This is a genomic window from Nonomuraea sp. NPDC051298, from assembly GCF_055586305.1.
This window is the reverse complement of record NZ_JBVJIM010000006.1, coordinates 395,937-447,933: the sequence shown is the minus strand read 5'-3', so window position 1 is coordinate 447,933 and position 51,997 is coordinate 395,937. Positions and strand designations below refer to the sequence as shown.

37 protein-coding genes, 1 tRNA gene and 1 pseudogene (1 of these 39 running past the window's edge) are annotated in these 51,997 nt (G+C 71.9%); 27 read left to right on the top strand and 12 right to left on the bottom strand.

The genetic code is table 11. From position 1 onward, the window contains the following. Nucleotides 1-630 precede the first annotated feature (630 nt). The 3 genes from ACZ6S0_RS21555 to ACZ6S0_RS21545 form a co-directional block, all read right to left on the bottom strand. A complete protein-coding gene (locus ACZ6S0_RS21555) occupies nucleotides 631-828 on the bottom strand; it encodes a hypothetical protein (protein WP_465920286.1) in 198 nt (65 codons plus the stop codon). A 158-nt stretch (nucleotides 829-986) separates the two neighbouring features. Further along, on the bottom strand, nucleotides 987-2,387 hold the full coding sequence (gene hglS / locus ACZ6S0_RS21550) for a 2-oxoadipate dioxygenase/decarboxylase (protein WP_465920283.1): 1,401 nt from the start codon (nucleotides 2,385-2,387) through the stop codon (nucleotides 987-989). Between the two features lie 139 nt (nucleotides 2,388-2,526). Next, nucleotides 2,527-3,450 carry a LysR family transcriptional regulator gene (locus tag ACZ6S0_RS21545; RefSeq protein ID WP_465920281.1) on the bottom strand — a complete coding sequence of 308 codons (924 nt, stop codon included), beginning with the start codon at nucleotides 3,448-3,450 and terminating at the stop codon, nucleotides 2,527-2,529. Between the two features lie 134 nt (nucleotides 3,451-3,584). Between ACZ6S0_RS21545 and ACZ6S0_RS21540 the strand changes: the two genes are divergently transcribed. From ACZ6S0_RS21540 to ACZ6S0_RS21495, 10 genes are all read left to right on the top strand, one after another. Next, on the top strand, nucleotides 3,585-6,458 hold the full coding sequence (locus tag ACZ6S0_RS21540) for an FAD-binding and (Fe-S)-binding domain-containing protein (protein WP_465920279.1): 2,874 nt from the start codon (nucleotides 3,585-3,587) through the stop codon (nucleotides 6,456-6,458). Further along, nucleotides 6,455-7,612: a Glu/Leu/Phe/Val family dehydrogenase gene (locus ACZ6S0_RS21535; protein WP_465920277.1), complete on the top strand. Its 1,158-nt coding sequence runs from the start codon at nucleotides 6,455-6,457 to the stop codon at nucleotides 7,610-7,612. The genes ACZ6S0_RS21540 and ACZ6S0_RS21535 overlap by 4 nt, the downstream gene beginning before the upstream one ends. Nucleotides 7,613-8,292: 680 nt before the next feature. Continuing rightward, nucleotides 8,293-9,288 carry an ornithine cyclodeaminase family protein gene (locus tag ACZ6S0_RS21530; protein ID WP_465920275.1) on the top strand — a complete coding sequence of 332 codons (996 nt, stop codon included), beginning with the start codon at nucleotides 8,293-8,295 and terminating at the stop codon, nucleotides 9,286-9,288. Between the two features lie 22 nt (nucleotides 9,289-9,310). Beyond that, on the top strand, nucleotides 9,311-10,864 hold the full coding sequence (gene amaB, locus ACZ6S0_RS21525) for an L-piperidine-6-carboxylate dehydrogenase (RefSeq protein WP_465920272.1): 1,554 nt from the start codon (nucleotides 9,311-9,313) through the stop codon (nucleotides 10,862-10,864). Nucleotides 10,865-10,884: 20 nt separating this feature from the next. After that, the gene (locus tag ACZ6S0_RS21520; RefSeq protein WP_465920270.1) at nucleotides 10,885-12,033 is read left to right on the top strand and encodes a branched-chain amino acid ABC transporter substrate-binding protein; all 1,149 of its coding nucleotides are present in this window, start codon (nucleotides 10,885-10,887) and stop codon (nucleotides 12,031-12,033) included. Continuing rightward, nucleotides 12,030-12,923 carry a branched-chain amino acid ABC transporter permease gene (locus ACZ6S0_RS21515; RefSeq protein ID WP_465920267.1) on the top strand — a complete coding sequence of 298 codons (894 nt, stop codon included), beginning with the start codon at nucleotides 12,030-12,032 and terminating at the stop codon, nucleotides 12,921-12,923. Before ACZ6S0_RS21520 ends, ACZ6S0_RS21515 begins: the two co-directional genes overlap by 4 nt. After that, entirely contained in the window at nucleotides 12,920-13,906 is a 987-nt protein-coding gene (locus ACZ6S0_RS21510; protein WP_465920264.1) for a branched-chain amino acid ABC transporter permease, read from the top strand. Before ACZ6S0_RS21515 ends, ACZ6S0_RS21510 begins: the two co-directional genes overlap by 4 nt. After that, nucleotides 13,903-14,670, top strand: coding sequence for an ABC transporter ATP-binding protein (locus ACZ6S0_RS21505; protein WP_465920262.1), 768 nt, complete (start codon nucleotides 13,903-13,905; stop codon nucleotides 14,668-14,670). The genes ACZ6S0_RS21510 and ACZ6S0_RS21505 overlap by 4 nt, the downstream gene beginning before the upstream one ends. Beyond that, complete coding sequence (locus ACZ6S0_RS21500; protein WP_465920259.1) at nucleotides 14,663-15,385, top strand: ABC transporter ATP-binding protein; 723 nt, start codon at nucleotides 14,663-14,665, stop codon at nucleotides 15,383-15,385. The genes ACZ6S0_RS21505 and ACZ6S0_RS21500 overlap by 8 nt, the downstream gene beginning before the upstream one ends. Nucleotides 15,386-15,399: 14 nt before the next feature. Then, a complete protein-coding gene (locus tag ACZ6S0_RS21495) occupies nucleotides 15,400-16,296 on the top strand; it encodes a LysR substrate-binding domain-containing protein (protein WP_465920257.1) in 897 nt (298 codons plus the stop codon). An 827-nt stretch (nucleotides 16,297-17,123) separates the two neighbouring features. Here ACZ6S0_RS21495 and ACZ6S0_RS21490 read toward each other — a convergent pair. Further along, a tRNA-Ile gene (locus ACZ6S0_RS21490) sits at nucleotides 17,124-17,197 on the bottom strand. A gap of 345 nt (nucleotides 17,198-17,542) precedes the next feature. Between ACZ6S0_RS21490 and ACZ6S0_RS21485 the strand changes: the two genes are divergently transcribed. The 4 genes and pseudogenes from ACZ6S0_RS21485 (at nucleotide 17,543) to ACZ6S0_RS21470 (ending at nucleotide 19,999) form a co-directional block, all read left to right on the top strand. Next, complete coding sequence (locus ACZ6S0_RS21485; RefSeq protein WP_465920256.1) at nucleotides 17,543-18,400, top strand: endonuclease/exonuclease/phosphatase family protein; 858 nt, start codon at nucleotides 17,543-17,545, stop codon at nucleotides 18,398-18,400. Nucleotides 18,401-18,531: 131 nt separating this feature from the next. After that, nucleotides 18,532-19,017, top strand: a pseudogene (locus ACZ6S0_RS21480) (exo-beta-N-acetylmuramidase NamZ domain-containing protein); the annotation flags it as partial. Next, complete coding sequence (locus ACZ6S0_RS21475) at nucleotides 18,915-19,292, top strand: hypothetical protein (protein WP_465920325.1); 378 nt, start codon at nucleotides 18,915-18,917, stop codon at nucleotides 19,290-19,292. The pseudogene ACZ6S0_RS21480 and the gene ACZ6S0_RS21475, both read left to right, overlap by 103 nt. Nucleotides 19,293-19,621: 329 nt before the next feature. Beyond that, nucleotides 19,622-19,999, top strand: a complete 378-nt coding sequence (locus ACZ6S0_RS21470; protein WP_465920254.1) for a DUF2255 family protein — start codon at nucleotides 19,622-19,624, stop codon at nucleotides 19,997-19,999. A 574-nt stretch (nucleotides 20,000-20,573) separates the two neighbouring features. On the opposite strand, the gene ACZ6S0_RS21465 is transcribed toward ACZ6S0_RS21470, so the two are convergent. From ACZ6S0_RS21465 to ACZ6S0_RS21455, 3 genes are all read right to left on the bottom strand, one after another. Then, entirely contained in the window at nucleotides 20,574-23,534 is a 2,961-nt protein-coding gene (locus ACZ6S0_RS21465; protein WP_465920251.1) for an AfsR/SARP family transcriptional regulator, read from the bottom strand. A 186-nt stretch (nucleotides 23,535-23,720) separates the two neighbouring features. Next, entirely contained in the window at nucleotides 23,721-25,019 is a 1,299-nt protein-coding gene (locus ACZ6S0_RS21460) for a hypothetical protein (protein ID WP_465920247.1), read from the bottom strand. Between the two features lie 155 nt (nucleotides 25,020-25,174). Further along, nucleotides 25,175-25,762 carry a TetR/AcrR family transcriptional regulator gene (locus tag ACZ6S0_RS21455; RefSeq protein WP_465920245.1) on the bottom strand — a complete coding sequence of 196 codons (588 nt, stop codon included), beginning with the start codon at nucleotides 25,760-25,762 and terminating at the stop codon, nucleotides 25,175-25,177. A gap of 149 nt (nucleotides 25,763-25,911) precedes the next feature. Between ACZ6S0_RS21455 and ACZ6S0_RS21450 the strand changes: the two genes are divergently transcribed. The 13 genes from ACZ6S0_RS21450 to ACZ6S0_RS21390 all read left to right on the top strand — a co-directional run bounded on the left by ACZ6S0_RS21450 (nucleotide 25,912) and on the right by ACZ6S0_RS21390 (nucleotide 45,327). After that, entirely contained in the window at nucleotides 25,912-27,447 is a 1,536-nt protein-coding gene (locus ACZ6S0_RS21450; RefSeq protein WP_465920241.1) for an MDR family MFS transporter, read from the top strand. Between the two features lie 166 nt (nucleotides 27,448-27,613). Beyond that, nucleotides 27,614-29,308: an HAL/PAL/TAL family ammonia-lyase gene (locus tag ACZ6S0_RS21445; RefSeq protein WP_465920238.1), complete on the top strand. Its 1,695-nt coding sequence runs from the start codon at nucleotides 27,614-27,616 to the stop codon at nucleotides 29,306-29,308. 5 nt (nucleotides 29,309-29,313) lie between these two features. Beyond that, nucleotides 29,314-29,940 carry a YoaK family protein gene (locus ACZ6S0_RS21440; RefSeq protein WP_465920235.1) on the top strand — a complete coding sequence of 209 codons (627 nt, stop codon included), beginning with the start codon at nucleotides 29,314-29,316 and terminating at the stop codon, nucleotides 29,938-29,940. 269 nt (nucleotides 29,941-30,209) lie between these two features. Then, entirely contained in the window at nucleotides 30,210-32,417 is a 2,208-nt protein-coding gene (locus ACZ6S0_RS21435; RefSeq protein ID WP_465920234.1) for a VWA domain-containing protein, read from the top strand. A 7-nt stretch (nucleotides 32,418-32,424) separates the two neighbouring features. Beyond that, nucleotides 32,425-35,538: a tubulin-like doman-containing protein gene (locus ACZ6S0_RS21430; RefSeq protein WP_465920231.1), complete on the top strand. Its 3,114-nt coding sequence runs from the start codon at nucleotides 32,425-32,427 to the stop codon at nucleotides 35,536-35,538. Further along, nucleotides 35,531-37,447 carry a hypothetical protein gene (locus ACZ6S0_RS21425; protein ID WP_465920229.1) on the top strand — a complete coding sequence of 639 codons (1,917 nt, stop codon included), beginning with the start codon at nucleotides 35,531-35,533 and terminating at the stop codon, nucleotides 37,445-37,447. The genes ACZ6S0_RS21430 and ACZ6S0_RS21425 overlap by 8 nt, the downstream gene beginning before the upstream one ends. Then, nucleotides 37,437-38,420, top strand: coding sequence for a protein kinase family protein (locus ACZ6S0_RS21420; protein ID WP_465920225.1), 984 nt, complete (start codon nucleotides 37,437-37,439; stop codon nucleotides 38,418-38,420). Before ACZ6S0_RS21425 ends, ACZ6S0_RS21420 begins: the two co-directional genes overlap by 11 nt. Then, entirely contained in the window at nucleotides 38,417-39,421 is a 1,005-nt protein-coding gene (locus tag ACZ6S0_RS21415) for a hypothetical protein (protein WP_465920223.1), read from the top strand. Before ACZ6S0_RS21420 ends, ACZ6S0_RS21415 begins: the two co-directional genes overlap by 4 nt. Next, nucleotides 39,421-41,121, top strand: coding sequence for a hypothetical protein (locus ACZ6S0_RS21410; protein WP_465920221.1), 1,701 nt, complete (start codon nucleotides 39,421-39,423; stop codon nucleotides 41,119-41,121). The genes ACZ6S0_RS21415 and ACZ6S0_RS21410 overlap by 1 nt, the downstream gene beginning before the upstream one ends. A gap of 290 nt (nucleotides 41,122-41,411) precedes the next feature. After that, the gene (locus ACZ6S0_RS21405) at nucleotides 41,412-43,937 is read left to right on the top strand and encodes a sensor histidine kinase (protein WP_465920217.1); all 2,526 of its coding nucleotides are present in this window, start codon (nucleotides 41,412-41,414) and stop codon (nucleotides 43,935-43,937) included. After that, nucleotides 43,930-44,355, top strand: coding sequence for a roadblock/LC7 domain-containing protein (locus ACZ6S0_RS21400; RefSeq protein WP_465920215.1), 426 nt, complete (start codon nucleotides 43,930-43,932; stop codon nucleotides 44,353-44,355). The genes ACZ6S0_RS21405 and ACZ6S0_RS21400 overlap by 8 nt, the downstream gene beginning before the upstream one ends. After that, nucleotides 44,352-44,702 carry a DUF742 domain-containing protein gene (locus ACZ6S0_RS21395; RefSeq protein ID WP_465920212.1) on the top strand — a complete coding sequence of 117 codons (351 nt, stop codon included), beginning with the start codon at nucleotides 44,352-44,354 and terminating at the stop codon, nucleotides 44,700-44,702. The genes ACZ6S0_RS21400 and ACZ6S0_RS21395 overlap by 4 nt, the downstream gene beginning before the upstream one ends. Next, nucleotides 44,683-45,327 carry a GTP-binding protein gene (locus ACZ6S0_RS21390; RefSeq protein WP_465920209.1) on the top strand — a complete coding sequence of 215 codons (645 nt, stop codon included), beginning with the start codon at nucleotides 44,683-44,685 and terminating at the stop codon, nucleotides 45,325-45,327. Before ACZ6S0_RS21395 ends, ACZ6S0_RS21390 begins: the two co-directional genes overlap by 20 nt. On the opposite strand, the gene ACZ6S0_RS21385 is transcribed toward ACZ6S0_RS21390, so the two are convergent. The 5 genes from ACZ6S0_RS21385 to ACZ6S0_RS21365 all read right to left on the bottom strand — a co-directional run. Further along, on the bottom strand, nucleotides 45,317-46,246 hold the full coding sequence (locus ACZ6S0_RS21385; protein ID WP_465920207.1) for a LysR family transcriptional regulator: 930 nt from the start codon (nucleotides 46,244-46,246) through the stop codon (nucleotides 45,317-45,319). The two genes, ACZ6S0_RS21390 and ACZ6S0_RS21385, sit on opposite strands and share 11 nt — an antisense overlap. A 74-nt stretch (nucleotides 46,247-46,320) precedes the next feature. Beyond that, on the bottom strand, nucleotides 46,321-46,899 hold the full coding sequence (locus ACZ6S0_RS21380) for a proteasome activator (RefSeq protein ID WP_465920205.1): 579 nt from the start codon (nucleotides 46,897-46,899) through the stop codon (nucleotides 46,321-46,323). A 141-nt stretch (nucleotides 46,900-47,040) separates the two neighbouring features. Continuing rightward, entirely contained in the window at nucleotides 47,041-48,624 is a 1,584-nt protein-coding gene (locus ACZ6S0_RS21375; RefSeq protein ID WP_465920203.1) for an ABC-F family ATP-binding cassette domain-containing protein, read from the bottom strand. Between the two features lie 146 nt (nucleotides 48,625-48,770). Continuing rightward, nucleotides 48,771-49,607 carry a hypothetical protein gene (locus tag ACZ6S0_RS21370; protein WP_465920200.1) on the bottom strand — a complete coding sequence of 279 codons (837 nt, stop codon included), beginning with the start codon at nucleotides 49,605-49,607 and terminating at the stop codon, nucleotides 48,771-48,773. A gap of 303 nt (nucleotides 49,608-49,910) precedes the next feature. Then, on the bottom strand, nucleotides 49,911-51,997 hold the 3' portion of the coding sequence (locus ACZ6S0_RS21365; protein WP_465920197.1) for a M4 family metallopeptidase. The gene runs 256 nt beyond the window's last position; the window shows 2,087 of its 2,343 coding nt (coding positions 257-2,343); the start codon falls outside the window, past its right edge — the gene reads right to left on this strand; the stop codon is at nucleotides 49,911-49,913.

Genomic DNA, 51,997 nt, shown 5'->3' with positions numbered 1-51,997 from the left:
CGTCACACCGGCGTCACGCTGACACAGCACCCCGAGATAGCCATGTACCGACACGAACTATCACGGTCCGTCACCACCGAAAGTGGGCCAGAGTCAACTCAACGGCTGATCTTGGTTGTTGAAGTGTTCAGAGGATGGCAGGGACGAGGCGGCCTTCGAAGGCGATCTGAATCGCCTCGGGTTCGGTGGAGACTTGATCTCTTGAAAGGATCGAGTCCATGCCCGGCGAGTCCCCCTACCCCGCCGAACTGCGCCGCCGAGCGGTGCGGATGGTCGCCGAGCGACGCCCGCGAGAGCGGAAGAGTGGGGGTGTTCGAAGCATGAGGTCGGTGGCGCGCTGGCCGGCACCGGTGAAGAGGCCGAGCCGGTGGCCCGCGTGGTCGAGGACGGGGCCGCCCAAGGCGTATGTTGGCCATCGGTTCGGGGACGTCGGGGGCGATTTCGATGCCGGAGCGGGCGGGGACGAGCGTCTCGCCCTGGCGGACGCGCATTGTCACCTCACCTGTCCGTCTGGGAAACGGTCCAAGCACGCCTGAGAAGGGGCGTCTTTCAGTCTGGCCAACCTCAAACGATCACCAGCGTGCTGATCGTTTGAAGCTGGGACGGGCTACGGGGGCGGTGACCGGCGGATCAGTCGGTTCCGATGCTGACTCTGTAGGTGGGGCCGCCGCCGCCGGCCAGGCGTTTGAGCTTGGGGCAGACGTTCTGGACGGCGTTCTGAGTCGGCGGCAGGTGGATGGCCATGGCCAGGTCGCGGGCGCGCAGGGAGCCGCCGACCTCGCCGAAGACGGTGAGGATCTGCTGGCAGGCGGGGTGTTCGGGGATCATGGGAGGAGTCCCGGCCGGCTCGGCCGGGACAGGGTCCTCCTCGGCAAGCGAGACGAGGGTCTTGCGGCTGATCCGCAGGTGCTCGACCTGCTCGCTGAGTTCGCCCAGACGCGCGGTCAGCGTGTCGATCTCTGTCTGGGTCTGCTCGATCCGGCAGGTCAGGAAGTGCTCGCGGGCGTCGATCCGGTCGGCCCGAGCGCCCGGAGGGTAAGGGCCAGGGACTCGTCCTGTTGTGCCGCGTAGAGCTCGAAGGGATCGTGCACGGGTCGCTCGATGGTCTCGGTGAGCCATCGCGCGTCGTAGTGGGCTCCGCTCACGGTGGCGTTCCAGGTGCCTTCGCCTGTGAGGTTGGATTGGAAGATCCCAGCGGCCGAGCGAGGCAGGAAGTCCTCGTAGACGACAGGGTGGGCGGTGATCCAGCCGTCTGCCAAGAGTCCGGCGACGTCTGCGGGTGGTTGCCGCCGGTCGCCGGGACGTCTGGTGGCGAGTTGGTAGGTGAAGTACGCCAGGCGCTCGGTGAGCAGCCGGCGCTCGTTGCCGGGGAAGCGGGCCTGCCAGATGCTCCGGGCCAGTTCCTGCCTGGTGACATGGGGATGGTCGGCGCTCCGCAGGTCGGTTTCGGTGACGAGCTCGTCGTACAGGGCGCGGCCGGCCGGGGTGAGGGCGATGCCCCGGGCCTCGACCTCGCCGAAGCGGACACGCAGCGACCCGGTGGTGACGCTGCCATCGGGTTCGCGGAACTTCCTCGGTTCGGCGAGTGCGCGGAAGGAGGTCTGGCGCAGCAGGACGTCGGGGCCGTCCCAGCGCGGTGGGCCCTGGACATCATCGATCATGGCGATGCCGCGGGCCGCCATGCGCTGGTAGAGCAGGTCGATGTCGAGCACGCGCGGCGTGAGGTGGTTGATGTGCGTGCTGGAGACGCCGCCTATGTCGGCGGCGACGGCGGAGACGCGCTCCAGCTCCGCGTACCACGTACGGTCCACCGGCTCGGCGGACAGCTTGAAGGCGACCACGGCGAGGGCGAGGAAGCGTTCGGCCTGCTCGTGCGGCAGCCCCGCGTCACGTTCGGCGCGGCGGGCCAGGTCGAGGAGCTCCGGCGGGAAGAGTTCGCGGCGGGAGAGGAACCTCTCCAGGCGGTCCTGCAGGTCGGCGTCGAAGAAGCGTCGGTCGGCGGTGGTGAGCAGGGAGGTGAAGACCCGGAACGGGTTGCGGGCCAGTTCGACGGCGTCGATGGGACGGAAAGCGGTGGAGATCACCGGTACCGCGCTGGAGGTCGCATCGCGCAGGTCGTAGAAGCCCACGGGGTACATGCCGAAGGCGGCGAAGATCTGGGCCGCCTGTCGCATCTCCAGCGGGGTGCCGACACGAATGGCACCGTGGCGTTCTGCCGTGATCCGGTCGATGCCGCCCAGGCGTTCGGCGTCGGCGTTCTGACGCATCACCTCGTGGTTGACCTCGCCGGCGACGTCGAGGAGCGTGGTGTATGCGGGCACTTCGGTCCCGTACATGTCCGACAGGCGGCGGGCGAATGCGGCGCGCAGCCGCCAGGTGGGAACCATGCGAGTCTCCTGGGTGTCGTTCCACGGGCGCGGCTCGGTGGAGCCGTAGTTTCCAGCCTGGGAGCGGGGGCGGCGATTAGCCAAGACCCAGCAGGGCGGGAGCTGGTGGCCGCCAGACCAAGCTACGCTTGCCCTGCGATCATTCCTCTGATACGGCGAGCCACGGGTCGTCCGTGGCGACAGCCGCTTTGATCGCCCTCAGTGCGGGTTGCAGGAGCGGGTTGACGTTGGCCGCGCGATGGGCCACGAGGACGCGGCGATGAGCCAGATGAGAGGCGATCGGCTCGGCATGGACGCGTTCGTCGGGCACATGTCCCAACGCGGGCACGACAGCCACGCCCAACCCTGCCCCGACGAGTTGGCGCACGACGTCGTAGTTGTCGCTGCGCCGCGTTATGGCGGGCGCGAAGCCGGCGGCCGCGCACAGGCGCTCCAGCGAGATCGCGCCCGCCGTGCCCTCCCGGCTGGTGATCCACTGCGCCGCCCGGAGTGCCGGCAGTCGCGCCGTCGCCTCACCGGCATTCGCGCGCTGACGCTGCGTCAGGAGCAGCAGCGCCTCGCGCAGCAGTGGCACCGTCACCAGCTCCGTCGGCCACCGCTGAGGCACGTGCCCGTACTCGTACAGCAGGGCAGCATCCAGCTCGCCATTGACCAGCATCTGGGCCAGTTCGTCCGGCTCGCCCTCCTCCAGCAGGATCTCCGCCGCGGGATGGCCGGCCACCAGGTCCGTCAGTGCGTCGGGCACCAGACGCACGCTGGCCGTGGGGAAGCTGCCCAGCCGCAGGCGGCCTACTCGCCCGGCGGCCAGGTCACGTATCTCGTCCTCGAACTCCCCGAGCATCGCCAGCACGCGGCCGGCCCGCTCCACGAGCTGGTCGGCCGCCGCGGTCGGCCGGATGCCATGGGCTTGCCGTTCGAACAGCAGGAGGCCGCACGCCCGCTCCAGGCCCGCCATCTGCTGTGACACGCCCGAGGAGGTGTAGCCGAGCTCGCGCGCCGCGATGGCGAACGAACCGGTGCGGCAGACGACCCCAAGTGTGCGGAGATGAGTCGGATTCATCATGAACCGACTCTAGGCTAAGGAATGCTTTCCCTCACAGCTAGAGGCTACCGGTCTTCTGGCTCTTGGCTTGCCGCGCCCCCTCCCCTCACCCTGGAGGGGAACTCCTCCCGTATGACTACGCCCCGGGGGCCACCATGGCATCATCGGCCGGCGAGCCGATCCTGACCGCACTGCGTCGCGTCGTCCGCGGCGAGGTGACCGCCGATCGCGGCCGCCTCGCCCAGTACGCCGCGGACGCCTCCAACTACCGCCGCGTCCCGCTGGGCGTGGTCTTCCCGCTCGACCGCGAGGACGTCATCGTGGCCGTGGCGGCGTGCCGACGCCACGGTGTGCCGCTGACCTGCCGCGGCGCCGGAACCAGCACCTCCGGCCAGGCCATCGGCTCCGGCATCGTCCTGGACTTCTCCCGGCACTGCAACCGCATCCTGGACCTCGATCCGCAGGCGCGCACCGCCCGGGTCGAGCCGGGGCTGGTCCTGGACGACCTCCAGGCCGCAGCGGCCCCGCATGGCCTGGCCTTCGGTCCGGATCCGTCCACCCACAGCCGGTGCACCATCGGCGGCATGATCGGCAACAACGCCTGCGGGTCGCACTCCCTCGCCTGGGGGCGTACCAGCGACAACGTCATCGAACTCGAAGTCCTCACCTACGGCGGGACGGTCCTCACCGTCGGGCCGATGACAACGAGCCAACTCGAGGACGCCATCGCCGAAGGCGGCGAACGCGGCCTGCTGCTGGCCGGCGTACGCGACCTCGCCATGGAGAACCTGAGCACGTTGCGCACCGAGTTCGGCCGCTTTCCTCGGCAGGTCTCCGGGTACGCGCTGGAGCACCTCCTGCCCGAAGCGCGGTTCAACCTGGCCCGCGCCCTGGTCGGCTCCGAAGGCACCTGCGCCGTGGTGCTGTCCGCCAAGCTCAGCCTGGTACGCCGCCCCCGGGCGCGGGCGCTGGCCGTGCTCGGGTACCCCGACGCGCCCGCCGCCGCGGACGCGGTGCCGGCCCTGGTGGAACGGGCGCCGATGACGCTCGAAGGACTGGACCGGGCGCTGACCCGGATGGTCACCCGCCCGGCCGCGCTGGCGGCCGTCGAGCGCCTCCCCGCCGGCGATGCCTGGCTGTTCGCCGAACTGGGGGCAGACACGCCCGACGAGGCCCGGCGCGCTGCGGCCGATCTCGCCACGGCGGCCGAGCGGACCGCCGGGTTCCTGGGCGCGTACGTCGCCACCAGCCCGGACGAGCAGCGGGCCCTGTGGGGGATCCGGGAGGACGGCGCCGGGCTGGCGACCCGGCTCCCCGACGGGTCCGAGGCGTGGCCGGGCTGGGAGGACGCCGCCGTTCCAGCCGAACGTCTCGGTGCCTACCTGCGCGACTTCAACGACCTCATGGCCCGCTACGGCTTGAAGGGGGCGGTATACGGCCACTTCGGGGAGGGCTGCCTGCACGTCCGCCTCGACTTCGACTTCGAGACCCACGAAGGTACGGAGGCGTTTCGTGCCTTCCTGGCCGACGCTGCCCGCCTGGTCGCCGCGCACGGCGGCTCGCCCTCCGGGGAGCACGGCGACGGGCAGGCCCGCTCCGAATTCCTGGACCTGGTCTACAGCAGGCAGGCGGTGGAGTTGTTCGAGCGGTTCAAGCACCTCTGGGATCCCGGCGACAAGCTCAACCCCGGGATGATCGTCCATCCTCGTCGCTCCGACCACGACCTGCGCGTCAGCCCGCGCCGCAGCACGATCCCGCTGCACACCACGTTCTCGTACCCCGACGACGACGGCGACTTCGGCCGGGCGGTGCGCCGCTGCGTCGGCGTCGGCAAGTGCCTGACCGGAGGCTCCAACGGATCGGTGATGTGTCCCAGCTACCGGGTGACCCGCGACGAACGTGACTCCACCAGGGGCCGTGCCCGGCTGCTGTACGAAATGGCGCAGGGAGAGCTGATCGACGACGGGTGGCGCTCCCGAGAGGTCCGCGACGCACTGGACCTGTGCCTGTCGTGCAAGGGGTGCAGCTCCGACTGTCCCGTGGGGGTCGACATGGCGACGTACAAGTCGGAGTTCCTGCACCACCACTACCGCGGCCGCCTGCGCCCGCCGTCCCACTACTCCATGGGATGGCTGCCCGTGTGGTCCCGGCTCGCCGCCCGCGCCCCTCGTCTCGCCAATTCGGTCACCCGCTCGCCACTCGCGCCGCTGGTCAAGCGGCTCGGCGGGATCGCCCCGCAGCGCGGCATCCCCGCGTTCGCGAGCGAGAGCTTCCTCCACTGGTTCCGCCGCCGCGACGGCGCGCGGGAGGGCACCCCGGTGCTGCTGTGGGTCGACTCGTTCAACAACCACTTCAGCCCGAACGTGCTGCGGGCCGCCGTCACCGTCCTGGAGGCCGCCGGCTTCCAGGTGCACGTGCCGCCCAGCACCCAGTGCTGCGGACTGACGTGGATCAGCACCGGCCAACTCGGGGTTGCCCGCAGGGTGGCCACGCGCGCCGTCGCGGCGCTGGAGACCCGGCCCGACCTGCCGATCGTCGGCCTGGAACCAAGTTGCACCGCCGCCCTCCGCGGCGACCTGCCCAGGCTGCTGGACACCTCTGCCGCCCGCCGTACTGCCGGCCGTGTCAAGAGTTTGGCCGAGATTCTGCTCGAACACGCCCCGCACTACACGCCGGCGCGGATCGACGTCCGCTCCATCAGCCAGACACACTGCCACCAGCACGCCGAAGGCGGGTTCGACGCCGACCGCGAGATACTGCGGCGAGCGGGCGTGCACAACACCGTCCTGCCATCCGGCTGTTGCGGGCTCGCCGGGAACTTCGGCTTCGAGCGCGGCCACTACGACGTCTCGGTCGCCGCCGCCGAGCAGACGCTGCTTCCCGCCGTGCGCGACGCCGCCCCGGACACGCTGATCCTCGCCGACGGTTTCAGCTGCCGCACCCAGATCTCCCAGCTCAGCGACCGCACCGCCATACACCTCGCCGAACTCCTCGCCATCTCGACCACCCGAAGGAAGCTCACGTCATGACGGACACGCTCGCGCTTATCGACGAATGGGGACCGGAGAAGGTGGTGGTCGTCTCGCACCGCCGGAGTGGGATGAAGGGCGTGCTGGTCATCGACAACACCGCCCGCGGCACCGGCAAGGGCGGCACCAGGATGAGCCCGCACGTCACCGTCGGTGAGGTCGCCCGCCTCGCCAGGGTCATGACCTGGAAGTGGGCCGCCGTAGACATGTTCCACGGCGGCGCGAAGGCGGGGATCGTCGCCGATCCCGCCTCTCCGGACAAGGAGGCGATCCTGCGCGCCTTCGTACGCGCGCTGTCCAACGAGGTCCCCCGCGAGTACGTCCTCGGCCTGGACGTGGGCCTGACCGAGCGGGACGCGGCGATCATCCAGGACGAACTCGGAGACCGTGGCGCCGCCGTCGGCACACCGCAGGAGTTGGGCGGCGTCCCGTACGACGCGCTTGGCATCACCGGGTTCGGCGTCGCGGAGGCCGCGGACGCGGCGGCCGAGGCGAGCGGGTTCTCCCTGGCCACTGCCAGAGTGTCCATTCAGGGCTTCGGCGCTGTCGGCGCAGCCGCCGCCCGGCGTCTGGCGGAGCTCGGCGCGACCGTGGTGGCCGTCTCCACTGCCCGTGGTGCCCTGCACGACCCAGCCGGTCTGGACGTCGAGCGTCTGGTCAAACTGCGCGAGACTTACGGGGACGCCCTGGTCGACGAGTACGGCTCGGTCCCCGTCTGCGCCCCGGGTACCGAACTGCTCGTGCCGTGTGACATCCTCGTGCCCGCCGCTCTGCAGGACGTCATCGACGCCGATCTCGCCACCCGTCTGCGGGCACGGCTCGTCGTCGAGGCGGCCAACCTGCCCACATCCCCCCAGGCGCAGCGGGTCCTGGCGGAGCGAGGCGTCGGCATCGTGCCCGACTTCATCGCGAACGCCGGCGGCGTGGTGGCCGCGGGATTCGCCATGGAAGCCCGCTACTCGCCGTTCCGGCCCGACCCGGCACGGATCTTCCCGCTCGTCTCGGCCAAGCTGCGCGACAACACCGAAGCGGTTCTGGCGACGTCCCGTACCGGCGGCATGCGGCCCCACGAGGCGGCGCGCACGCTCGCCCAGGACAGGGTCCGTGCCGCCATGCGGCTCAAGGGCCGCGTTCCCCTCGCGGAGCGGGCATGACAGCGGCGCACCACGTGGCCGGGAAGGGCTCCACATCCGAAAGCGCCGCGGTCGGAAGCAGCGCATCGCGCTGCCACTGCGGCCGGGTCCTGAATCACTGCGTGGGCTGCGGGAACCCACGCTGCTTTGGCTGCGACCCCTACCGTTCCGATGACTGCGACCTCCTTTCCTGAGCCCGTCCACGTCGTCATCGGCGGCGAGGCGGCCCGCGGAGTCTGCGGCTCACTGCTGGTGGCCGGCCACACCGTGCGCCACACAGCGCCGCCTCGTGCGGGGCAGCGTCGGTACATGGAGCACCTGTTCGCCCGGGGAAGGCCCGCCGGACCTCGTCGGCGAGCCGCATGGCCAGCCGGGCCTTGCCGACACCGCCCACGCCGGTGAGCGTCACCACCCACGCCGGTGAGCGTCACCACCCGCGCGGCCGACAGCAGCCGCCTGGCCTCGTCGTGTCGGTGCAGGGCGGCGCCCGGTGCGCTGCGCCGAATTCATCTCCTGCACGATACGCAAGAAGGCATCCAAAGCCCTAGCACGACTTTAGTGATCTCGCGAGCCATGCCCTGCTCGCAAAGTTCGTCACATTAGTTCTGTTCATGTGAGCTGCAAATTTTTCGGTTGAGTGAAATTGCTGCGTCTCCCAGAATCGACACACCGAGACCCCGATTGAACGCAGGGAGATCTACATGACCGGGACGGCGAGTAGGGCCGCCTTCGAGATCGTCAAAGGAGTTCGTGAGATTCTCACGCTCACCGAGGCCGAGGTCGAGGAGAACCTCGATCCCCAGGAGTTGCTGGACGGCCTGGAGGACGGATTTCGGGGGCTCGAACTGGGCGAGGTCCAGTCGCCTTTCCGGCCGGAGCTGACCGTTCCTGGCAAGGGTTTCTCCTTGGCCATGTCGGCCTGGCAGCCAGGTTGGCAGATGTGCGTGAAAGTGGTGAACGTCTTCGACGGAAACCTCGATCTCGGGCTGCCCAACCACCTCGCCATGATCAACCTTTTCGACCCGGAGACCGGGGCGACGACCTGCGTCATGGACGGGACCTACATCACCGGGATTCGCACCGCGGCCTCCGCGGTGCTGTCCGCGCGGCTGCTGGCCCGGCGCGACGCGCGGGTCGCCACCATCGTCGGCGCGGGTGTCCAGGCTCGCGAGCACCTGCGATTGCTGCCCCTGATCCGGGAATTCGACCGCATCAACGTGTGCTCGCTCCACGTCGACGAGGCTGAGCGGCTGGCCGCTCGCGACGACATCGCGCACGCCTCGGCGGACCTGGAGGCTGCCGTGCGCGAATCGGACGTGGTCTGCCTGGCCACGCACGCGGCCGCGCCGGTGATCGATCCGGACTGGCTCAAGCCCGGCGCGCATGTGTCCTCCGTCGGGTACTTCCCGCCGGAGGGCGAGCTGCCCCGCGAACTGGCCCAGCGGCATCGCCTGTTCGTGGAGTCATTCGACGCCTTCGAACCGGCGCCGATCGGGTGCTCCGAACTCTCCACCGCCGATCCCGGCAACGCCACGACGCTGGGTGCGGTCGTCCTCGACCCACGAGCGGGCAGGCGGGACGACCGTGAGATCACCGTGTACAAGGCCATGGGGATCGGCATGGAGGACATGGTCGCGGCCAACCTCGTCTACCGTCGCGCGCTGCGCGACGGTGCCGGCGGGGTCATGGCGTGGTAGCGAGCGAAACCGGAGTCTGGCCGTGACATCATCATCATCCCCGACGTCCCTCCACCCGCGTTCCAGCGAGGACCTGCGCCATCTGGCCCAGGCATGCCTGCAGCGGTGCGGCGTCGCCACCGACACTTTCGCCCGCAGCACCGTCACGGCCCGCACGCCGGTGACTGGGGACGAGCTGTTCGACATCCCGGCCGCGGACGCCGCGGCCGTCGGAGCCGCCGTTCAGGCCGCCCACGAAGCCTTCCTGCGGTGGCGGACCGTGCCCGCCCCGGAGCGGGGACGGCTGGTCAAGCGGTTCGGCGAGTTGGTCGAGCAGCACAGGCACGACCTGGCCGAGCTGATCATGATCGAGGTCGGCAAGATCCGCTCCGAGGCGCTCGGCGAAGTCCAGGAGATGATCGACGTCTGCGACTTCGCCGTCGGCCTCTCGCGTCGCTTGGAGGGGCGCACCATGCCCTCCGAGCGGCCGGGACACCGGCTCATGGAGACCTGGCATCCGTTGGGAGTCGTCGCGGTCATCTCCGCGTTCAACTTCCCGGCCGCCGTCTGGGCGTGGAACGCCACGATCGCGCTCGTCTGCGGTGACACGGTCGTGTGGAAGCCGTCACCGATGACGAGCCTCACCGCCCTCGCCTGCTCGGCCCTGCTGGAGCGTGCCGCCGCCGAGTGCGACATGCCCGCCGAGATCAACCGGCTGGTCATCTGCGACGTGCCGGCGGCCGAAATCCTGCTTGACAGCCCGCTGGTCCCCCTGGTGAGCGCGACCGGATCCGAGCGCATGGGCGCCGAGATCGCCCCGCGCATCGCCCGGCGCTTCGGACGCTCGATCCTCGAACTCGGCGGCAACAACGCCGCGGTGGTGGCGCCGTCGGCCGATCTGGACCTCGCCGTCCGGGGCATCGCGTTCGCGGCGGCCGGGACCGCGGGCCAGCGCTGTACCACCATGCGACGGGTGATCGCCCACGAGTCGGTGGTGGACGAGCTCGTCGAGCGACTCGACGCGGCTTACGCGAAGCTGGTGGTCGGCGATCCGTTCGACCAGGCCACGCTGGTGGGGCCGCTTATCAACGGCACCGCGTTCGGCGCGATGCGCCGAGCGGTGGACAGCGCCGCCAGGGACGGCGGCACCGTCGTCACGGGCGGCACCAGGGTTGACCGGGAAGGGGCTCCACAGGCGTACTATGCCCGGCCGGCCATCGTCCGCATGCCCGGCCAGAGCGACATCGTGCGCCAGGAGACCTTCGCCCCGCTCCTGTACGTCATGACGTACGACTCCTTCGAGGAGGCCATAGGGCTGCACAACGCGGTACCCCAGGGCCTGTCGTCGTCGATCTTCACTCTGGACCAGCGCGAGGCCGAGAGCTTCCTCGCCGCCGACGGCTCCGACTGCGGCATCGTCAACGTGAACATCGGCACCTCCGGCGCGGAGATCGGCGGCGCGTTCGGCGGTGAGAAGAGCACGGGAGGCGGCAGGGAGTCCGGCTCCGACGCCTGGCGCGGCTACATGCGCCGTGCGACCAACACCATCAACTACTCCTCCGCACTGCCACTGGCACAAGGCGTCGAATTCGCCTAACAGAAGAAAGGAGGAATCGCATGCGTGCCATTCCTCTGAAGTCCATCGCGACGGTCGTCGCCCTCGGCCTCCTGGCCTCCGGTTGCGGTCAGGGCCTGCTCGCCCAGGAAACCGGGGGCGAGCAGCACGGCCCCATCGTCCTGGGCATGCTCGTTCCGCAGTCGGGCAGCGAAGCCTCGATCGGCCCGTACATGACCAACGCGGCCCAACTGGCGGTTGACGAGATCAACGCCAAGGGCGGCGTGCTGGGCCGCAAGCTGGAGCTCAAGACCGCCGACGACGCCTGCGACGCCCAGTCGGCCACGACCGCCGCCAACAAACTCGTCACCGAGGGCGTGCACGTGTCAGTGGGCGGCTACTGCTCAGGAGCGACACTGCCCACACTGCCCATCTTCGGCAAGGCGGCCATCCCGATGATCATTCCGGCGGCGAACTCGCAGGAACTGGTCGACCAGAAGCTCGAGCACGTCTTCATGATCAACGGCACCGGCGCGCAGCAGGCCGAGGCCGCACAGAAGTGGATCGCCGGGCAGGGCGGTCAGCGTGTCGCACTGATGCACGACAACACCAGCTACTCCAAGGACATCGCGCTGCGCACCCAATCGAGTCTCGGCACGGCGGCGGTCACCGTCGAGGCCGTGACGCCGAAGGAGAGCGACTACAGCGCCAACATCACCAACGTACTGGCCAAGAAACCCGACTTCGTCTACTGGACCGGCTACTTCCAGGAGGGCGGCCTGATCGTCCGCCAGATGCGGCAGGCCGGCTACAAGGGTCCGATCATGGTCGGTGACGGATCGGTGTCGCCGAAGCTGGTCGAGATCGCCGGTGGCGAGGCGGCCGAGGGCGTTTACGCCACCATGACCCAGACGCCCGACACTCTGGAGGGTGCGAAGAACTGGATCGAGGCGTACAAGAAGAAGTTCAACGCCGAGCCCGGACCGTACTCCAACCAGGCCTACGACGCAGTCCGGCTGGCAGCCGAGGCAGTGGGCAGGGCGGGCGGCACCGACGGCGCGAAAGTGATCGCCGCGCTGGAGGCGATCGACGGGTTCCCCATGTTCTCCGGGCCGCTGAAGTTCACACCCGAACACACGCTGGCCGGCGGCGGATTCCAGATCCTCGTGGTGAAGGACGGCGCCTTCACCCTGCAGGATTCGCTGTCATGACGCAGCTCGTCTGGAACGGCCTGTTCGTCGGCTCCTTCTACACCCTGGTGGCGTTGGGCTACAGCATGGTGTACGGGATCATCAAGCTGCTCAACTTCGCCCACGGCGACCTGTACATGCTGGGCGCGTTCACCGGTTTCGCGATCCTCGGCGCGGTCGGGGGCGTACCCGCCTCAATGGGGCTGCTGGCGCTGCTGGCCGTGCTGCTGGTGACCATGGTCACCTCCGGCCTGGCCGGGGTGGCGCTGGAACGCATCGCCTACCGGCCGCTGCGCCGGGCGCCCCGGCTGTCCCTGCTGATCACCGCGGTCGGCGCGTCCTTCGCGGTGGAGTACGGGATGCGCGCGACGGCCGGAGCCGATCCGCAGGTGTACCCGGTGCGGCTGGGCGGTACGGCGATCGAGGTGTTCGGCGCCCGGCTCACCCTGCAGCAACTGGTGCTGGTGGCGGCGGCCGTCGCGCTGATGGCCGGGCTGAACCTGCTGGTCACCCGCAGCCGCGAGGGCCGGGCCATGCGGGCCATCGCGCTGGATCCGCGGACCAGCTCGCTGATGGGCATCGACGTGGACGCGGTGATCTCCCGCACCTTCTTCCTCGGCTCGGCGCTGGCCGGAGCGGCAGGCGTGATGGCCGGCGCCTACTACGGGAAGATCGACTTCCTGATGGGGTTTCTGATCGGGTTGAAGGCGTTCACCGCCGCGGTCATCGGCGGCATCGGCAACATCCCCGGCACCATGCTGGGCGGCCTGCTGCTGGGCCTGCTGGAGTCGTTCGGCACGTTCTGGCTCGGAGGCGAGTGGCGGGACGTGTTCACGTTCGGAGTGCTGATCCTTTTCCTGACGGTGCGGCCGACCGGGCTGCTCGGTGAACGCGTCACGGAGCGAGTATGATGACGGCCGGCCAGAGCAGGACCGGGAGCGAGCCGCGCCTCCCGGGGAAGGACAGGACCCCCAGCCTCGCCTCGAAGTTGCTGGGCAACAATCGGGTCGGGCTGGCGGGCCTGTTGATCGCGCTGGCGGCACCGTTCGTGAACGCCAGCCCGTACGCGCTGGCGGTGATGACCAGCACGGTGATCTTCGTGATGCTGGCGGCCGGGCTGAACATCGTGGTCGGTTACTGCGGGCTGCTGGATCTGGGATACGCAGCCTTCTTCGCCGTCGGCGCCTACACCAGCGGCGTGCTGGCCACCCGACTCGAGCTCCCGCTGGTGGCCACCGTGCCAGTGGTGCTGGTGGTCACCGTGATCGCCGGGATCGTCATCGGCGCCCCGACGCTGCGGCTGCGCAGCGACTACCTGGCCATCGTGACGCTGGGCTTCGGCGAGATCATCCGTATCTCTGCCAACAATCTCGACGTCACCGGCGGCCCGTCCGGCATCTACGGCATCCCACCGCTGACCACCAGCCCGGTGGTCTTCTACTACCTGACTGTGGCCGTGGTCGCCCTGGCCGTACTCGGCTCGGCCCGGCTCGGCCGCTCCCGCCTGGGGCGCGCCTGGCGGTTCGTCCGCGAGGACGAGGACGCCGCCGAGGCCATGGGCGTGCACACCTACCGCGTCAAGCTGGCCGCCTACATCGCCGGCGCAGTCTGGGGCGGCCTGGCCGGGGTGCTGTTCGCCTCCCAGTTGTCGGCCATCTCCCCCAACAGCTTCACCTTCCTGCAGTCAGCGCTCGTACTCATGGCCGTTGTCCTCGGCGGCATGGGCTCGGTCCCAGGGGTCGTCGTCGGTGCCATCGTGATCAGCCTGCTCCCGGAGATCTTGCGCGACCTCGCCGACTACCGCTACTTCCTGTTCGGCGCCCTGCTCATCGTCTTCATGCTGGCACGGCCCCAGGGCTTGTGGCCCGCCCGATCCAAGGAGACGGTCAAATGACCATGCTGCGCATCGAGGATCTCCGCCTGTCCTTCGGCGGGTTGCTGGCCATCGACGGGTTGTGCTTCTCCGTCGGCCAGGCCGAGATCGTCTCCGTGATCGGTCCCAACGGCGCCGGCAAGACCTCTGCCTTCAACTGCGTCACCGGCTTCTACCGGCCCGCCGGCGGCCAGATCACGCTGCACGGCAAAAGCCTGAGCGGCCTCCGCCCTTCAGCCATCGCCGGCCTGGGCATCGCGCGCACCTTCCAGAACCTGCGCCTGTTCGGCGAACTGTCGGTGCTGGACAACGTGCGCGCCGGCGCCCACCTGTGGCTGCGGCAGAACATCTTCGACGCTCTGCTACACACCCCCCGCTACCGCCGCTCCGAGCGCGAATGCACCCATGACGCCCACCACTGGCTCGACTTCGTCGGCCTGCGCGGTGACCGCTACGGCGCCGCCCGCAACCTGCCCTACGGCGAGCAACGGCGCGCCGAGATCGCCAGGGCGCTGGCACGCCGCCCGAACCTGCTCCTGCTGGACGAGCCCGCCGCCGGGCTCAACCACGGAGAGAAGGCCGAGATGCTCGACCTCATCCGCCGCATCCAGGCCCTGGGCATCGCCATCGTGCTCATCGAACACGACATGGGCCTGGTCATGGAGGTCTCTGAGCGCGTCGTCGTGCTCAACTTCGGCCGCGAGATCGCCGACGGCCGCCCCGAGGACATCCGGCGCGACCCCGCTGTCATCGAGGCCTACCTGGGGAGCGACGCCCATGCTTGACATCCACGGCCTCGACGTCCACTACGACGGCGTGCACGCCCTGCGGGGCCTGTCCGTGACCGTCGAGCAGGGCGAGATCGTCGCCCTGCTCGGCAACAACGGAGCGGGCAAGACCACCACCCTGTCCGCGATCTCCGGACTCGTGCGTCCCAGCGACGGCACCGTCGTCTTCGACGGCCAAGAGATCACCCGTGACAAACCACACACCATCACCGCACGCGGGCTGGTTCACGTCCCCGAAGGCCGCCGCGTCTTCTCCACCCTCACCATCCACGAGAACCTGCAGCTCGGCGGCTACCTGGTGCGCGATCAGACCAAGATCCGCAAACGCATCGCCCACGTCTACGAGCTGCTGCCCCGTCTCGCCGAACGCCGCAACCAGCAAGGAGGCACCCTCTCAGGCGGCGAACAGCAGATGCTCGCCATCGGCCGCGCCCTCGTCACCGGCCCTCGGCTGCTCCTTCTCGACGAGCCCTCCATGGGTCTGGCTCCGCTCGTGGTCACCTCCGTCATGCGGCTCATCGAACAGATCAACGCTGAGGGCACCTCCGTCCTCCTCGTCGAGCAGAACGCCACCGCCGCCCTCGGGATCGCGCATCGCGGGTACGTCATCGAGAACGGCGTCCGCATTCTCGAGGGCCACGCCGGCGAATTGCGCGCAGACCCCAGAGTCGCCGACGCCTACCTGGGCGGCATGACACATGAGCCCAACTAACGTAGCGTTAGCGCATGGAACTGGATTCAGGGACACTGACAAAGCTTCGAGCCTTCGAGGCGGTCGGGCGTCATCTTAGTTTCGCTAAGGCAGCTCAGGAGCTTTACGTAACCCCGGCCGCGCTCAGCCACCATGTGCGTCATCTGGAAGAGGAGCTCGGAGTTCCGCTCATCACGCGCCTGCACCGGCGCATCGAGCTCTCCCCCAGCGGGATGAGACTCCTCCCCGAGTGCTCGCAGGCGCTCCAGATCCTCAGCCGCGCGGTTCGAGAGGTCAAACGGACCGACCAGCAGGAGACTCTCACGGTCAGCGTCGCCCCGTACTTCTCGGCGCGGTGGCTGACCCCACGGCTGGGCCGGTTCTGGGCCCATCACCCGGACATCGACCTGCGACTGCACCACGCCTACCAGCCGGCCGACTTCCACACCGACAACCTGGACGCGGGGATCAACTGGTGTCCGGGCGACTGGCCCAACGCCGAGAGCACGCTGGTGCTGCACGGCAGGCTCACGATCGTGTGCAGCCCCGCCTACCTCAAGCGGTTGCCTCCCGATCCCTCCCCACACGACCTGCTTGGCCACAGGCTTATGTTCGAGTTCAGCATCAAGCATCTGATCCGCTGGTTCGAAGCCTCCGGCGTCAAGCTTTCTGAACCGCCCAGAGCCGATCAGGTAGACGATTCGCACACGCTGCGCCAGCTCGCCTTGGACGGCCACGGCGCTGCCCTGTTCTTCTCCGGTCTGATTCACGAGGACCTCCGGACCGGCCTACTCGTCCGCCCGTTCGACGTCGAGATCGATCCGGGCAGCGCGTACTACCTGACCAGGCCGAAGGACCGGCCGGTCGGGCGACGGCTGAAGCTCTTCACCGCATGGCTGATGAACGAGATCGCCACGAGCCCCTACGTGTGATCGCGGCCGCGATCGCTGCTCTACAGTGTGGCAACCATGGAGGCACCTCACGTTCTTCCCCTTCGCCTGACGCTCGCCCACCACGCTGTAGGCAGGAGCGCGAACGCGTACGGGATTTCCGCCGTCTGCTCGCGCTGGACCGGATTCCTCATGCTCGGCCCGAGTGGGCCGTTCGCTGCCCGCAATCCCGCAGAGACTCTGGAACGGTAGGCCCGTCGGGTCCTTCACTTGCTCACCTGACGCCTACCCGGGCGGCTATGAATCGAGCCTTGCGGTGACGGCCGGCCAATGCCTACGAGAAGTCCAAACCCCAGCCCCGGTAGTCAGCCCACGCGCGCTGATCGTCACAGATCCGGGCGGTGTACTCCACGAGTACTCACATGCCGCCTGACCTGCACGGATGGAGTTTTCGGCAGGCGCGGTGCCGCAGGTGACGTTCGTTTCAGAGCAGACATCGATCCAGAGGCTCACGGCGGCACCACCGCACCCGGGGGTCTGCGCCATGAACGGGCCGAGAGGATCACCGCGAGAAGCAGCGGATCCTTTATCTGCTGGTCACGGACGGCCTGGCGGGCAAGGCGAGCGGGCTTGGGCGAGGCTTGACCACGCATTCAGGCAACCCCTGGCCAGCGATGCCGCGCAGACCTTCCGGCTTGATCTTCTGGTGGTCATCTCTAGGGTCTGAACTGACGGTGACCGTCTAAACGATCTACCGCGTTACACAGTCCGTACACAAGAGCAACCGCCGAGCACCCGATCATGATCAACAACGAGCCCAGAGTTCGGCGAGAACCGAGAAAGCCCAGGTCGGGCGCGGCGTTGGAGAGTAGGGCGGGTGGGACTTGAACCCACGACCCACGGATTATGAGTCCGATGCTCTGACCGGCTGAGCTACCGCCCCTGGATGAAGTTGTGTCGACGTGCGGTGGACGACGAGAGGATCATGTCGAGCCCCGCGCATGCTAAGGCTAGAGCATCGGATCCGGTCGTGGCGCCCGCCGAGGAGAGATGTCTCCACCGACATCATTCCATGGTCCTCCGGGTTGGTGGAGCCCGAGTCGATCATATTCGGCCGGATGTGGTGCCCTTCTCGGGGTGGTTGCGGCCTGTGCCTCCTCCGTGGTCGCGGGAGAAGTGTTTTGGGGGGTGTCATCTGGGTGATGTTCGCCGTCCGGGTATCGGTTGTCCGGATTATGGAGAGTGTCCGTTTGTGAAAATTGGAGATCATGAACGGAGACCGCAGCCGATGAGACGATTCCTCCTCACCGCCACGCTCATGGCCGCCTCGCTCGCCACCGCGCTCGCCACCGTGCTTGCCGTGCCCTCGCCCGCCCTGGCCGAAGCTCAGGGGCGTGAGGTGCGGTTGCGGGTGGCGACGTACAACATTCATGCGGGGGCCGGGCAGGACGGGCGGTTCGACCTCGCGCGCCAGGTGGACGCGATCCGCGCGCTGAACGCCGACGTCATCGCGCTGCAGGAGGTCGACGCCCACTGGGACGCCCGCAGTGAGTGGCGGGACCTGGCCTCCGAGCTGGCCGGCGCGTTGCGCATGCGGGTGTACTTCGGGCCCATCTACGACCTCGACCCGCCGCAGGAGGGCGCGCCGCGCAGGCAGTACGGCAACGCGATCCTGTCGAGATATCCGATCCAGTACGCCGAGAACCACTCGATCACCCGCCTGTCGACGCAGACGCCGAACCCTGTGCCCGCCCCCGCGCCCGGCTTCCCCGAGGTCGTGGTGAACGCGAAGGGGGCCCGGGTGCACGTGTACGCCACGCACCTGGACTATCGGGCCGATCCGGCGGTCCGGCAGGCGCAGGTGGCCGACATGCTCGAGATCATGGCAGGGAAGGGCGCCCAGGTGCTGCTCGGCGACTTCAACGCCCGGTCCGGCGCGCCTGAGCTGGCCCCGTTGTGGCGGGAGCTGACCGACGCGATGGCGGGCAGGCCGGAGACGACCTACCCGGCCGACGTGCCGGACCGGCGCATCGACTACGTGGCCGTCTCCCGGTCGGTACGGGTGCTGGCCGCGGAGGTGCCGCGTACCACGGCCTCGGACCACCTTCCCGTGGTGGCCGACATCGCGGTCGGGCGGGGCCGTTGATACGTCGCAGGAGCCTGCTCGGCGGTCTCGCGGCCGGTGCGGGCGGGGCGAGCGATGCGGGCGGGGCGGCCGGGGCGGCCGGGGCGCTCGCGGCTCCCCCGGCGGCGCGGGCCGCGGCGACGGGCGGGCGGGTGTCCACCGGGCTCGAGGTGCTGATCGGCGGTGGCTATCGCGACCTGCGCGGGCGTCGGGTCGGCGTGGTCACCAACCCGACGGGAGTGCTGCACGATCTGCGGCACGAGGTCGACGTCATGGCCGCCGACGACCGGATCGACCTGGTGGCCGTGTTCGGGCCGGAGCACGGCTTCCGCGGTACGGCCCAGGCGGGCGGCTCCGAGGGCTTCTTCATCGACCCCTAGACGCGGCTGCCCGTCTACGACACCTTCGAGAAGACCCCCGACGAGCTGGCCAGGATCTTCACGAGCGCCGGGGTCGACACCGTGCTCTTCGACATCCAGGACGTCGGGCCGCGTTTCTACACCTACATCTGGACGATGTTCGACTCGATGGTCGCCTGCGCGCGGGCCGGGCTGCGCGTCGTCGTCCTCGACCGTCCGAACCCGATCACGGCCCGCCGCCCGCTCGGCCCCGTGCTGGACCCCGCCTACGCCAGCACGATCGGCGCCGCCTCGACGCGGTCCGGCTCGGCATCGCGGTGCTGTCGACGGTCAGGAGCCTGTACCCGGACGGGTTCGCCTGGTCGGACGTCGGCAGCCCGGGGTCGCCCAAGTACTGGATCGACAATCTCACCGGCTCGCCGTGGGTGCGCATCGCGCTCGACTCGGGCAGGTCGGTGGACGAGGTGATCGAGGGGTGGCAGTCCGAGCTGGGCCGGTTCGCGGGCGTTCGCGAGAGATATCTGATGGGGGTGGGAGAGCGGCTCATCTCCTGATGGCTCCCCTGACGGTTCGCCCTGACGGTTCGCCTGATAGGTCCGCTGGTGGCTCTCCTGACGGCGCGGGTGCCGCCGCCGAGCGCGGGCCGGGCCCGCCCGTCGCATCGGGCGCCCGGCCCCGCCGTGCCTCCGTGCGTCCAAGCGTCGGGGCGGCCTCGCTGATCCGTCGTCGCCCGCTTGACCTGCGTCTTCGCGGGGAATGGGGGCAGAGACGACTCTCCCCTCGACCGGGCCGCCGCGGCGGCAGACCGTGCCACGGGCGAACGCCGCGCCGTCAAGCAGCGGCCCCGTCCCTGACCACGACACCAGCACAGAGAGGGAGACCGATGGGCACGTGGACGAACGAGGAACTCAACAGGATCGAGTCGACCGCCGAGGTGGCGATGGCGCCCCTCGACGACGACGGCTCCCAGCGCGAACCGGTGACGATCTGGGTGGTCCGTGATGGCGACGACGTGTTCGTCCGGTCCTATCGGGGCCTCGACGGCGCCTGGTTCCGCGCCGCCAAGGTCAGCCACGAGGGTCACCTCCAGGCCGACGGCGTGGACAAGGACGTCACGCTGACCGAGGAGGCCGACCCCGACCTGAACGAGCGCCTCGACGCGGCCTACCGCAGCAAGTACAGCCGCTACGGGGCCGAGTACGTCGAGGCGATAGTGGCCGGACCGGCGCGGGCGACCACGCTCAAGGTCATGCCCCGCTGACCCGCCCCACCCCGCCCCGCCCCACCCCGCCTCGCCCAGCCCCGCCGTGAACGCGGTGCTGGGCGACATTCCCACGGCGTACCCGAACCGAGCGGCAGACGGGGGCAGGCGGGCGGATGGCCCACGCCGGACGATCGTTCCTGCGGTCTCTGTAGTGACCCTGTAGGGACTTTCTGGTGAGGGCTCTCATCCTGGACCCATGGCGCCGACCGCGCCTCGAAGGAACCAGGGAGACCTCCATGGGCAAGACCGCTCGTCGCCACGCCGCGTAGGCCATCAGCACCCCCTGCGCGGCCGTCTTCGTCCTCAACGGCTGACGAAGGCACGAGTGATCCCCCGGGAGGTCGCCTCCCGGGGGACATCGCGATCGGAAGGACGAGGCGTGTTCGGGAGCGGTACGCCGGCCTGGCTACGCCTGGTCGATGCTGCCGAGGCACAGGGCAGACCGGAGACGCCGTCCACGATCGCTCCACGTCCGAGGCGGCGGACCGGTGCGGCACGCGGGGACGTACGCCCCCGCTCCGCGCTCGACCCGCCCGCCCCTGACCGCCCGCCCCGGCCCACGGTGTGCGGGTCACTCGCCCAGGAGGCCGGCCACCTCCTTACCCTCGGCGGTGTCGCCGAACAGGGCGAGCGCCCCGCGCCAGGCCCCCGCCGACTCCTCGTGCCGCCCCAGCAGGGCGTAGGCCCGGCCGAGTTCCCTGAGCGTGCGGGCGCGCCAGACCCTGGGCCCGCCGTCGCCCAGCTCCGCCAGCGCCGCGTGCAGGTGGCGGAGCGCCTGGTCGAGGTCGCCCTGCTCCAGCCGTACGACGCCCAGGGAGTGCCCGGCCAGCGCCTCCCCCACCATCTCCCCGCACTCCACGAACAGCCGCCGGCTGGCCGTCAGCGTCTCGACCGCCTCGTCGAAGCGGCCCAGCGCGCCCAGCGCCTCGCCCAGCCGGCGCAGCACCTTGCCGGTCTCGACGCGGTCGCCGTTCGCCTCGGCGGTCAGCAAGCTCTCCCGGTAGCGGACGACGGCCTCGGCCGTCTCGCCCCTCTGGTGGAGTGCGGCGCCCAGAGCGCGCAGGAGGTGGCCGCGGACGACGTGGTCCTCCTCGCGGGTCACCGCCAGCCGCGCCCGCGCGATCTCGGCGGCCCGGCCGTACTCGCCGCGTTCGCCGTGGATCCAGACGGGCCAGGTCCACGCGTAGGCCAGGCCGGCGGTGTCATCGTGGTCCTCCAGGAGGTCGATCGAGGCGTAGGTGTCGATCAGGGCCTCGTCGACGCAGCCCGTCATGTGGCGGGCGGCGGCCCTGGCGATGAGCGCGTACGCGGCGCTGTGCGTGTCGCCTTCGCGGCCGAACTCCGCCAGCAGCTCACCGCACAGCTCCTCGCCCGGCAGGAAGTCGCCGCGCTCGATGTACACGCTGGCCAGCAGCAGCCGGGCCCGCAGCGCGGCGCGTTCGTCGCCGAGGGAGGTCACGATCTTCTGGACCTCCACGGCGTCGTCCAGGAACCTGTCCATGATCAGGTAGCCGGTGAAGTGGTGGGCCAGCTCGGTGGCGGTCCCGGTCAGGCCCAGCTCGGCGGCGCTGGTGAGGGCGAGCATCAGCGTGCGCCGCTCGGCCGCGAGCCAGGCCGCGCCCGCCCGTACGTCGGGGGCCGGGCCCGTCTCGGGCTCGCGCGCGTACGGCGGGGCCAGCGGGATCGGGATGCGCCGGGTGGCGTCCCTGGTCCGCCGCAGGGACTCCAGCACGTGCCGGGTCAGCGCCTCCTCCCGCCGCCGGGGGGACTCCTCGGCCTCGGCCCGTTCGCGCGCGTACACGCGCAGCAGGTCGTGCAGGCGGTAGCGGGGCTGGCCGGCGCCGTCCACCTCGGTCGAGGTGAGCATGCCGCGGGTGACCAGCGTCTCCAGCGCCGCGTCCGCCTCCAGCGCGGGCGCCCCGAGCAGCGCCGCGATCGACCACTCCGCGGCGCTGTCCAGCCCGGCCAGGCCCAGCAGCCGGAACGCGCGCCGCGCCGGATCGGGCAGCGCCGCGTAGCTCGGCTCGAACGTGGCCCGCACGTCCAGCCCGCCGACGACCAGCTCGTCGAGGCCGCGTCCGGCCAGGCGGGTGGCGAACTCGCTGACCGGCCAGACCGGCCGGGTGGCCAGGCGGGCGCCGGCGACCCTGATGGCCAGCGGCAGCCGGCCGCAGGCGCGCAGGATCTCCTCGGCCGCGCCGGGCGCCATGCCGATGCGGTCGGCGCCCGCCACCCGTTCCAGCAGCAGCAGGGCGTCCTTCTCGCCGGGCGGGTCGAGCGCGAGCCGTACGGCGCCTTCCAGGGCGGGCAGCCACGAGCGGGAGGTCACCAGGACGGCGCCGCGGGCCGTGCCGGGCAGCAGGTGGCGGAGCTGAGCCTCCTCGACGGCGTCGTCCAGGACGACCAGCACGGCCTGGTCGGCCAGGCGCTGGCGCAGCAGCCGGGCGCGTTCCTCGATCGGGGCCGGGATGACCGCGCCGTCCACGCCGAGGGAGCGCAGCAGCACGTCCAGCAGTTCGCCGGGCTCGCGGGGGCCGAGCGCGTCCTGGCCGAGCCGGACGAAGAGCTGCCCGTCGGGGTAGTCGGCGCGCAGCAGGTGCGCCAGACGCACGGCCAGCGTGGTCTTGCCGACGCCGGGCAGCCCGGAAACGAGGACGATGGGCGGGCTGAGCCGGTCTGTGGCCGCCCGCGTCAGCGACAGCAGCTCGGCGATCTCCGCCTCGCGGCCGACGAAGTCCGCGGTGTCGGCGGGGAGCTGGCAGAGCCGCTGGAACGGCGCGGGCGTCGCCGGGCGCGCGTCGAGCTCGGCGTCCCCGGCCAGCAGCGCGGCGTGCAGGCGGCGCAGCTCCGGCCCCGGCTCGATGCCCAGCTCGGCGACCAGGATCTGGCGGGCCCTGCGGAACGCCTCCAGCGCCTCGTCGCGCCGCCCGCTCTGGTGCATGGCGACGACCAGTTGCTCCCACAGCCGCTCGCGCAGGGGGTGGGCCGCGACCAGGGCGCGCAGTTCGCCGACGAGGTCGTCGCAGCCTAATGCGAGCCGTACGTCGATCCATTCCGACCTGGCCACCGCCAGGCGTTCCTCCAGCTCGGTGATGCGCGGGGCGAGGACGCCGCCGAGCGGGACGTCCTCGGCCGGGGCGCCCCGCCACAGGGCGATGGCGGCGGCGTACTCGTGGTCCGCGGCGGACAGGTCGCCGGCCGCCTGGTTGCCGCGCGCCCGGCGCAGCCCCTCTTCGAACACCAGCAGGTCCAGGCTGCCTGGCGGCACCTCGCACACGTATCCGGAGCCTTCTGTGCGCAGCCGCAGGCCACTGCCCTCAAGCCCGCGGCGGAGCTGGTGGACGTAGGTCTGGATGTTGGCGAGGGCCGAGCGCGGAGGATCGTCCCAGACGGCGGCGATCAGGCGGTCGGTGGAGACCGTGGTGTTGGGGTGCAGCAGGAGGGCGGCCATCAGGGCCCGCTGCTTGCGGCTGAGGCTGACCAGGCCGGAGGGGCCGCTCAGGCGGACGGTGCCCAGGATCTTGAAGTCCACTGGTCCTCCTCGTGCTCGATCGAAAGATCAGCTTTCCGGAAGGCAGTACACCCTTCGTTACCGGGTTTTGACAAACGCCGACGGCCGTGAGTTCGCTCCCCGGCGTCGGCGGCACCGGCCCGGCTCGGATGTTCCGAGCAGTTTAGGGGTCGGGCCCGCCTTGGAGGCGGCCATGAGCGCCCGTGGTCAGCGGACCCGGCGCACCCGGATCCCGTGCGCGTCGGCGCGCTCGACACCGCCCGCGTCGACGTTCGTGATGGGGATCAGCCCGCGCACCTGACCGGTACGCCCCCCGTCCGTCAGGCGGACGATCAGCAGGCCCGGGTCCATGCCGTGCGAGGAGTGCGGGTCGCCGGAGAGCGGGTTGGGGCCGCGGGTCGAGGCGAACACCCACGCCCGGTCGGGGGACGACGCGAACAGGTCGACGGTCGGATCGGCGCTGAACGGCGAGGTCAGCGGCACCGTGCCGGTGTGCGCGCCGGTGTGGCCGTCGAAGACCTCCGCGACGTTGGCGTCCCTGTCACCCACCCAGACGTGGCGGTCCCTGGCGCTGACCGCGGTGCCGTGCGCGTCGCGCTCGGGCGCGTCGTCGTCGTAGAGGCGTTCGACGGGAGGCGTGTTGGGCGGGTTGGCGGCGGAGTAGCCGCCGCGCGGCAGCCGGAACACGCTGAACTGGTCGAGGTTCGCCGGGGTGCCGCCGCCCCCGTCGCCGAAGACGGCGCCCTTGGCCTCGACGAAGCCGCAGCCGTTCGCGGGCACGTGGGCGGCGTCGTACTCCCCCACGATGGCCATCGGCGTGGCCCGCCAGTCCACCACGAACAGGCCGCCGCCGCGCAGGCTGATGAACACCGGGCCGTTGTCGGAGGCGATGAACGGGCAGATCGGCGCGTTGTCGGGGCGGATCGCGGGCGACTGGCAGGGGGCGCCGCCCGGCGTGACGCAGGTGGCGAGGTCGAGCGTGGCGGCGGACTCGTGGGTGAACGTGGCGGCGGCGTAGTCGGTGCGGACGCGTTCGAGCCTCTTGCCGTTCTGGTTGGCGATGACGAGGTAGCGGTCGTCCTCGGTGGGCCACAGGGCGTGCGCCTGACGGGCGCCGCCGGCCCCGGCCTCCGTGGACAGGCAGGCGAGCGGCTGCCTGGAGGCCGCGTCGAAGACGACCACGTGGCCGCTGGCGACGAAGGCGAGCGCGGCGTGGGTCTCGGCCTTGTTGAACACGATCATGTGGGGCCTGACCGGGTTACGTCCGGTGCTCGCCAGGCACAGTGACGACGTGGCGCCGCCGAGGTCGATCACGTGCGCGGGGCGGGCGGCCGACAGGCGGCTGGTGACGTTCTCGCCGTCGTAGACGTTGACCGTGCCGCCGTGGGTCAGTCCGTTGGTGTCGGACTGGTCGACCAGCCAGATCTCGTACGCGTCCCGCGGGGTTCCCGCCGCGCCGACGGTGAACGTCATCACGAGGGCGGCGATCGCGGCCGGCCATCTCATGGCGCCTCCCAGTTCGTCTTCTGCGGCGCGGGCTCGGCAGCGGGTTCGGGCGGTACGTGTTCTGCTCGGCCCCCTTCGGAGTGTCTCCGTCATCTCGTGACTGGACAAGGGATTGACATTTCACGACAGAAAGGGTCAAGGGCGGCTGGGCGGTGTCAAGTGAAGCGGCGGGCCACCTGGTCGAGGGCCTGGGACGAGAGTTCGAGCAGGGTGCGGGACTCCTGATCGGCGCACCAGCGCTGCGTGGCGACCCGGAGTGCGGCCAGGAAGGCGGCCGTGGCCAGCTCTGGATCGACGCAGTCCCGGCCCGGCCCGCGTCCGGCCACCGCCCGGCTCAGCTCGCTTTCCAGGTGGACCCGCGCCGCCAACTGCCGGGCCAGCAGGGAGGGGTGGCGCATGGCCAGGCGGGCGCGCAGGTGCCATTCCCTGTCGGGGCCGCCGTTCTCCTCGTACAGGCTCTCCAGGGCGCCGCGCAGCGCCCGCCAGGCGGAGTGTCCGGGCGGCTGCTCGCGCACGCGCCGCACGAGGGTGCCCAGGCGCCGCTCGTCGCCGTAGAGCAGCGCGTCCTCCTTGCCGTCGAAGTAGTTGGAGAACGTCCGCCGCGAGATGTTGGCGGCGTCGGCGATGGCCTCGACGGTGACGTTGTCGAGGCCGCGTTCGACGGTGAGCCGTAGCGCGGCCTCGTGCACCGCCTGGCGGGTCTCGGCCTTCTTGCGCTCACGCAACCCTGCTGTCGTGCCCATGATGAGTAACATCTTACCCATGGGGAATAAATTCTCAATGCGCAAAGTTGCCGCTTGAGCATGTATGGTGTCCGAGTCCTAACACTTCATCCCATGATCGGAGGTTGCGTGTGAGTGCCCAGCCGGCAGCGCCGTCCACGGCGGAGCCGATGACCCACCGCCAAGTCCTCGAAGCCCTCAGCGGCCTGTTGCTCGCCCTGTTCGTGGCCATGCTCAGCGGCACCATCGTCTCGGTGGCGCTGCCGCAGATCATCGGCGCGCTCGACGGCAGCCAGTCGCAGTACACCTGGGTCGTCACCGCATCCCTGCTGGCCTCGACCGCCTCGACCCCCATCTGGGGCAAGCTCGCCGACCTGTTCAACAAGAAGCTGCTGCTCCAGATCTCCATCGTGATCTTCATGGTCAGCTCGCTGGCCTGCGGGTTCGCACAGAACACGGGCCAGCTCATCGCCTTCCGCGCCGTCCAGGGCCTGGCCATGGGCGCGCTGCAGATCCTCGCCACGGTCATCATCGCCGCCATGATCACGCCCAAAGAGCGCGGCCGGTACAACGGCTACCTGGGCGCCGTCATGGCCGTGGCCACGGTCGGCGGCCCGCTGCTCGGCGGCCTCATCGCCGACGCCTCGTGGCTCGGCTGGCGCTGGTGCTTCTTCATCGCCGTGCCGTTCACCATCGCCGCGTTCGCGCTGCTGGCCAAGACGCTGCACCTGCCGACCGTCCGGCGGACGGACGTCAGCATCGACTACTGGGGCGCCACGCTCATCGCGGCGGGCGTCAGCGTGCTGCTCATCTGGGTCACCTTCGTCGGCAACTCCTTCGACTGGCTGTCGTGGCAGACCGCGGCCATGGCCGGTGGCGGCGTGCTGCTGCTCGCGGTGGCGACGTGGGTCGAGGCGAAGGTGCGCGAGCCGGTCGTGCCGCTGCACGTCATCAGCCGCCGTACGCCCGCCCTGGCCATCCTGGCCAGCCTCGCGGTCGGCATGGCCATGTTCGGCGGCTCGGTCTTCCTCGGCCAGTACTTCCAGATCGGCCGCGGGTACGGCCCCACCGCCGCCGGGCTGCTGACGATCCCGATGATGGTCGGTGTGCTGTTCTCCTCGACGATCAGCGGCAGGATGATCTCCAGGAGCGGCCGGACCAAGCCGTACATCCTCGCCGGGCTCGTCGTCCTGCTGGCCGGCTTCGCGGGTCTGGCGACCATCGACCACGAGACGAACCTGGTGCTGGTCTCGGTGTACATGCTGGCGGTCGGCATCGGCGTCGGGATGTCCATGCAGAACCTCGTACTGGTCATCCAGAACACCGTCCCGCTGCGCGAGGTCGGCGCGGCCAGCGGGGCGATCACGTTCTTCCGCTCGCTGGGCGGCACGGTCGGCGTGTCGGTGCTCGGCGCGGTGCTGGCCAACCGGGTGGCGACCAACATCGCCGAGGGGCTGGCCGCGGCGGGCATCCCCGCCGGCGGGAGCGCGGCAGGGGGCAGCCTCGACATCGCCTCCCTGCCCGAGCCGGTCAAGGGGATCGTGCGCGCCGCGTACGGCGACGCCACCGGGCACATCTTCCTCATCTCGGCGGCCATCGCGGCCGTGGGGCTCGTCGCGGCGGCCTTCCTCAAGCCGGCCAAGCTGCGCGACAGCCTCGACCTGCCCGAGCAGGCCCCGCAGCAGGAGGCCGCCGCCCGCGCGTGACGCGCACCGCCACCGCCCGGCTCGGGGTCCGGGTCGGCGGCTCGTCCAAAGGCCGGTCGAGAGCGGGTCAGCACTCCTCCCGGCCGGGCCGAGCCGCCCCCCGAGCCTGGACACCACCGGTTATAACGGAGCGAAGTCGATCTTCCCCGTGGCGCCGGAGGGTACGTTGATCACCAAAGTCGCGCGGACGACCACCGGCCTGGGCCTGGTCGCCGCCCTGTGCGTGGTGCCGGGGCAGGCGGTCGCCGACCCCGTCGCGCCACCGGCGGCCCCGGCCGTCCCCGCGAGGGTGCTGGACCTCGTGCTGGACGGTCGGTCGTTCTCGCTGCGTGACGCGTTCGCGATCCTGCGGGGCCGTCCGGTCTCCGCGCGGCTGACGCCGCAGGCGCGGGAGATCATGGCCAGGACGCGGGCGGGCGCGCTGGCGGCCCTGCCCGGCCAGCGGGTGTACGGCTGGAACCAGGCGCTCGGGCCGCTGAAGGACCGTCCGCTCACGCCCGAGCAGGCCGAGCAGTTCCAGCGGAACGTGCTGCGCTCCCACGCCGCGGGAGTCGGCGACCCGCTGCCCGACGACGTGGTACGGCTCGCCCTGATCCTCAAGGCCAACCAGATGGCCAGGGGGAAGGTCGGTGTCAGGCCCGAGGTGCCCCAGCGGCTGCTCGACCTGGTCAACGCCGGAGTCGTGCCGCGGATGCCGCAGATCGGCTCGCTGGGCACCGGCGACCTGCAGCCGCAGGCCGCGGCGGGCCTGGCGGCGATCGGCGAGAACGCCCCGGTCCGCTTCATGGGCCAGGAGGGACCGGCCTCGGAGCTGCTCCCCCGGGCCGGACTGCCCAGGGACTTCACCCTCCAGGCCGGAGAGGCGCTGCCGATCGTCAGCGGCAGCACCGTGCTGGCCGCCACGCTCATGCACGCGGTCGACCGGGCCACCGTGCTGGCCGACCAGGCGGAGGCGGCCTTCGCCCTGTTCATGGAGGCGACCAGGGCCGAGCGGGGCTCGCTGGACGCCCGTACGCACGCGGAACGCCACATTCCCGAGGAGAACGCGGTCAGCGCGCGGCTGCGGGCGATGGTGGCGGGCTCGCGCTGGATGACGGACGAGGGCCGCCGCAAGCTCGACCCGGCCAACTACGAGCCGCGCATCCAGGACTCGGTGGCGGTGCGGGCCGCGCCGCACATCCTGGCCGGGCTGCGCCACGAGATCGCCGACGCCCGCCGCACCCTCGTGCGCGAGGCCAACTCCTCGAACTCCAACCCGCTGGTCTTCCGGCGCGAGCAGGGCGAGGGGTACGAGTTCGTGATGGGCGGCAACTGGGACGGCTCCATGATGGGGCACGTGGCCGACAGCCTGAACGCGGAGATCACCGACGTCGGGGTGCTGTCGCAGGAGCTGTCAGGACGGCTGCTGTCGCCCCGCTGGAGCTACGGCCTGCCCGCGAACCTGGCCGGCGGGTCGGTCGGGCTCAACTCGGGGATGGTGCAGGTGCAGACGGTGGCCGCGGCGCTGATCCCGGAGATGCAGGCCAGGGCCACGCCCGCGGGGACGCTGTCACGCCCGGTCAAGGACGGCCAAGAGGACCACAACACGATGGCGATGGCCTCGGCGCGAAACCTGCACGAGAACCTCGACCGGCTGGAGACCGTGCTGGCGGTGCAGTACCTGATGGCGGCCCAGGGCATCGACCTCATCGCGGGGAGGATGGCGCCGCTGCCGCTCGCCGCCACCACGCGGGCGCTGCACGCCGAGCTGAGGAGGTACGTCGCCCCGCTGGGCGACGACCGTTACCTGACGCCCGACCTGGAGCGGGTCATCCGGCTGGTCCGCGAGCGCCGCCTGACGCGGCCCACCGCCGCGGTCTGAGGAGCATGTCGTCCGGCCGCCGCCTGCCCGTCCTGAGCCTCGCCCTGGCGTCCGGCGCCGTGGACGCCTTCACCTTCCTCTCCCTGGGTGAGGTCTTCACCGCCAACATGACGGGGAACCTGGTGCTGCTCGGCGTCTCGGCGGGCCATTCCCGGCTCTCCGACGCCGTCGGCTCGCTGGTGGCGTTCGCGGCCTTCACCTGCGCGCTGGCCACCGTCCTGCGTCTGACCAGGACGGCGGCCAAGGGCTGGACCGCCCGCACGAGGCTGTCCCTGGGCGCGGAGCTGGCCCTGCTGGCCGTGCTGGCCGTGGGCTGGGCGGCGGGCGCGCCCCGGCTGCCGCTGATCGCCACCGCCGCGCTGGCCATGGGCGTCCAGAGCGCGGTGACCAACCGGCTGCACACGTTCGTGGGCTCGACGACGTTCATCACGGGGGCGCTGACCAGTGCGCTCGCCCGGCATCTCACCCCGGGCACCGGGCAGCCGCACGTCCCCGAGCTGGTGGCCGTGCTGGCCGCGCTGGCGCTCGGGGCGGCGGCGACCACGGTGGTGCTGCGGGTGTTCCCGCCGGTGGCCCCGGTGATCGCGCTGCTGGCCGTGGCGCTCGCCCTGGCCTCCAGCGACCGCGCATGAGAGGTGTTTCCGTGTCAGGCCGGGTCGATCCCGTGCGTGCCGCGTATCCCGTGCTTTTTCCCCGGCCTGGAATCCGTTCCAAGTCGTAGGATCTCTTTTATGCGGGGCAGGTTATCTCAATTTCGGACACACGTTTTCCGGTAATCGTCAAGACCGTAATCGCGGCAGAAACTTCTCGGGGCCTCTCTCCGTTCAGCGGATAAGAAAAACGGCAACTGCGAGGAAATGTGCGCGTCACTTCATCCCTCAGGTTCCTTTTCGCGCCGGCCGTGGCCGTCGCCGCAGTGCTCGTCCCAGTGCTCGTCCCAGTGCTCGTCCCCGCCGCCGCGCAGGCGGCTCCCTCCCACGCGCCCTCCGACGTCAAGCCCGTCCGCGTGGTCGTCCTGGTCGACGAGTCGGGCAGCCTGAGCGGCCAGGACGTCACCCGCGAACGGGCCGCCGCGCAGCTCATCGCCCTCGGCGAGCTGTCGCCCCAATCACAGGTGGCGGTCGTGGGTTTCGGCAGCTCCAACGGCCCCGGCCAGTCGGCCGTCGACATCGTCTGCCCGCTGACCGGGGTGGAGACCGCGCAGGACCGCGAGTCGCTCAGCCGGTGCGTGGAGAAACTGCGCCGCAGGGGCGCGGAAGACGGCAACGACACCGACCACGCCGCCGCGCTGGAGCAGGCGATCGACATCATGAACGAGCCCGACGACCAGCAGCGGGCCAAGATTGTCTTTCTGCTCACCGACGGCGTGCTCGACGTCCGCAACAGCCCTCAGTACGGCGCCGACGGCCAGTCGCGCAACCGCAACGCCCAGGCGCAGATCGCGGGCAGCCTCCAGGACGCCCAGCGGGCCAAGGTGCAGATCTGGCCGCTGGGCTTCGGCTCGGCCGACAAGGCCAGCCTCGACGCGTTCGCCGCCGGCGGCTGGCGGCAGCCCTGCGGCGAGCAGGAGACGGCCACCCCGCGGGCCCGGGTGGTGGCCGGGTCGGCGGACGTCGAGCGCTCGCTGCTGGAGGCGTTCGCGTACGCCAGGTGCGCCGGCATCGGCGAGTCGGTGACCGACTCACTCGACGCGGGCGCCACGGTCGATCTCCATGTCAAGATCCCGATCATCGCGACCGACGGCTCGATCGTCGTGGTCAAGCGCGACCCGCGCATCCAGGTCACCTACTTCGACCCCGACGGCAACCAGGCGCCCGACGACGGCGAGGCCAACGAGTCGGCCTTCCAGCGCGTCGGCAGGTCCGGCCCGGTCGACTCGCTGCGCGTCCGCAACCCGGTGCCCGGCGAGTGGCGCGTCCAGCTCAGGTCGCCGCCGGGCGTCAGCCGCCAGGACGTCAGCGCGACCGTGGTGTGGCAGGGCGCGCTGCGGGCCTCGATCTCCCTCGGCAACCCCCGTCCTCGGCCGGGCGAGCGGGTGACCGTACGGCTGCGCCTGCAGACCAGGACGGGCACGATCACCGACCCGGCGGCGCTGGCGGGCCTGCGGTTCTCGGCGCGCGTGTCCGGCGACGGCGTCCAGGAGACGCCGGTCGAGCTGGGCGACACCGGCGAGGGCCCCGACCGGGCCAAGGACGACGGCGAGTTCTCCGGCCAGGTCGTCATCCCCGCCACCGCCACGGGCGCGCTGTCCTTCCTGGGCCGGGTGACGGGGCCGGGCGTGGCCGGCGACGAGCGTCCGTACGAGACCCGCATCGCGGGACCCGCCGACCGGATCCGCGCCCAGGTGCACCTCGGCACGGCCACCGTCGAGCCGGGCGGCGAGGTCTCCGGCACGGTCCGGGTCACCAACGACGCCGGGCCCGCGCCGCTCGACCTGCGGCTCGTGGACGTCCCCGGCACGGTCAGCCTGTCGCCCCCTCAGCGGTTCCAGGCGCCCTCGGGGGGCTCCGAGCACGCCTTCACGCTCCGCGTCGGCCCAGACGCGGCCGAGGGCCGCACCGGCGGCTCGGTGCAGGTGGTCGACGCGGCCGGGCAGGTGGTGGCCGAGGAGTTCGTGGACGTGGAGGTGCGGGCGCCGACCCCGCTGTGGCGGCGGGCGCTCCAGGCGCTGCTGATCCTCCTGGTGATCGTGGCGGTCGCGGTGCCGGTCCTGCTGGCCAGGCGGCGTGCGCGGCACCGGACCGCCGACCCCAGCGACCTCACCCTCCACCTGCTCGAACGGCCCGGCGGCCCGTTCGTCAGCCGGCTCCAGGCGCCCATCGGCGCGGGCTCCGAGTTCACCTTCGACGTCAGCGACGGCAACCTGGTGCGCACGTTCGGCGCCGGCTACGCGGTGCGCCGGGGCGAGGGCGGGGCCGTGCTCATCCGCGACCCGTCGGGGCGGCAGCTCGACCCGCTGTTCCCCGGCCGGTCGATCCCCCTGTCTGAGCACTACCACCTGGGCGTGAAGGACGGCCGGGTCGGCGGCACGGAGCAGCCCGCGTACGGCGTGGGCGAGCCGCGGCAGAGCAGGACCTCCAGACCGATGCCAGGCGACGACCTGTTGTGAGGGGCGCATGAGGATCTTCGATCCGATGATGTTCGTGGGGCTCGGCGGCACCGGCTGCCGGGTCGGGGTGGAGCTGGAGCGCTGGCTGCGCGACGAGCTGTGCGGTCCGGACGGCATGGACCTGATCAGGAACTTCAGATGGCAGAACTACCTGCCCTACGAGCTGCCCTCCTGCCTGCAGTTCGTCTACGTCGACCTCAACGAGGACGAGCTGAACCGCACGCGCCGCCGGGTCGTGCCCACCGAGAAGGAGCTTCCCGCGGCCGGCCGCACCGCGCACCTGATCTACGACGTGGTGCCGAAGTTCGACTCCTACCCGGAGGTGGCCCGCAACCTGCGCGCCACGCTGAGCGACCACGTCAAGGACTGGCTGCCGCCGCGCGAGCAGGAGCCGCTCATCGCGCCGCTGATGCGCGGCGCCGGGCAGCTCCCCACGGTGGCCAGGGCGGCGCTGTTCGAGCGCATGCGGCACGGCACCGGCCCGGTGGTGCAGGGCGTCGAGAACGCCATCGGCGCGATCAGCAACTCGGGCAGCGAGCTGGCCGCGCTGGGCGGCCGGCTGCGGCGCAGTTGCGACGTGTTCGTGGCCTTCTCCGTGGCGGGCGGCACCGGCAGCGGCGTCTTCTACGACTACCTGCACCTGATCGGCGACGCCTTCGCCCGCAGCGGCATCAGGGCGCGCGTCTACCCGCTGGTCGTCATGCCGTCGGCGTTCGCCGAGGGCAAGGGCGGCGGTCGGCGGGCCCGGCTGAACGCCGGCTCCAGCCTGCTCGACCTGTTCCGGCTGGTCGACGACCAGAACGCGCCGCACGCGGGCACGCAGGTGGACGAAGAGGGCATCGCCGGCGAACTGGGCGTGCGCTACCCCGTCAGGGGCGAGGTACGCCTGGCCACCGGCACCGTGCAGACCGCGTTCCTGTTCACCATGCCGCCCGGCGTCGAGCGCGACGACCTGCACCGCTCGGTCGCCTCGCTGATCGTCTCCCTGGCCGCCACCCGGCAGAGCACCGCCGCGGAGGCCGCCGGGGGCATGGAGGACCGCGGCGAGGCGTCCTTCGCCGACGACTTCATCAACCGGGCCGTCGAGCGGGAGGTCCCGGCCGCCTCCGGCATCGGCAACCGGGGCGTCTCCACGGCGTTCGTCTCGTCCATGACCGTGCCCGTCGAGGAGCTGGCCGACCTGGTCAGCTCGCGGCTGCTGGCCCGCGCGGTGACGCAGCTCGACACGGTGCCGCCGGGCGCCGCCGAGACCAACGTCGACGAGATCCGGCGCATGTTCACCACCGCCAACCTCGAACCGCTGCACACCCGCGAGGCGCTGCCGCCGCCGGAGACGCGACCCGCCACCGGCGCGGCCGAGGTCCAGAAGGCGCTGGCCAACCGGATCAGGGCGATGGAGGACAACCTGGCCTCGCTGGAGCGGCGGCTCAGCCGGGTCGTGCCGGCCACGGCCCAGGAGCTGGACGTGCGCCGCGGGGCGATCGCGGGGCTCGGCCACGTCGACCCGTTCCGGCTGCGGCGGGTGATCGTGGGCCTGCCCGGCGACGTGCACGAGGCCGACCGGCTGGGCTTCGCCGGGCTGCTGGACCAGCGCAGGGCCCAGCCGCGCAAGCCGTACGAGAACATGTCCGAGGCTCCCCCGCAGCCGCGCCCGATGCGAGACCGGCTCCTCCGCAAGGTGCAGTGGTCCGACCCCGAGGTCCAGGGCTCGCTCGCCGACCAGGAGGCGTGGTACCTGTGGCGCAGCCAGGGGCTCTGGCATCGGGCGTGGGCCGACCAGATGCCCCGCTGGGAGCCGCGGCGCAAGCAGCTCCTGCGCGAGGTGCGCGAGTTCACGCAGGCGTTCGTCGAGCACGCCGAGGCCGACCCCGAGCGCTTCGCGCGCCGCGCGGGCGAGCTGTACGAGACCCGCGTGGGCGTCTACCACCTGCTGCCGCCGGCCGGCGCCGACGCGTTCTACGACACGGTGGTGCGCCGCTTCGTCGACGTGTTCGTCTCCCGGCAGTTGCTGCGCCCGACCGACGCGGAGGCCGGCGTGGTCAACGTGCTGGTCGGCGCCGAGGGCTGGCGGCACGCCTACGACCTGGCCTGGCGCACCGGCAAGCCGGCCGAGGCGCTCGACTGGGTGCGCGACCGGCTCAAGCTGGAGGTGAAGAAGCTCTTCAAGGACCGCGACGAGGCGGCCGCGCTGGGCGAGCCACCGCTGCTGCCGTCGCTGGCCGACCTCCTGGCCCAGGCGGCGGGGGCAGGGGGCGACGACCCGCACGTGCGGCAGTTCCAACTCAAGCTGGCCGACCTGGTGCCGGGCGGCTTCACCCCCGACGGCACGGGCGACCTGAAGGTGCTGGTCTCCTATCCCGCCCCGGCCAAGGACCCCGACCTGGAGCGGTTCCTGAAGGAGCGGATCGACCTGCCGGGGGCGCCCGACTTCCGCAACATCGACGCCGACTCGGTGACGGTCGTGCAGGTGCGTACCTCGATGAGCGTCACCCAGGTCCGCGAGCTGCGGGAGGTGCTCCATAGCTGGGGCGACGCGCTGCGCGACGAACGGCCGCAGGACCACCTGAAGTGGCGCCAGCGGCTGGGCTACGACTTCGGCTACCTGGCCACGACGGAGGAGCACCGGGTCCGCATCCTGCACCGGCTGCTCTGCCTGCTCTGGAACGGCCGGGTCGGCGTGGTGGAGGGCGAGCCGGACTCGCCGTCACGGATCCGGATCGACGTCGAGGGCGGCTCGATGACGCTCCCGCTGACCGGGTACGGCAGGGCGTCGTCCTGGCCGAGCGTGCTGCGGGCGTACGAGCAGTGGGTGATCGGCGGCGACGAGGAGTTCCGCGGCCTCGTCAGCGACCAGCTCATGAACGCGGTCCCGACCGGCCTGGCGGGCTCGCTGAGCGTGCCGCACCCGCTCTACCACCAGGTCACCGGCATGGCCGCCGACCAGCTCGGCCTGCTGGAGATCATGGCGCCCAAGCTGCCGTCGGGCGCGCGCAACCGCGCCGACCAGCTCATCGCCTTCTGGGCACACACCCTGCCCGCGGCGCGCGACCTGCCGTTCGAGCGCGTCGCCGAGGCAGTGGCCTACAACCTGCGCGATCTGGAGGCGCTGGTCGGTGAATGAACACGGTGGGAGCACAGGAGAGTCCACGGTCGTGCTGCTCGACCTGCGCAAGGGCGAGCCTGAGCGGCTGGGCGGCCGGATGCTGGTCGTGGCCGGCACCGAGCTGCTGGCCGGCTCCCAGCAGGTGCTTCAAAACGTGCTCAGCTCGCGCCTGGTCAGGTCGGTGCTGGTCGTGGCGGTGGGGCCGGACCTGCGGCTGCCCCCGGCGCTCGACGGCGAGGGCCGCCGGGTGCTGTGGGTGGGCGACCCGTGCGGCATCCTGTGGAACGCCGACACCGGCGAGGCGGCGCACGGCCCCGGGGTCAGCTCCGAGACCATCCTGATCGACCTGCTGAGCCAGCCGGAGGTCTTCGACCAGGTGGTCGACGAGCTGGGCGACATCCCGTACGGCACCGCCTCGCCGGGCTGGCGCATCGTGGCCGGCCGCATCGACCCCGAGGTGCTCGCGCAGGCGTTCCACGAGGTGGCCGAGCGCTTCGGCGGGCCCGTCCAGCCCGACACCGCCGCGTTCAGCTCGCCGCTGGCCGACGCGCTGCCGGTGCTCAGCGGCACCGTGGACCTGCCCGCCGACCTGCTCGACGCGCTCGTCCCCGAGGGCCGGACGGAACGCCTCTACCGGCGGGCCGCCGAGCAGATCGACCGGGCCGCCCGCGCGCTCGACGACCTGGGCTACTTCCACGGGCCCCCGGTCCTGGCCGCGATCGCCGACGAGGTGGTCGCGGCGGGCCGGGCGCTGGCCGAGTTCCGCGAGGCCGTCGCCCGGCTGTTCGCGGAGATCGACCACACCGACGAGGCCACCGCCGACCGGCTGGCCGAGCACGGCGTCAAGTTCGCCACCCCGGCCGGCATGGGGCACCGCGAGATCGTCGGCGAGTTGCGCACCGACGTGGAGTCGGCGCTGGCCGAGCGCAAGAGCCTGACGCGGCTGGTGTCGCGGCTGCGCCTGCTGGCCGACCACAGCGCGCCCATCGGCAGCGCCGCCTTCGTCGACGACCTGTGGCGGATCTGCCCCGACGAGCTGCTCAACGCGCTGCACGCGCCGGCCCCGTTCCCGGCCGGGCTGATCGACCGCTTCGTCCTCTGGCGGCGTTCGCGGGCCTGGTGGCGCGAGCAGCTCGCGCTCGGCCACGCGCGGACGGCGCTGGACGAGCTGCGCTCACGGCTGGAGCGGGTCGCGGCCAGCGAGTGGATGCTCGGCGAGGCCCGGATGCACACCTCCGACGCCGCCCGCACGCTGGCGGCGTCGCTGGGCGAGATCTCCGTGCGGGTGGCCGGCACGCTGAACGACTGGAGCAAGGCCGAGGCCGGTCAGTCCGCCGCCGCGTCGGCGCTCGACGAGGAGGTCACCGTACGCCTGCGCGACCGCGGCGGGCAGCTCCGCGAGGTCATCACCGGCGACCTGCTCGACGCGGTGACCGGCTGGCTGGAGCCCGGCTGGACCTCGCTGGAGCACGGCGACTACCGCGACGCCCAGGCCGGGCTGGAGCGCCGGGTGGACGAGACGCTGCGGCAGTACCGCTACCACCTGGTCCACAAGGGCGTGCAGGAACACCCCGGCTTCCGCACAGGAGCGGGCCCAGGAGACGGCCCAGGAATCGGCACAGGAGACGGCGCCGCGTCCGGCGGGCGTCAGGAGCTGGTGGACGCGGTGTGGCGGCAGTCGCAGCAGGTCGTACGGGCGCTGGAGGTCCCGGCGAGCGGGCAGATGCTGCAGTTGTGCGGTGACCGCGACCTGACGGCGCTGCTGCGGCAGGCGTACGCGGTGCGCTTCGCGCCCAGGGCGGTACGCGGCCAGGGCAACCCGCCGGGCGTCGTGTGGACCAGGTCGGGCCAGTACGCCGGCACGCTGCGCCTGGTGCCGCTGCGTCCGGGGACGGTGGAGGAGAACTGGAGTGGGGATGGAACCTGAGCCGCTGACCTTCGTCACGCCCGAAGGTGACGAGGTGACCTGGGAGGTGGAGGCGGAGCCGTACCACGACCCGTTCGAGCGGCGGCTGACCCTCGTCGTCCAGGGCGCCAGGCTCGTGCAGCGGCGGGTGCCCAGGGCGGCGGGACGCGAGCGCGAGTACCTCTACGACCTGCTGGAGAACGAGGCCCGCATGGGCGCCCGGCTGCTCGCCCGGCTGCGCCGCGCCTACCCGCCCGAGCTGCCCCGGCTGATGGGCTACAGCATGGACGCGGAGGAGCCGTTCGTGCTGCTGTCCGACCGGCGGGGCGAGCCGGTGAGCCGCCACTTCGGCGCGCTGCTGATCGCCGAGCAGCGGGCCCTGCAGGCGAGCCTGTTCCGGGCGGTGCGCATCCTGGCCGCCTGCGGCATCGTGCACCGGCGCATCGAGCCGGGCACCGTACGGTGGGACGGCGCCTCGGTGCTGCTCACCGACCTGGGGCACGCCACGCTCGCCGGCGACCGGCGGCTGCGGCTGGGCGAGCCGCCCTACGCCTGCCCGGCCCAGCGCGAGGGCGTCGGTCACGCCTCCTCGGCCGACGACCTGTGGAGCGCGGGCATGGTGCTCTACCGCACGGTCACCGGCCGCGAGATCGCCGGCCTGCCCGACTTCGCCGCCGCCCCGGCGCTCCAGCCCATCCACGACGTCTTCTCCGGCTCGCCGCCGTCGGCGCAGGAGGTGCTCAACCGGCTGCGGGTGCCCGACCCGATGCAGTCGATCCCGGTCGAGCAGGACCTCAAGCTGGAGGAGGGCCGGGCCGCCTTCGACCGGGCGCGCAAGGCCAGGCGCGACCCCGACGTCGTCGATCGGACGGCCGTCCACCCCGTCAAGGAAGCACGGCAGGAGGAGGAGCCGCCCCGGCCCTCGTGGGCGCGCTGGCTGCCGCTGGCCGTGCTGGTCGTCCTGCTCGTCGTCCTGTGGGTGGTGACCCGATGATCCTCTGCCCGATCTGCCTGCACGAGTTCGACTGGAGCGAGGACGAGCTCTACGAGCGCACCCCGGCCGGCCAGTACCGGCGGCTCGACCTCGCCGACGTGAGCGAGGCCCTGCGGGAGGACCTGCTGCGCGCCGCCCACGTACGCTGCCCGGCCCCGGTGTCCGACCCGAGCCTGGAGCACCACCTGCCCTACACCTACGTCCGGCACGGCCGCCCGCTGGTGATCGGGCTGGTCGGCGGGCCGGAGACGGGCAAGACCCACCTGCTGGCCACCATGATCGGGGCCATCGAGCAGGGCGGGCTGCGGCCGTACGGGCTGACCGCGGACGCGGTGGACATCGAGCGGCACGCCGAGTACGTCGACACGTACGTGCATCCGCTGCTGGTGGAGCGGATCGCGCTGTCGCGCACCACCCACCGGGCCACCGCGGAGCCGATGGACGCGCTGCTGGTCAACGACGGCCGGCACACCACCGCGGTGGCCTTCTTCGACATCGCCGGCGAGCTGCTGCGCAGCACCACCCACGAGGCGACCAGGTTCGTCCCGGCCGTCGGCGGGCTGCTGTTCGTGGTCGACGCCGCCACCAGGTCCGCCAGGATGGGCGACGACTCCTTCCGCGCCGTGCTCGACCGGCTGCCCAAGAGCGGCGGGCGGCTGGACGTCCCGGCCGCGATCGCGATCACCAAGAGCGACGCGGTGCGCTTCCAGTCGCCGGTGGACGCCTGGCTCTACGCCGAGCCGGACGGGCTCGACCCGGACGCCGTCCTGGCCGAGAGCCGCGACGCGTACGCCTTCCTGCACCGGCGGGGCGCGCAGGCGTGGCTCAGCCCGTACGACAAGTGCCGCAAGTGCACCCTGCACTTCGTCTCGGCGACGGGGGGCGCCGCCGCCGAGGGGCGCTTTCCCCGGGGTGTCCGGCCCCGGCGCGTCCTCGAGCCCCTGGTCTCGCTCTTCGCCATGACCGGCGTCCTGCGCGGCTGTCCGGAGGTGGGAATCTGATGAGCCCTGACCCCAGCGTCGACTGGATCCAGTTCGCGTGGGACGAGCGGCGTACCGGGCTGGGCCCCGTGCGTTCCTCCCTGCGGGACGCCGACACCCGGGGTTGGTACAACCAGCTCGGGCCCTGGCTCGACCCCGGACCCGCCGCGCTGGCGAGCGTGTGCCGGCTGCTGGTGGACGGGCGGGTGGCGGTGCTCGCGCGCACGCGGACCGGCGGGACGGACAGCAGGCGGACGATCCAGGTCAATGCGTACCTGGGCGGGCCGGCCACGCTGCCCTCGGCCATGCCGAACGTACGACAGGCGCTGGCCCTGGCGCCCGGCTGGGCAGCCCGGCTGCCCGACTCCGACGAGCCGCTCGACCTGGGCGTGCTGCTCGAGCCGTTCAAGGAGGCCAACGGGGCGCTCGACCGGCGGGCCAGGGCGGAGGCGGCGGCGCTGGCGCCGATCGTCTCGCAGTGCCTGCGCAAGCCGGGGGAGGCGCTCTCGGTGGCCTCCCACGGGGATGCCGTGGTGCAGCTCTGGGGGCTGGTGGACATCCTCGACCGGGTGCTCGGGCACCATCCCGAGACGTTCTCCACGTACGAGAGCGACGATCGGAAGCTGGGCGCCGAGGTCATCTTCCTGCGGCAGTGGCCGGGGATGTCGGCGCAGGGGGCGTACCGGGAGCGGGTGGACCTGCGCTCTCCCGACCTCGACGACAGGTACGGCGTGATCGCGGTGATGCTCGTGGACGCGTACGCGCGGGACGAGCTGAAGCCGCTGCTGCGGCGGCTGGGCATCAGCGACAGGACGCCGCTGGAGGAGCGGATCCGGCGGCTCGACGCGGGCACCCGCGACGCGACGGCGCTGATCGCCCGGCCCGCCCAGCCCGCACGTCCCGCGACGGCGGGGGCCGAGACCGGCGCGAACGAGACCGGGACGGGTGAGGTCGCGGCCGACGAGATCGGGACGGGTGAGATCGGGACTGGTGAGATCGCGGCGGAGGAGACCTGGGCGGACGACACCTGGGCGCCACGCCCTCGGTCCCGCTCGCAGCCAGGCCCCCCGTCCGGCCCCCAGCCCGGGTCACAGGCCGGATCGCAGCCCGGATCGCAGGCCGAGTCGCGGTCCCGCGCGCAGGCCCGTCCTCAGCCGCGCACGCGGCAGTCGCCGTCCCGCGCCCCGGCGGCGTCCACGAACCCCTACCGCCGGACGTCGCAGCCCCGGCAGGCGGCGGCCGAGACGTTCCGGCCCGCGCAGGCGGCCCAGGCCCCGGTGGAGGGCCAGGCGCAGGCGGGGACGCAGGCTCACCCGGCCGCCGCGCCACCGCTGCCACTGCCACCCTCACCGCCCCTGCCGGACGACGGTCCCCGCGCGCAGCCTCCCGCCGCCCACGACGACTTCGAGGACTTCCTGGCCGACCTGGCCCAGGCCACCACCGCCAAGGACGCGTGGGCGATCCTGCGCGACGTACGCGTGTGGGCCGCCACCCGCCAGCCTGCCGAGGTGCGCTCCCGCCTGCTCGACCTGGTCCCCGACCTGGAGCGTCTCCTGCACCAGAGCCAGATCAACCCGGTGCTGCGCGACCTGCTCGACCCCGACGCCCCGGCCGCCGCCGGGCCCCGCCGGTCGGGCTGGCTCGACCCCAAGTGGCTGATCCTGGCCGTGGTGCTGTCGATCGTGCTCGTGCTCCAGATCGTGAACCTGATCCTCCCCTGACCGGCCTGCCCCGGGCGGTCGGCCGGGTGAGCGCGTTCGGCTGAGTGGTCACTCAGCGTGGAGACCGGAGGGGTTACTCACCGGTTACGAACACGAATTGTGTGCTGACAAACAGTCAATCCACCATTCGCGATGTTTCTTCGCATCCGTACCTTGAAGTACATCTGCCCCATCGGCATAGTGGACGAACCACAGGCGCACCCAGTCGTGGCCGGCAACCTCGGGGGGCGACGGCACGTTCACGGATGCTCGGCAGCGCATCACCACACGCGCGGAATTGGACATGAAGGATGAGCTCGCCCCCGCCGATCCGTACCAAGCTGCTCAGGATCCTCCTGCTTCCGCTGGTCTCCATGGTGGCCTTATGGGGGTTCATCGCGTATTCGGGAGTGGATGAGATCGTCACGGTCTCCCAGACGCAGGACCGCTGGGAGGCCATCGGCTCGCCCGTGCTGCGGCTGATCGTCGAGTTGCAGCGCGAGCGCCAGCTCTCGGCGGAGGCCGTCGGCGGCACGGCCGGCCACAAGCCGCTCGCGGACCAGCGGCAGGCCACGGACGCGCAGGTCAAACGGCTGCGGGAGATCATCGGGGCCATGGACGTGGACGCCGAGGGCGGCGCGGCCCCCGCCCAGGTGCGCGCGATGGTGGAGGCGCTGGACGGCCTGCGGACGCTGCGTGACTCCGCCGACGGAGGCGTGCTGGTGCCGCCGCTGACCGTCATCGAGGCGTACAACAGCCTGATCTCCGTGGCCAACCGGCAGTTCACCGACCGGGACGCGCTGAGCGACGTCTCGTCCTACCGCGCCGTACGCGGCATGGCGGCCTACCAGTCCACGGCCGAGTACCTGGGCCGCGAGCACGCCGTGCTCACCAGCACGATCGTGCACCGCAAGATGACCCCGACCGACCGGGCCGCGTTCGTCTCCGCCATGACCAGCCGCCGGCTCGTCTTCGCCAACGCCGAGCGCGACGCCGGGCCCGAGCTGCGGGCGGACTACGACAGGCTGGTGGACAGCCCCGAGTACAAGCGCCTGATGGCCGTCGAGGACGAGCTGTTCAGATGGGACACCGACGGGGCCCCGCCGGTGGACCCCCAGGAGTGGCGCAGTGACACCGAGACCATCCTGGGCGAGATCAACCGGGGCGCCCAGGCCGAGCTGACCCGCTCGGCGGTGGCGGCCGAGGAGCAGAAGACCGGGGCGTACTGGCGGGTCGGGCTGATCCTGCTGCTGGGCCTGGCGGCGGTGCTGTTGTCGCTGACGCTGTCGTACCGGTTCGGCCGTTCGCTGGTCGGCGAGCTGCGGCGGCTGCAGGGCTCGGCGGTGGAGCTGGCCGAGGAGCGGCTGCCCCGGCTGGTCGAACGGCTGCGCCGCGGCGACGACGTGGACCCGGCCACCGAGGCCCCCGGGCTCGACCCGGCCGACACCGCCGAGGTCGATCGCGTGGTGCACGCCTTCTCCGCCGTGGGCCGCACGGCGGTGGCGGCCGCGGTGGGCCAGGCCGCGCTGCGCAAGAGCGTCGGCCAGGTCTTCCTCAACCTGGCGCGGCGCAACCAGGCGCTGCTGCACCGCCAGCTCGCGATGCTGGACACCATGGAGCGCCGGGTGGACGAGCCGGAGCTGCTGGAGGAGCTGTTCAAGCTCGACCACCTGACCACCCGCATGCGGCGGCACGCGGAGAACCTGATCATCCTGTCCGGCTCCTCCCCCGCGCGCCGGTGGCGTGACCCGGTGCCGCTGTTCGACGTGGTACGGGCGGCGGTGCTGGAGGTCGAGGACTACACCCGCGTCACGGTCGTGCCCATGCCGGACGCCCCGCTGCTGGTCGGCGCCGCCGTCACCGACGTGATCCACCTGGTCGCCGAGCTGGTGGAGAACGCGACCGTGTTCTCGCCGCCCAACACGAGCGTCCACGTGCGCGGCGCGGTGGCGGCCAACGGACTGGCGCTGGAGGTCGAGGACCGGGGCCTGGGGCTCAACCAGGCCACCCTGGACGCGTTCAACGCCCTGCTGGCCGACGTGCCGGAGTTCGACCTGGCGGACAGCGACCGGCTCGGGCTGTTCGTGGTGTCCCGGCTCGCGGCCCGGCACGGGATCAAGATCATGCTGCGGCGGTCGCCGTACGACGGGACAACCGCGATCGTCCTGCTGCCCTCCGCGCTGCTCGCGACCGCCGAGCCCGCGGCCGTCACCGCCGGACCCGCGAACCTCCCCCGGCACGCGGCCCTCGCCCAGTCCCCGAACCGCGCACCGTCCCAGGAACCGTCGCCGGACCCCACGCGACGTCCGGGCTTCGCGCAGTTGCCTGACCTCACGCGCTCGCCGGGCTTCGCTCCCTCGCCGGACCTCACGCGCTCTTCGGGTTTCGCACCGTCGCCGGACCTCACGCCGTCGCCTGGCTCGGGGCCGGTCCCGGCGTCCGGGCCGCCCGGCCCGGAGCCCCTGCGGGAACGCGCCGCGCCGTCCGGCCCGCCCCGCGACTGGAGCGTCACGGTGCCGCCGCAGGAGGCCGACGAGGACCTCGACGGACTGCCGATGCGGATACCGCAGGCCCACCTGGCCCCGCAGCTCCGCGCCCCCGAGCGCACCTCCGGGAGCACCCCCGACGGCGCTCCCGACGGCGCCCCCGGCCGTGCCCCGAGCGGCACTTCGGGCCGCGCCTCCGGCCGCACCGAGCTGCGCACGAGCCCGCGCCGCTCGCCGGAGGAGCTGGCCCAGCTCATGTCGTCCATGCAACGCGGCTGGCAGGAAGGCCGCCGGCAGGCGAGGCAGGAGCAAGACACGTGGAACGGAAAGGACGACCACCCCGATGGCTGACCCCAGAACCGAACTGAGCTGGCTGCTCGACGACCTCATCCAGCGCGTGCCCGGCATCCGGCACGCCATCGTGCTGTCCGCGGACGGCCTGTCCGTGGGCAGCTCGCGCGGGCTGACCAGGGAGGACGCGGAGCACCTGTCCGCCATCTCCGCGGGCAGCCACTCCCTCGCCATGGGCGCGGGACGGCACTTCGCGCTGGGCGGCGTCCGGCAGACGATCATCGAGATGGACGAGGGTTTCCTGTTCGTCACCGCGGCGGGCCAGGGCGCCCGGCTGGCGGTGCTCGCCACGGCGGACGCCGAGCTGGGCATGGTCACGTACGAGATGGCGCTGATGGTCAAGCGGGTCGGCGAGCACCTGTCCGCGCATCCGAGGGGAGCGGCACCGGCACCGGCCTGGAACGGCGCGAGACAGTGACCGGGGAGGATCCCGGGCCGCTGATCCGGCTGTTCGGGCTGACCGGGGGCAGGGCGCGTCCGCAGGGGGAGGCGTTCGACCTGGTGGCCATCGTCACGACGGTCGGCGACGCGGCCGAGCCCGCGGACCTGATCCCCGAGCACCGCGCCGCGCTGTCGCTGTGCCGTAGACCCACTCCGGTGGCGGACGTCGCCTCGCACCTCGGGCTGCCGCTGAACATCACCCGGGTGATCCTGGGCGATCTGCGGCGGGACGGCCTGGTCACCATCGAACGACCGCGTCCCGCCGCCCAGACGTTCGACGAACGCCTCTACAGGGAAGTGCTGCATGGACTACGCAGCCTCTGAGCCGGGGACGACCGCGGTCTCCTCGGCCTTGGCCATCAAGATCCTCATCGCGGGCGGGTTCGGCGTCGGCAAGACGACGATGGTCGGCACGATCAGCGAGATCCGCCCGCTGCACACCGAGGAGCTGCTGAGCGACCGGGGCGTCGGGGTGGACGACACCTCGGGCGTGGAGTCCAAGAGCACGACCACGGTGGCGCTGGACTTCGGCCGGATCACCATCCGGGACGGGCTGTGGCTGTACCTGTTCGGGACTCCGGGGCAGGAGCGGTTCTGGTTCATGTGGGACGAGCTGGCGCTGGGCGCGCTGGGCGCGGTCGTGCTGGCCGACACCCGCCGCCTGCAGGACTGCTTCCCGGCGGTGGACTACTTCGAGCAGCGCGGGATCCCGTTCGTGGTGGGGGTGAACTGCTTCGACGGGGCCCGCCGGTACGAGCCCGCGAAGGTGCGGCGGGCGCTCGGGCTGAGCGAGCGCACCCCGGTCGTGATGTGCGACGTGCGCGACCGCGGGTCGGTCAAGGAGGTGCTGACGACGCTCGTGACGTACGCGGTGAAGGGCGTGACACCCGGCGGCACCGTTGAGGGCGCGACGCCCGGCGGCACTGTCGAGGGCGGGGCTACCGGGTGAGCGCGATCCGGCGGAGCGTCCGGGCGAGGAGCGCCACGGGTTCCGGCAGCGGGCCGGGCAGCCGGGCCAGGAGGAGGCGGCGCTGCTCGTTGGGCCCGCCCCGTACGGGCAGCACGCGCACCCCGGACGGCACCACGCCGGTGAGCAGGACGGGCACGGTGGTCAGCCCGCAACCGGCGGCCACGAGGCCGAGCTTGGCCAGCCAGTCGCGGGCGGAGTGCGCGATCTCGGGCCGTTCGTCCAGCCCCGGCCAGACGCCCATGCCGGTGCTGTCGCCCGCGCCTCCCCCCGCCGCGGTGCCCGAGCCCGCGATCCAGCGCTGCCCGTGCAGGTCGGCGACGTCGATGTAGTCGCCGCGGGCCAGGGGGTGGCCGGACGGCACGGCGACGCGCAGGCCCTGTTCGTCGAGGATCTCGGTCTCCAGGGCCGGGGTCTCGGTGTCGGGCGGACGAAACGGCGGCCCCGAGCCCAGCAGCGCGAGGTCCACCGTGCCCGCGCGCAGGGCGCGGACCAGCGCGGGCGTGCCGCCCTCCCGGCTCTCGACGGTGATGGCGGGATGCGTGGCGCGCAGGGCTTCGAGCGCGCGGGGCACGAGGTCGGCGCCCGCGCTGGCGAACCAGCCGAGGCGTACGGTGCCGGGCTCCTGGGGCAGCCCGGCCAGTTCGCGCGCCCCGGCGTCGATCCGGTCGACGATCGCGGCGGCGTGGCGGAGCACGACGCGCCCGGCCGGGGTCAGGCGGACGCCGTCGTAGCGGCGTTCGAGGAGGGGGGCGCCCGCCGCGCGTTCGAGCGAGGCGATCTGGCGGGAGACGGCGGACTGCGTGTAGCCGAGGGAGGTGGCCGCAGCGGTGAGCGTGCCGCGCTCGGCCACCTCGCGGAAGACCCGCAGCGCGGTGAGCGAGGCGTCGGTGAAGGCCATGACGGTTACGCATACTATCGCCCCGTCCATCCCGCCGGCCTCATGGCTCTGAGGCGACCGTGTCCGGGAGCCGGTCAGAGGTATCCCGCGTCGGGCCTGGCCTGCCCGCCGTGGGGATCGGACGGGTGCTGGGCGTCCGGGTGGTGTACGCCCCGTTGCACGGTCATCCCGACCCTGATGCCCTGGAACACCCCTTCCAGCCAGCCCACGAGCTGGCTGTGGGCGATCCGGACCTCCGACTGGCTGAGGGTGTGGGACGGCTCGGGCAGCAGGCGGTCCAGCTCGTCCCGCAGCTCGGGGGCGACGGAGTCGCCGATCTCCGCGACCACCCGCGCGTGGAGGTGCCAGAGCTGCTCGCGGGTGTGCTCGTCGAGGGCGAGCCCGCGGGCCTCGTCGAGCAGCGAACGGGCCATGGTGCTGACCCGCAGCAACCTCGCCGGCTCCCTGACCCGCCCGATCTCGGCCTCCAGCGACGCCACCCGAGGATCGCCCGCCCCATCCGCGTCCGCCTCGTGGTCCGTCCGGCGCCGGCCGTCTGCGCGCTCGTCTGCGCCCTCGTACGGGCCCTCGTCCGGCACGGTGCCGTCCCTCCCGTCGGGCCGGTGGGGGGTGCCGGGGCCGTCGCGGCGGGGCGGGCGGGGTGTCGATGTCATGTCGCCGTCCTGTGGGTCGCTGATCGCCCGAAGGCGCCGGTCACGAGGGACCCCCTGCCCGCGTATCCACGGCTCACGCCCGTACGGTCGCGGCCCGGCCAGGAAGCCCATACCGTGCGGGGCCGCGGCGATCCCTGGTCGCTAGGCCAGCGTGATCAGGTCGGCGTACCCGTCGTTCCACAGGTCCTCGACCCCGTCGGGCAGCACCAGCACCCGCCCCGGGCGCAGCTCCTCGACGGCCTCCCGATCGTGCGTGACCATGACGACCGCCCCCCGGTACGCCGACACGGCCGCCAGCACCTCGGCCCGGGACGCCGGGTCGAGGTTGTTGGTCGGCTCGTCGAGCAGCAGCACGTTGGCCCGCGAGCTGACCAGCCCGGCCAGCGCCAGCCGGGTCTTCTCCCCGCCCGACAGCACCCCGATGGGCTTGTCCACGTCGTCGCCGCCGAACAGGAACGACCCCAGCACCGCCCTGGCCTCGCCGTCGCTCAGGTGCGGGGCGGCCGCCGCCAGGTGCCCGCCGACGGTGTGGCCAGGGTCGAGGGTGTCGTGCTCCTGGGCGAAGTAGCCGAGCCGCAGCCCGTGCCCGCGCACGACCCGCCCGGAATCGGGCCGCTCCTGCCCGGCCAGCAGTCTGAGCAGCGTGGTCTTGCCCGCGCCGTTGAGCCCGAGTACGACGAGCCTGCTGCCCCGGTCGACGGCCAGGTCCACGCCGGTCAGCACGGGCAGGTCCCCGTACGACTTGGTCAGGCTGATCGCGCCGAGCGGCGTGCGCCCGCTGGGCGCGGGCTCGGGCAGCCGGATGCGCGCGACCTTCTCGGCGCGGCGCACCGGCCGGGCCTCGGTCAGCATGCGGTCGGCGCGGCGGGCCATGTCCCTGGCCCGGACCGCCGTGGACGACCTGGCGCGCATCCGGTCGGCCTGGGCGTGCAGCGCGGCGGCCTTGCGCTCGGCGGCGGCCCGCAGCCTGGCCCTGCGCCGGTCGCCGGCCTCGCGGTCGGCCAGGTACGCGTGCCACCCGGTGTTGTGCACCTCGAGTGCGCCCTGCTCCAGGTGCCAGACCCGGTTGACCACCCCGGCCAGCAGCCCGGTGTCGTGACTGATGAGCACCAGCCCGCCGGAGCAGCCGGTCAGGAACGTACGCAGCCAGGCGACGGAGTCGCCGTCGAGGTGGTTGGTCGGCTCGTCGAGCAGCAGGACGCCGGGCTCGGCGAACAGCACGCGGGCCAGTTCGACGCGCCGCCGCTGCCCGCCGGACAGGGTGCCCAGCGGCTGGTCCAGGGCGCGTTCATGCAGGCCGAGCCCGGCGGCGACGCGGGCCGCCCCGGCTTCGGCCGGGTATCCGCCGCGGGCCTGGAACTCGGCCTCGGCCCTGGCGTAGCGGGCCATCGAGCGTTCGTCGCCCGACGCGGCGAGCGCGGTCTCGGCGGCCCGCAGGTCGCGCAGCGCGCGGTCCAGGCCGCGGGCGGACAGGATGCGGTCGAGCACGGCGGTGCCCGCGTCGGCGGCGGCGGGGTCCTGCGGCAGGTAGCCGACGGGCCCGGTGCGGACGATGTCGCCGGCCGCGGGCTGGAGCCGCCCGGCGAGGGTCTCGAGCAGGGTGGTCTTGCCCGCGCCGTTGCGGCCGACCAGGCCGACGCGGTCGCCGGGGGCGACGTGGGCGGTGGCCCCGGACATCAGGAGGCGGGCGCCGGCACGCACGTCGACGCCACGGAAGGTAAGCATGAGAACTCGCTCCGGAACTACTGGAGGACACACGGGTGGCGTGGAAGCTGGTGTCCTGGCTAGGAGATCCGGGGCGTTGACATGCGGTCAGTTTACGGGCGGGCCGCACGGGCCCGCCACGAGATTTCCGGCCGCCGGGTGCGGCGTCAGTTCCAGATGCCGGGCATCTTGCCGGGCACGCGGTCCTTGACCTCGCTCTGGTCGATCACGTCGCCCCCCAGCGGGAGCTCCACGGTGACCTCGCGGCCCCAGTCCGCGTAGCGGGTGTCGGACTCGACGTGCACGGTCCGGTTCTGGATGGGCAGGGACGCCTTGGCGGACACCCGCTCGACCAGGCCCTTCTCACCGAACCAGAGCGTGTAGGTGATCTTGCCGTCGCGCTTGGCGGTGAACGACTTGCCGTAGAACGCGGCGAAGGGCGCCGACGCCTTGGCGAGCTTGCCGGCCTTGACGCTGCCCTTGAGGATGCCGCCGCTCCACGAGGTGCGGGCGGCGATGAGGGCCTTGAGCGTGGCCGGGTCGAGCACCTCGACGACCAGGTTGCTCGGCGGCAGGATGACCTTCCGGTAGCGGACCCAGCTCTCGCCCTGGATCAGCGCCTGGTCGACCACCGGTCCTGAGACGTAGCTCAGGCCGCCGGAGGAGACCATCCTGATGGGCCCCTCCTGCAGGGCCTCGGTCTCCTCCGGGCTCGACTTCTTCAACTGGCCCAGCAGCTTCTCGCTGTACTGCAGGGTCTGCCCCAGGTCGGAGGCGACGGGGCCGCGCGGGCCGAACCCGACCGTGCCGTCCAGCGCGGAGGTGGCCACCAGGCCGGCCGCGTACGTCACCTTGGCGGTGGCCGTCAGGTTGACGGCCTTGCCGCGGGCTAACTGGGACTGGAGCGCCTTGACCGGGTCGCTGGTCAGTGCGGCGTGCGCGGGCGCGGCGGAGAGCTGCGCCATACCCGCGACCACGGCGACACCGACGATGGTTCGCTTCATGGTTTTCCTTGGGAACGGTCCTGAAAGACCCGAACAATCTGGTGCATCAAAGATCGCCAGTCAAGCCGAATCGGATTATCCGGGCGAACCGGTCTGGATGGCCCCGCCTCCGCCGCCCGCCACCGCCGGCGAACCGCGGTCGCGGGCCCAGGAGAGGCAGGGTGGCGACCGCGGCGCGCCACCGCGTACGGGCTGGTCATGGCAGGTCAGCCGGTACGCGGCAGCCGGTTTCGCCGGGCCGGAGGCAGCCGGCCCGGCGAAGACCGCTCACCGGGGACGAGCCCAGGAGATCGACCCGGGAGATCAGCTACGGGCCCAGAGGGCGGGCACGCCGGGTGGCTCCCAACCCGGCAGGCTGGTGTGCCCCTGCAGGCACCGGTACGACACGCCCTCGTACGTCACCACGGCACCCGCCGCGTACGCCGTGTACGGAGCCCAGGTGGTGCCCTGTCCCCCGGCGACCGTCAGGCTGAACGTGGCCGAGCGGTCCACGCTGACCCCGTCACCGTTGAGCCTGACGGCGTACGTGCCAGGGGAGACCCCGGCGGCGGTCGAGAGCGTCACCGTGGACGACTGCCCTGACGTGATCGTCTGCGGGGCGAAGGCGACCGTCACGCCCGCGGGCACGTCGCCCGCCGACAGGGTCACGCTCTGCGACTGCCCGGAGGTGACCTGCGTGGCGATGGTGGCGGTGGCCGCCTCGCCCGCCCGTACCGAGGCCGAGGCGGGGCTCACGGTGAAGGAGTAGTCGTTCTGCGAGGTCTGCCCGATCCGCAGGTTGTAGGCGGCCTGCCGGTCCACGTCGGCCCCGTCGGCGGTGACGGTGACGGCGTGGTCGCCCTGCGGGCTGGACGCGGAGGTGGTGAGCGTCAGCGTGGCGGTCTGGCCCGCGGTGATCGTCTCGGGGCTGAAGGAGGCCGTCACGCCGGCGGGCAGCGTCCCGGCGCGCAGGGTGATCGACTGCGCCGAGCCGCCGGTGACCGCGGTCCTGACCGTGGCCGTGGCGCTCTGTCCCGGCGTGACCGTGCCCGAGGCGGGATCCAGGGTCACCGAGAAGTCGTTGCCGGTCTGCGCGCACGTCGGCTCGCCCGTCTGCGCCCGTACGCTGACGCCGTCCCACGCGCTCTTGACCACGTTGAACTCGGCGCAGCTACCCGGATAGAGCGTCTTGGCCGCCTGCAGGGTGGCGACCCGGGCCTTGGCGTGCGTCCACGGCTGCGTCTTGGTGTTCAGGGCGGACATGAAGACCTCGCCCGCCTTGCGGACGCCGATGCCGGTGATGGCCGCGCCGCCGTCGCACCGGGTGCTGGCCGGTTTGCCGGCCGGGTTGGTGCCCTCGGCCGCCAGGTAGAACCAGTGGTTCTGCGGCCCGGCCGCCGCGTGCACCTCGGTGCCGGGGATGGAGGCGCTGTAGCAGTTGGGGTGCCCGAGCGCCGACGGGTTGTACATGTTCCTGATCGGGCCCTGCCCCGAGAGGTTGACCTCCTCGCCGACCAGGTAGTCCGGCGGGTCGTTGGGGTTGGCGGCGTACGCCTCGGTGAGGGCGCCGAAGATGTCGCCGGTGGACTCGTTCAGCCCGCCGCTCTCGTTGCCGCTGCCCGCGCCGCCGCCGGTGAACTGGAAGATGCCGTGCCCGAACTCGTGGCCGACCACGTCCATGGAGGTGAGCTGCTGGGTTCCGGCGGAGTTGCGGCCGAAGGAGGCGTAGGAGCCGTTCCAGTACGCGTTGACCGCGTTCAGCCCGACCCGGGAGGGGAAGCCGCCGCCCTGGCCGTTGATGCCGTTGCGGCCCAGCCAGGTGCGCAGCATGTCCCATTCGCGCTGCGCGCCGTAGAGGGCGTCCACGCAGGCGGTCTCCAGGCTCGCGCCCTGGCCGTCGCCCCAGGTGTCGGTGGTCTTGGTGTACGGGGTGCCGTTCTGGCCGCCGCACTGGACGCCGGGCCTGCCCGGGTCGCGCATCGTGTACGACGGCGACGTGTCGATGGTGACGGCGCCGTTGTAGTGGCCGTTGCCGGTGCCGTCGCGGACCTCGTCCCATTCGTCGACGACCTTGCCGGTGAGCGCGTCCACGTACACGTGGAGGCGGGTCTCCCGGCCGGCCTCGGTGGCCCCTGACACGACGGCCTCGTACGCCAGGCGGGGCTCGGCGGTGGCGGCGTGCACGGACAGCACGGGAGTGGCCACGCTCGCGGGCCTGGCGACCCTGGCCCGTGCCGTGACCGCGGCCGCCGCCGCGCTCACCTTCGGCCGGGTGCCCACGGCTATCTCGGTGCGCTGGCCGGTGGTGACCGTGCCGATCACCGATCCGGTGGCGTCGGTGGTGACGATCGCCTCGCCGCCGTACACGGGCAGGCCCGCGTGGGTGCGGGCGTAGGTGAGGTACTGCAGGC

Coding starts and splice junctions, on each gene's coding strand:
- ACZ6S0_RS21515 (WP_465920267.1), top strand. CDS start 12,030: ATGACGCAGCTCGTCTGGAACGGCCTGTTCGTCGGCTCCTTCTACACC.
- ACZ6S0_RS21510 (WP_465920264.1), top strand. CDS start 12,920: ATGATGACGGCCGGCCAGAGCAGGACCGGGAGCGAGCCGCGCCTCCCG.
- ACZ6S0_RS21370 (WP_465920200.1), bottom strand. CDS start 49,607: ATGAAGCGAACCATCGTCGGTGTCGCCGTGGTCGCGGGTATGGCGCAG.
- ACZ6S0_RS21470 (WP_465920254.1), top strand. CDS start 19,622: ATGGGCACGTGGACGAACGAGGAACTCAACAGGATCGAGTCGACCGCC.
- ACZ6S0_RS21405 (WP_465920217.1), top strand. CDS start 41,412: ATGAGCTCGCCCCCGCCGATCCGTACCAAGCTGCTCAGGATCCTCCTG.
- ACZ6S0_RS21545 (WP_465920281.1), bottom strand. CDS start 3,450: ATGATGAATCCGACTCATCTCCGCACACTTGGGGTCGTCTGCCGCACC.
- ACZ6S0_RS21485 (WP_465920256.1), top strand. CDS start 17,543: ATGAGACGATTCCTCCTCACCGCCACGCTCATGGCCGCCTCGCTCGCC.
- ACZ6S0_RS21390 (WP_465920209.1), top strand. CDS start 44,683: ATGGACTACGCAGCCTCTGAGCCGGGGACGACCGCGGTCTCCTCGGCC.
- ACZ6S0_RS21415 (WP_465920223.1), top strand. CDS start 38,417: ATGATCCTCTGCCCGATCTGCCTGCACGAGTTCGACTGGAGCGAGGAC.
- ACZ6S0_RS21495 (WP_465920257.1), top strand. CDS start 15,400: ATGGAACTGGATTCAGGGACACTGACAAAGCTTCGAGCCTTCGAGGCG.
- ACZ6S0_RS21540 (WP_465920279.1), top strand. CDS start 3,585: ATGGCATCATCGGCCGGCGAGCCGATCCTGACCGCACTGCGTCGCGTC.
- ACZ6S0_RS21455 (WP_465920245.1), bottom strand. CDS start 25,762: ATGGGCACGACAGCAGGGTTGCGTGAGCGCAAGAAGGCCGAGACCCGC.
- ACZ6S0_RS21555 (WP_465920286.1), bottom strand. CDS start 828: ATGATCCCCGAACACCCCGCCTGCCAGCAGATCCTCACCGTCTTCGGC.
- ACZ6S0_RS21460 (WP_465920247.1), bottom strand. CDS start 25,019: ATGAGATGGCCGGCCGCGATCGCCGCCCTCGTGATGACGTTCACCGTC.
- ACZ6S0_RS21385 (WP_465920207.1), bottom strand. CDS start 46,246: ATGGCCTTCACCGACGCCTCGCTCACCGCGCTGCGGGTCTTCCGCGAG.
- ACZ6S0_RS21375 (WP_465920203.1), bottom strand. CDS start 48,624: ATGCTTACCTTCCGTGGCGTCGACGTGCGTGCCGGCGCCCGCCTCCTG.
- ACZ6S0_RS21520 (WP_465920270.1), top strand. CDS start 10,885: ATGCGTGCCATTCCTCTGAAGTCCATCGCGACGGTCGTCGCCCTCGGC.
- ACZ6S0_RS21500 (WP_465920259.1), top strand. CDS start 14,663: ATGCTTGACATCCACGGCCTCGACGTCCACTACGACGGCGTGCACGCC.
- ACZ6S0_RS21410 (WP_465920221.1), top strand. CDS start 39,421: ATGAGCCCTGACCCCAGCGTCGACTGGATCCAGTTCGCGTGGGACGAG.
- ACZ6S0_RS21530 (WP_465920275.1), top strand. CDS start 8,293: ATGACCGGGACGGCGAGTAGGGCCGCCTTCGAGATCGTCAAAGGAGTT.
- hglS (WP_465920283.1), bottom strand. CDS start 2,387: ATGGTTCCCACCTGGCGGCTGCGCGCCGCATTCGCCCGCCGCCTGTCG.
- ACZ6S0_RS21380 (WP_465920205.1), bottom strand. CDS start 46,899: ATGACATCGACACCCCGCCCGCCCCGCCGCGACGGCCCCGGCACCCCC.
- ACZ6S0_RS21450 (WP_465920241.1), top strand. CDS start 25,912: ATGACCCACCGCCAAGTCCTCGAAGCCCTCAGCGGCCTGTTGCTCGCC.
- ACZ6S0_RS21420 (WP_465920225.1), top strand. CDS start 37,437: ATGGAACCTGAGCCGCTGACCTTCGTCACGCCCGAAGGTGACGAGGTG.
- ACZ6S0_RS21430 (WP_465920231.1), top strand. CDS start 32,425: ATGAGGATCTTCGATCCGATGATGTTCGTGGGGCTCGGCGGCACCGGC.
- ACZ6S0_RS21400 (WP_465920215.1), top strand. CDS start 43,930: ATGGCTGACCCCAGAACCGAACTGAGCTGGCTGCTCGACGACCTCATC.
- ACZ6S0_RS21535 (WP_465920277.1), top strand. CDS start 6,455: ATGACGGACACGCTCGCGCTTATCGACGAATGGGGACCGGAGAAGGTG.
- ACZ6S0_RS21505 (WP_465920262.1), top strand. CDS start 13,903: ATGACCATGCTGCGCATCGAGGATCTCCGCCTGTCCTTCGGCGGGTTG.
- ACZ6S0_RS21440 (WP_465920235.1), top strand. CDS start 29,314: ATGTCGTCCGGCCGCCGCCTGCCCGTCCTGAGCCTCGCCCTGGCGTCC.